This window comes from Rathayibacter sp. SD072 (genome assembly GCF_017355185.1).
Lineage (GTDB): Bacteria > Actinomycetota > Actinomycetes > Actinomycetales > Microbacteriaceae > Rathayibacter.
This window is the reverse complement of the sequence record NZ_JADILJ010000025.1, coordinates 1-55251: the sequence shown is the minus strand read 5'-3', so window position 1 is coordinate 55251 and position 55251 is coordinate 1. Positions and strand designations below refer to the sequence as shown.

Below are 55251 nucleotides of genomic sequence, written 5' to 3'. Positions count from 1 at the left end.
CATCGAACAGAGGAAATGCAATGTCGCATCGCCCCCACTCCGCCGCCCTCCGCGCGGCCGCTCTCTCCGTCGCCGCGGCGAGCGCTCTCGCCCTGACCGCCTGCGGCTCCGCCGGCGCCGATTCCGGGAAGACCCAGCTCAGCTTCTTCTCCTGGGACAACGAGGCCACGATGACCCCGGTCATCGAGGCGTTCGAGGCCGAGAACCCGGACATCGCGATCGAGTTCTCGAACGCTCCCCCTGTCGCCGAGTACATCTCGACGCTCCAGACCCGCCTCGCCGGAAACAACGCCGCCGACGTCTTCGTCATCGCCGCCGAGAACAAGACGAACCTCATCGAGGGCGGTTTCGTGAAGGACCTCACCGACGAGCCGTTCATGGCCGACATGTCCCCCTACAACACCGAGACGTACAGCAGCGACGGCAAGGCGTACGGCATGTCGACCTCGTCGTGGGCCGGCGGGATCCTGGTCAACCGGGCCCTGCTCGACGCAGCCGGAGTGACCGAGGTCCCGACCGACTGGGACGGCTTCCTCGACGTGGTGGAGACCGTGAAGGACACGGGGGTCGTTCCGTACTACGACTCGGCCACGCAGATCCCGATGGGCCTCTCGGCCATGGTCGGCTCGGCCGACGCGGAGCAGGGCGGGAACGTCGACGAGGCGATCTTCGACGGGAGCGCTCAGTTCGGCGACCTGTGGAACGAGCCGCTCACCGCCTGGAGCGAGCTGCTGAGCCGCGGGCTGATGAGCCAGGACGTCGTCAGCCTCACCGGCGATCAGATCGTGGACGAGTTCGCGAACGGCCGGGTGGCGATGATCGCCGCCGGCCCCTGGAACCTCCCCGCCGTGCGCGAGAAGGCGCCGGACCTCGACGTCGTCTTCGCGCCCTTCCCCACCCTCGACGGAGCGGGCTACTGGGCGGGCGCCGCGTCGCCCGGCTTCGCCATCAACGCCAAGACCGACCACGAGGCGGAGGCGTTCCTGAGCTTCCTCGGCAGCGAGGAGGGCGTCCGCATCTACCAAGAGGGCACCTCGGCGCTGACCACCACCGGCAACTACACCCCGGTCGTCGATCCGGCGCTCGAGCCGAACCTCGCGGGGCTGCAGGCGGGGCGCTTCTACCTCCCCTCGATCGCCTGGCCCCGGGAGCAGGACGCTCTGAGCACGGAGGCGGTGGCGCAGATCCAGCTGCTGGCTCAGGGCCAGTCGTCCCCCGAGGACGTCTCCGCAGCGCTGCAGGCGCGTCTCGAGTCGCAGGACTGAGGGCGCGGCCCGGCTCCGGCCGGGCCCGCTCTCCGCGAACGGAGGATCCGTGTCCACTCTCACCGCCCCGCGCCGAGGCCCCGCCCTCGCCCTGCGCCGCCGCGTCGACCCCCTGCGCCGACGCGAGACCGTCAGCACGAGTCTCTTCCTCGTGCCGATCGTCCTCGTCTTCGTCCTGCTGTTCGCCGTGCCGCTCGCCCAGTCCTTCTACTTCAGCCTCACGGACTTCGACGGCTACTCGGTCGACTCGGACTTCGTCGGTCTGGCCAACTACGTGAGCATCTTCCGCGATCCCGCGATGCTCGCGGGGCTGGTCTTCACTCTCACCTACAGTCTCGGGACCACCGTCCTGGTGACGGTGCTGGCCATCCCCCTGGCGCTCGTCCTCAACCGTCCCTTCGTGGGGCGGGGGGCCGTCCGGGCGATCCTGTTCTTCCCGGCGATCCCGAGCATCGCGATCCTGGGCCTCGTCTGGGGACTGATCCTCTCGCCCTTGGGGTCCGGAGCGATCAACCGGGTCCTGGACGCGGTCGCCGGGCTCGGACCCGTGCCGTGGCTGTCGAACGGCGCGCTCGCCCAGCTGTCGGTGATCATCGTCGGCGTCTGGTCGAGCACCGGCTGGCACGCGATCCTGTACCTCGCCTACCTCCAGTCGATCCCCGAGGACTACTACGAGGTCGCCCGGATCGACGGGGCGTCGGCCCCGCGCCGGTTCTTCTCGATCACGCTCCCCCTCCTCGCCCCCGCGGTGACGGTGAGCACGCTGCTCCTGATGACGGGCGGGCTGAAGGTCTACGACCTCCCGTTCACCCTGACCAAGGGCGGACCGGGCTTCTCGACCTACACGATCACGCAGTCGATCATCCAGAACGGTGTCGCTCAGGCGCAGTTCGGCAAGGCCTCGGCTCTCGCCGTCGTCTTCCTCCTCGTCGTCGGGTCGATCGTCGCCGTTCAGCTGCTCATCTCGCGCCGCTTCGAGGAGAGGACCTCATGACCGCCACCGCCGTCTCGCTCCCGCCGACTCCCCCGGCCGTGGGTCCGCCCGCCGCCGCCCGTCGTCGGCGACGCACCGCGGCTCAGCGTCGTCGAGGCTGGAGCAGCGCGCTGACGAGCTTCGCGATGCTCGCCCTGGCCGCCGTGGTCGGCGCACCCTTCTACTACATCGTCGTCAGCACCCTGAAGACGCAGCAGGAGGTGTCGAGCGATCCGTTCGCGCTGCCGAGCACCCTCGACCTCGGCAACTACGCCGACGTGTTCGCCTCCGTCCCGATCGTCGGCGCGTTCGCGAACACCTTCTACCTCACGGTCGTGTCCGTCGCGCTGATGCTCGTGGTGGGATCCATGGCGGCCTACGCCATGCTGCTGCGGACGACGGTCCTCACCCGGATCGTCTCGGTGGTGCTGATCATCGCCTTCCTCGTCCCGGGTCAGGCGACCCTCATCCCGCTGTACCGCCTGCTCGCGAACGCGGGGCTCGTCGACAGCCTCGAGGGGCTGATCCTGCTCTACTCGGCGGGCTCGATCTTCTGCTACTTCCTCATCCAGGGCTACATGAAGTCGCTGCCGCTCGAGATCTTCGAGGCCGCGCGGATCGACGGCGCGGGTCCGTGGCAGATCTACTGGCGGATCGTGCTGCCGCTGATCCGCCCGATCCTGATCACCGTCGGGGTCTTCCAGACGATGTGGGTGTGGAACGACTTCATCACGCCGAACGTCTTCATCAGCTCGCCCGAGAAGCAGACCCTCGTCCTGCAGGTGTACAAGGCGGTCGGTCAGTTCGGGGTGAACTGGCCCGCGTTCCTGACGCTCAGCGTCGTCGTGCTCCTGCCGATGGTCGTGTTCTTCATCGCGATGCAGAAGCACATCGTGGGAGGCCTGGTCTCGGGCAGCGTGAAGGGGTGAGCGGCTTCCTGCTCGCCCACTTCCTCCCGGGTGCGGACGGCGAGGCGGTGCGGTTCGCCGTGAGCGAGGACGAGACGCCTCGCGCGTTCCTCCCGCTGCCGATCGCGCCGCTGCGACCCGCGATCGGCTCGGGCGGTGCGCGCGACCCCTTCCTGGTCCGCGATGGCGCCTCCGGTCGCGTCGTCCTCCTCGCCACCGACCTGCGGACGGAGGAGGAGGAGGCCGACTGGCACCGCGCCGTGCGGAACGGGAGCCGGTCGATTTTGATCTGGCGGTCCGGCGACCTCGTGACGTGGGGCGACCCCGTGCTGCGGATCGTGGCGCCGACGGCGGCCGGCAACGCGTGGGCCCCGAAGGCGTACTGGAGCGCGGACCGCGACTGCTGGCTGGTCTTCTTCTCCTCGGCTCTCTTCGACCCGGAGTCGGACCGCGTCGAGGCGGCGCACCAGCGGATCCTCGTCTCGGAGACGAGGGACTTCGAGAGCTTCACCTCGGCGCGGACCGCGCTGGACACCGGGCTCAACGCGATCGATGCGGCGTTCCTCGAGGACGGCGACGGCTGGCTCCGCTTCACGGTGGAGACCCCGCCCGGGTCGGACTCGACGTCCGTCACCCTCGCGCAGGGCCCGTCGCTCGAGGGCGCCTTCGAGACGGTGCGCACGGGCATCGGCAGCCCCGAGCTCGCCCGCGGTGAGGGCCCGGCGCTCGCACGCTCGCCCGACGGGTCGGCGACCTGGCTCCTGATCGACGAGTTCGGGATGCGCGGCTACCGCTTGTTCTCGTCGTCGGACCCCGGCAGCGGAGTGTTCGAGCCCGTGCCCGGTGCTCGGCTGCCGCCCGGCGCGCGGCACGGATCGCTCCTCGCGCTCGACGACGACGAGGCCGCCCGGCTCCGCGCCCTGCTGCCGTGACCGGGCCCGCGTTCGTGGCAAGCTCGACGAGAGGAGGTGCGTGATGGTGACCATCCACGACGTCGCGAAAGAGGCCGGGGTCTCGGCGATGACCGTGTCGCACGTCCTGAACGACCACCCGCACGTCCGGGAGACCACGCGCGAGCGGGTGCTGGACGTGATCACGCGGCTCGACTACCGCGTGAACGTGGCCGCCCGCAATCTCCGCACCGGCCGCACCGGGACGATCGGGCTCGCCGTGCCCGAGATCGACCGGCCGTACTACGGGCGTCTCGCCGCCGAGATCATCGCCGCGGCCGAGAAGCACGGGCTGCGCGTCGTGATCGAGCAGACCGGTGCGCGGCGCGAGAACGAGCTCGGCGCCCTCGCGTCGTCCAGGAAGCGGCTCTACGACGGGATCATCCTGAGCACCGTCGGCCTCGGGGCGGCCGACACCGAGCTGCTCCGGGTCGATCACCCGCTCGTGATCCTGGGCGAGCGGATCTTCGAGGGCCCGGTCGACCACGTCGCCATGGCGAACGTGGAGGGCGCGCGGACGGCGGTCGCCCATCTGATCGAGCAGGGCTGCCGCCGGATCGTCATGGTCGACGATCCCGCCGGCGACGAGGTGGACGTCTCGAGCCTGCGCCTCGAGGGCTACCGCCGTGCGCACGAGGACGCCGGGCTCGCGATCGATCCGGCTCTGCACATCGCGGTCGGGGAGTTCACGATGGCGGGCGGGTCGCGGGGCATCCGGGACTTCATCGACCGCGGTGTGCCCTTCGACGGGGTCTTCTGCATCACCGACACGGTCGGCATCGGAGTGCTCCGCGGTCTGGCGGATCGCGGAGTGCCTGTTCCGGGGCGGGTCCGCGTCGCGGCCTTCGACGCGATCCTCGAGGGCGACTACACCGTGCCCCGGCTGACGACCATCGATCCGGATCACGGCTTCATGGCGCGGACTGCCGTCGAGCGGCTCGTCTACCGGATCGGCGGCGGGACGACTCCGGCGGAGGAGTACATCGCCGCACCGCGACTGATCGTCCGCGAGAGCTCGCTCTGATCGCCCGACCGCTCGCGCTGGCCGCCGCCGCCGGACTGACGGCCCTCGCCGTCGTCGAGGCGCAGTACTGGATCACCTCGCAGAGAGCGGTCCGACGGCCCGCGGGCGACGTCGGCCGCGAATGCGTCGTCGTGCTCGGGTTCCGGAACCGCGGCACCCGGGCGAACGCGGTGAACCGCTACCGCGTGCGCGCCGCCCTGCGCTCCCGGCACAGCTCCCGGAGCGTCCTCGTGCTCTGCGGGGGGAGCGTCGCCGGGTCGGTCCCCGAGGCCGACCTGATGGCGCGGTACGCGCGTCGTGAGAGGCGCTATCGCGGCCCCCTCGTGCTCGAGCGCGAGAGCCGCACGACCGAGGAGAACCTGCGGAACGCCGCAGCGCTCCTCGAGGAGTCCGACACCGTCGTCCTCGTCTCGAACTCCCTGCACGCCGAGCGCGCGCGCCGGCTGCTCCGGACGCTGCGGCCCGACCTCGCCGACCGGCTCGTCCGCGCCGAGGAGCACCGGTTCGGCGAGATCCCGCTGCAGAAACTCGTCGCTTCCGTCCTGGAGGCGGCTCGCACCGTAGCGGGGCGCACTCCCCCGCTAGGGTGAACCCACCGCAGCGCGAAGGGGGCCTCGATGGCGCGGAGCAGCACACGTGGACGACGGTGGATCGGCACGATCGGGGCGGCGCTGCTGGCGCTGCTGCCGCTCGCCGGGTGCGCCGGACCGACGCCCTACTCCGATTTCGAGCGGGAGCGGACCGAGGCGGACGTGATGCCCGAGGCCGGCGGCATCGACACGGGCATCGATCCCGAGTCCGTCCGCTTCGCGGGCACCGCCGAGGGGATCGACGTCTACCTCGGCCTGTCGGACTAGCGGGGCCGCTGCGTCGTCGTCGACGACGGCGCCGATTCCGCGAGCGGCTGCAGTGGGAGCGGCGGCATGGAGGCCTCGAAGCCGGGCGCCTGGACCGTACGCGTGCACCCCGACGGCGAGGGCCCGGAGGACGCGCCCGGACTCGACTGGACTGGGCTCGGGAAGAACGTCTCCGTCCGCGCGGGCTGACACCGGTGAACGGGTCGGTCGCCGTCCGGCACCGTGCCCTACCGTGGACCCATGCCCAGAACCGTCTCCACGAGCACCGAGGTCGACCGCGAGGGAATGCTCTCCTTCGTGCGGCCGAGGCACCGGATGATCGTCGCCACGACGCGTGCTGACGGCCGCCCGCAGATGTCGCCGGTCTCCGGCGGCGTCGACGAGCAGGGCCGGATCGTGATCTCCACCTATCCCGGCCGGGCCAAGACCCGGAACGCCGAGCGTCGTCCCGCCGCCTCCGTGCTGGTGCTGTCGGACGAGTGGGACGGCGCGTGGATCCAGGTGGACGGCGACGCGGAGGTGCTGCACATGCCGGAGGCCGCCGACGGCCTCGTCGACTACTACCGCTGCATCGCCGGCGAGCACCCCGACTGGCAGGAGTACCGGGAGGCGATGGCGCTGCAGGACAAGTCCCTGCTGCGCATCACGCCCGCTCGCTGGAGCCCCGTCTCGACGGGGGGTTTCCCGGCGGACGTCGCCGAGCGGCTCGACGCCCGCTGACCGGAGCGCGCGGATCCGGGGGTCGGCTCAGGGTTCTCCCCGATCCGCCCGCCAGGTCCTGCGCGGGATGCTCGGAGCATGCCCCCCGCCAGACGCACTCCCCTCCTGCCCGCCGTCGCCCTGGCGATCGGAGGAGGGCTTCTCCTCGGCGCGCTGACGAGCCTCCTGCAGACCGTCCTGCCGACGTCCGTGAACTCCTTCGCGAACTCCTCCGGCGGCTGGTCGATGCTCGTCTTCGCCCTCGTCCGAGGGGGACGAGCACGTCCGGTCGCCGGCGCGGTGCTCGGACTGCTGTCCTTCTTCGCGATGCTCGAGGGCTACGACATCGTGACGGGCGCCAGGGGCTTCGGCTGGTCCCCTCCGTTCTCCGACCCCTTCTGGCTGCTCGCCGTGCCCGCCGGCCCGATCCTCGGAGTCGCGGCCTCCCTCACCCTGCACGGGACCCGCGGGTGGCGGGTGCTCGCCGTCGCGCCCCTCTCGGGAGTGCTCCTCGGCGAGGGGATCTGGGCGCTGGGCGCGGTCGCCGACACCACGAGCCCCGTCTACTGGTGGCTCGAGATCCTGCTCGGGGTCGGCTTCCTCGTGCTCGCCGTCGTGCGCCGACGTCCGCGCCCCGTCCTGGTACTCGCGGCCGCGGCGATCACCGCCGCCGCGTCGTGGTGCTTCGTCGTGGTCTACTCGCTGTTCTGACCTCCGGGAATGCACGGCCGCCCGCCGTTGCTGAACGAGGGGGCTGAGGAGGATCACGTGGAGCTCGTGCACTGGCTGTTCGATGCGCAGATCGTCCTGGGCGACCAGAGAGTCCTGTGGCGGGTGATCGGCAACGCCTTCGGCCTCGCGAGCGCTCTGGGCGGGATGCGGCGCAAGGTCTGGGCCTGGCCCGTCGGCCTCGTGGGGAACGCACTGCTGTTCACGGTCTTCATGGGCGCGCTCTTCGGCACTCCGAACCCCGTGAACCTGCTCGGTCAGGCGGGTCGGCAGGTCATGTTCATGATCGTGAGCGTCTACGGCTGGTACCGCTGGACGCACCGCCCCGACGCCTCGACGACCGTGCTCGAGCCGCGGTGGGCGTCGTGGCGCACCCGGGGTCTCCTCGTGCTGGCGATGGTCGGCGGCACCGCGCTGCTGACCCCGCTGTTCCGCGCGCTCGGCTCCTACGAGCCCGTGTGGAGCGACGCCTGGATCTTCGTGGGATCGCTGCTCGCGACCTACGGCATGGCGAAGGGCTGGGTCGAGTTCTGGCTGATCTGGGTCGCGGTCGACGTCGTGGGCGTCCCGCTCCTCTTCTCGGCCGGGTACTACGCGTCCGGCCTGATGTACGTGGTCTACGGGGGGTTCACCCTGGTGGGCTTCTTCGTCTGGATGCGGCACGGCCGCAAACCCTCCAGTGCGGCGGTCACCGTCGGCTGACTTCCCGGTCGGCCTGGGCGCGACGCCGCGGCGAGCGCCGTGAGCACCCGCCGTCGTGCTTCTTCGCGAGAGTGACGAGCAGACGGTGGCGAACCGGTCTGCGTGCGCGGTGGAGAGCGGCCCGTAGGCTGGCACGATGACGTCCCGGGTGCGCCTCCTGCTGGCCTCGTCCCACCCCGGGCCCACGGTCGCGGTGACGGTGCTCGCGACAGTGCTCGCCGCCGCCGCGGGCCGCCCCCCGGGCACCGTCGTGCTGGTCGCCCTCGCCGTCGTCTGCGGTCAGCTCTCGATCGGCCTCGCGAACGACTGGATCGACGTCGACCGCGATCGCGCCGTCGGCCGCACCGACAAGCCGGTCGCGTCGGGCCTGATCAGCGTCCGGACGGTCCGGGCAGCGGCGATGGGCACGGCTGCCGCGTCGATCCTGCTCTCCCTCCTGCTCGGACCGGTGGCGGCCGTCGCCCACCTCGTCCTCGTCGCGGCCGGCTGGGTCTACGACGCCGGGCTCAAGCGCACCGCGTTCTCGGTGGTGCCCTTCGTCGTGGCCTTCGGCCTCCTGCCCGTCGTCGCCGTCTCGGCGGGGGGTGGGGCGCTCCCTGCCGCGTGGGCGATCGCCACGGGCGCCGTCTTCGGTGTCGCGATCCACTGCACGAACGTGCTCCCCGACCTCGTCGACGACGCGGCCACCGGGGTCCGCGGCTTCCCGCACCGGCTCGGACTGCGCCTGTCCGGCGTCGTCGCCTTCGGGTCCCTGATCGCGGGTGCGCTCCTCGTGCTGGTCGGCCAGCTGTCGGGCGACGATCCCGTCAGCGGTCCCGGCGCCCTCCTGGCGGTCGTCGGCACCCTCGCGGTCGTCGTCCTCGCCGCTGTCGGCGTCCGCCTCGTGCTGACCGGGCCGCCGACGCGGCTGCTCTTCCGGATCGTCATCGCCGCCTCGCTCGTGCTGGTGGTCGAGCTCGGCCTGTCGGGCGCGCGCCTGGTCGCCTGAGGTCAGGACCAGCGCATCGCGTAGACCCTCGCCAGGACGTGCGACGTCGGCAGCGCGAGGAGCACGCGCAGCAGTGCCGTTCGCCCGCGGTGCGCGGCCGCACCGAGCGGCCTCCCGAGCGCCATGTTCAGCTCCGCCTGGCGAGCGGCCCGCCGGGCGGCCCGCGCCCTCCGCCGCGCGTAGGACGGCCAGGGACCGGGAGTCCCCGAGCGGAGCGACTCCGCCAGGAGCGGAGCCAGCGCCGCGGCGTCGAGCCAGCCCAGGTTCATCCCCTGACCGCCGATCGGGCTGATCTCGTGCGCGGCGTCGCCGACGAGCACGACCCTGCCGTCGTCGAGCGCGCCGGCCTCGCGACGGCGGACCCGGAAGCCGCTCACCATCGTGCAGGTCGCGGCATCGACCGGTGCGCCGGTGCGGGAGCGGACGACCGCTGCGAGACGCGCCGCCGCGTCGTGGTCCGGCGGGTCCTCGGGGCGCCAGGCGGGAGCGCCGAGCGAGGCGTCCGCTCCGACGAGTGCCACGTAGCGGCGACGACCCCCGGGAAGCGGGAACGACTCCACGACTCCGGCCGGCCCGACGTCGACGAGGGCCGAGCCCGCGAGGGAGGCCGGCTCGGGATCGGCGAAGTCCCCCATCACGTAGCGGTCGGGGTAGTCGCGGCCCGAGACGCCGATGCCGAGCAGATCGCGCACCGTGCTCCGGGCTCCGTCCGCCCCCACGACGAACGAGGCGCGGACGGTGGCCGTCCCACCGCCGTCCGTCAGGCCGACAGCCTCGATGTGCGGACCTCGCCGATGGAGAGCCGTCAGGGAGAGCCCGGGTCGCAGGGCCCCGGGCGAGAGCTCCTCGAGCCGCCCCCGGAGGATCGACTCGGTGCGGTGCTGATCGAGGGTCGCGACGTAGGGGTGCGAGCGCGAGGCGCGGGCGAACGACAGGGCACCGAGGGCGCGGCCCTCACTGCCGGCGATGCCCCGGGTCACGAGCGCCGCCTCCGCGAGGACGGACTCGGCCGCGCCGATCCCGGCGAGGACATCGAGGGACGGCGGATGGATGCCGATCGCCCGTGATCCCGCTGGGAGCGCGACCCGGCGCTCCCACACCTGCACGTCGATCCCCGATCGCGCCAGCAGGGCGGCGAGGAGGACGCCCACCGGACCGCCGCCGACCACGAGCACGTCCGTCCGCTCCGCTTCCACGCTCCGAGACTACGGAGCCGGCGAACCGCTCGCGGGCACTCGTGCGGGCGGCGCCCGGTCGTTAGGGTGACGGCATGACCGACCGCGTGCTCGCTCCGGAACCCCCCGCCGACGGCTCCAAGCCCAAGGGGCCGGCGTCCTACTTCCCCAGCATCGAGAAGACCTACGGGCGCCCCGTGCAGGAGTGGCTGGACCTGGTCGACGCGCGGCTCGACACCGAGCCGCACATGCAGGTCGTGGCGTGGCTGAAGTCCGAGCACGGTCTCGGGCACGGGCACGCCAACGCGCTCGTCGCCTACGTCAAGGCCGCTCGGGCCTGATCAGGGCTTCGCGGCTGCGCGAGCGGCCTTGGCCGCCTCCCGCTTCGCGATCGCAGCGGCCGCGCGCTCGCCGACGCGTCGGCGGTTGAAGGCGATCGCCTCCTGCACGAGTGCGGTCAGGGCGCCGGCGTCCACCCGGTCGCCCTCGGCGAACTCGACGGAGCGGCGCTGGTTGCCGCCGAGCTCGCCGTTGAAGACGCCCTGCGGGTCGGGCAGCGAGGCGCCGTAGAGGAAGCCGAGCTTGACCTTCGAGGTGAAGACGTTGCCGACGCAGAGGATCCCGTCGAGCTCCCACACCGGTGCCCCCCTCCACTTCCACTCCTCGACGATGCCGGGGTCGGCGGCGAGGACGACGCGGCGCAGCTCGGCGAGGGTCTCCCCGCGCCAGTCGGGGGTGCGGGCGATCAGGGCGTCGATCTCGTCGCTCGGGGTCATGGGGTCCTCTCGTCGCGGGAACGCGCCGATGCTACTCCGGGGTGCGGCGGCGCGCCCTTCAGAGGAGGATCCGCCGCACGGCCTCCTCCACCAGCGCGTCGTCGGCGGGCTCGTCGTCCAGAGCGCGGTGGATCGTCAGCCCCTCCATCAGCGCGTCGAGCATCCGCGCGGTCGCCGGGTCGAAGTGCTGCTCGAGTGCCGCGCGCGTCCTGGCCATCCACGAGTGGGTGAGGCTGCGGAACGCGGGCTGGCGCGCAGCGAGCGTGTAGAGCTCGTGGGTGAGGACGAGCTCGCGATGGCTGCCCAGGACGTCGTGCACGACCAGGTCCACGAGCGCCTGCCGGGCCTGCTCGGGCGAGCCGGCCGCGTCCATCCGCCGCTGCGCCTGGTCGGCGACCGAGTCGGCGAAGCGCGAGAAGGCGGCGTGCAGCAGCTCGTCCATGCCGGCGAAGTGGTAGGTCATGGAGCCCAGGGGCACGTCGGCGGCCGCCGCCACCCGTCGGTGCGAGGTCCCCGAGACGCCCGCCTCCGCGATCACCTCCAGGCAGGCGTCGATGATGCGGTCGCGCCGGTGCGGATCCGTCCGCCGCGCCGCACGCGCCGGAGCGTCCCCGCTCACTCGTCGACCCTCCGCATCACCCTGGCCGGACTGCCGACCGCGACGACACCGGACGGGATGTCGCGGGTCACGACCGCCCCCGCTCCGATCACGCTGTCATCGCCGATGCTCACACCCGGGCAGACGATCACGCCGCCGCCGAGCCAGACGTTGTCGCCGATCGTGATCGGCCGGGCGGCCTCGAGCTTGTCGCGTCGCGGCCCGGGTTCGATCGGGTGCGTCGGCGTCAGCAGCTGGACGTTCGGTCCGATCTGGCAGTCCTCGCCGATCGTGATCGGCGCGACGTCGAGGGCGGTGAGGTGGTAGTTCACGAAGGTGCGGGCGCCGATGCGGATGTTCTCGCCGTAGTCGACGAACAGCGGCGGCTTCACGAAGGCGCCCTCGCCGAGCTCGCCGAGGAGCTCCTCGAGGAGCGGTCGGGCGGCGTCCTCGTCGGCGAGGGAGGCGCGGTGGTAGGCGTCGGCGAGGCGCACGGCGCGCTGCGCGATCCGGATGCTCTCCGGATCATCGGCGAGGTAGAGGTCCCCGGCGAGCATGCGCTCGCGGTTGGTGCGGTCGTCTCCCGCGAAGTGGTCCGTGGTCATGCGCACGATCGTACACTCTGCGTGTACGGTCGTACGCATGTCTGCTCCCGCTGCCGCTCCTCCGAGCAGAGAGGTCCGCCGTGCCCGCGGGGCCGTCGCCGCTCTGTTCCTGACCAACGGGGCGCTCTTCGCCAACCTCGTCCCGCGCTTCCCCGAGATCAAGGCCGACCTCGAGCTCGACAACGCCGCGTACGGAGTCGCGATCGCGGCGTTCCCAGCCGGCGCGATCCTCGCAGGCCTCGCGTCCGGCGCCGTGCTGCGCCGGATCGGCAGCGGTCGCGCGGCGGTCCTCGGCACGATCCTCACGGCGATCGGCACCGTGGTCGCGGGCGTCTCGCCGACCCTCCTCGCGTTCGCGGCGGCCCTGCTCGTGTCCGGCGCGACCGACGCCGTCACCGACGTCGCGCAGAACACGCACGGCCTGCGGGTGCAGCGCCGCTTCGGCCGCTCGCTCATCAACTCCTTCCACGCCCTCTGGTCGATCGGAGCGGTCCTCGGCGGGGCGATGGCCGCGGGAGCGATCGCCGTGGGCCTCCCCCGCTCGACGCACCTCGTTCTCTCCGGCGCCCTCTTCGCGATCGTGGCCCTGACGGCGCTGCGATTCTGCCTCCCGGGCCGCGATGACGCCGAGCGCCCCGAGAGGGCGACGACCGGTCCCCGGTCGAGCGCGAGAGGCCGCGTCGTGCTCCTGCTCGCCGCCCTCGTGGGCGTCGCGATCGCCGGAACGCTGGTCGAGGACGCCGCCTCCACCTGGGCTGCGGTCTACCTCTCGGGGGAGCTCCAGGCGCCGGCCGCCGTCGCCGCCACCGGGTTCGTCGCCCTCGTGGGCGCGCAGTTCGTGGGTCGGATCCTCGGCGACCGCCTCGTGGACCGCTTCGGTCAGCGCGCGGTGGTGCGCACCGGCGGCGCGATCGCGCTCGTCGGGATGGGCGCGGCGCTCCTGCTCCCCTCCGTTCCCGGCACGATCCTCGGCTTCGCCGCGGCCGGCCTCGGTCTCGCCACGACAGTGCCCGCGGCCATGCACGAGGCCGACGAGATCCCCGGGCTGCGCGCCGGCACCGGAGTGACGCTCGTCTCGTGGCTGATGCGCCTCGGATTCCTCCTGTCGCCGCCGGTCGTCGGGCTCGTGGCCGACAGCGCCGGTCTCCGCGTCGGCCTGGCCGTGGTCCCGCTCGCCGGCCTCCTCGCCGTCGTCCTCGCGCCCGCGCTCTCGGTGCGCAGCAGGACCGGAACCGCCCCCGCGGACGGGGCCGCCGCGTGAGGGGGCCGCTCGCCGCCGTCCTCTGGGACATGGACGGGACGATCGTCGACTCCGAACCCGCCTGGATGGCCGCTCAGCGCCGTCTCGTGGCGCGGTGGGGCGGCGAGTGGAGCGAGGACGACGCTCTGGCCTTCGTCGGCTCGACCCTCGAGCAGACCGCCCTCGCGCTGCGGGGCGCGGGGGTCGGGCTCGACGACCGCGCGATGGAGGAGGAGCTCGAGGGGGACGTCGCAGCGGACCTGCGCGCGAGGATCGCGTGGCGGCCCGGAGCGCTCGAGCTCCTCCGCGGCGTCGCGGCCGCCGGGATCCCCCAGGCGATCGCGACCACCTCGTCCCGCCGTCTCGCCTCGATCGTGGCGGCGGCGCTCGCCGAGCACGTCGTCCTCGCCGGGGTCGTCACCGGGGAGGACGTCTCCCGCGGCAAGCCGCATCCCGAGCCCTACCTCCTCGCCGCCCACCGCCTCGGAGTCCCGATCACGGACTGCGCAGCCGTCGAGGACTCGCCGATCGGGCTCGCCGCGGCGGTGGCCTCGGGGGCCGCGGCGGTGGGGGTCCCGCACCGGGTTCCGCTGGCGGAGGGCCCGGATCGCACCCTCTGGCCGACCCTGCACGGACGCACCGTGGAGGATCTGCGCGCGCTGCTGCGCTGACCGGTCCGGGCGGCGGCTACTGCCGGTAGGACGCCAGGAAGTTGCCGAGCCGCTCGATCGCCTCCGAGATCACCCGCTCCTCGGGGAGGGTGACGATGCGGAGGTGATCCGGCGTCGGCCAGTTGAAGCCCGTCCCCGGCACCAGCAGGATGTGCTCCGCGAGCAGCAGGTCGTAGACGAGCCTCCCGTCGTCCCGGATGTCGTGCACGTCGGGATCGAGCCGCGGGAAGGCGTACAGGGCCCCTCTCGGCAGCTCGCAGGACACTCCCGGGATCCGCTCGAGCCCCGACCACGCCGCGTCCCGCTGCCGGTGCAGGCGCCCCTCCGGTGCCACCAGCGCCTCGATCGACTGCACCCCGGAGAGGGCGGCCTGGATCGCGTACTGCCCCGGGACGTTCGGGCAGAGCCGCGTCGACGCGAGGAGCGTGATGCCCTCGAGGAACCCCTCCGCGTGGTCGCGCGGACCGGTGATCGCCAGCCAGCCCGAGCGGTAGCCCGCGACGCGGTAGGTCTTGGACAGTCCGTTGAAGGTCAGGCAGAGCAGGTCCGGCGCCAGCGACGCGAGCGGGATGTGCTGAGCGTCGTCGTACAGGATGCGGTCGTAGATCTCGTCGGCCAGCAGCAGGAGGGAGTGCTCCCGCGCAACGGCGACGAGTCCCTCGAGCACCGCGCGGCTGTAGACCGCGCCGGTGGGGTTGTTGGGGTTGATGACGACGATCGCCTTGGTCCGCGGAGTCACCTTCGAGCGGATGTCCTCGAGGTCCGGCTGCCAGCCGTCCTCCTCGGCGCAGCGGTAGTGCACCGCCGTCCCACCCGAGAGGCTCGTCATCGCGGTCCACAGGGGGTAGTCGGGGGCGGGGATGAGGACCTCGTCGCCGTCGTCCAGGAGTGCCTGCATGGTCATCGTGATCAGCTCCGACACCCCGTTGCCCAGGAACACCCACTCGGGGTCGACGGGCGGGAATCCCGCGATCTCCTCGTAGCGGTACGTCACCGCCTGACGGGCCGAGAGGATCCCGCGGCTGTCGCTGTAGCCGTGCGCGTGGGGCACGGCGGCGATCATGTCCCGCACGATCTGGTGCGGGGCCTCGAAGTCGAAGCCCGCCGGGTTGCCGGTGTTGAGCTTGAGGATGCGGTGCCCCTCGCTCTCGAGCCGCGACGCCTCGACGAGCGCCTTCCCCCGGATCTCGTAGAGGACGTTCCGGAGTTTCGCGGACTGCTCGAGGGGGCGCGGAGTGCTCATCCGGCCAGGGTAGTCACCGGGCGGAGTCTGCACCGCCTCCCGCGCTGCAGGTCGCAGCACGTGTCACGCTGGAGCCATGAGCGACGCCGCCGATCCCCGCACCTACGACCTCGACGCCCTGCGCCGTCGCGTCCTCGCCGACGACCTCGAGGACGACGGAGCCGTCGACGACAGCATCCCCGAGCTCGCCGCAGCCGACCCGCGCCTCTGCGGCCTCGCTCTCGTGCTGCCGGACGGCTCGGTGCGCTCCAGCGAGCAGGCCGACGTGCTCTTCAGCATCCAGTCCGCCGTGAAGCCGTTCCTGTTCGCCCTGGCGCTGCTCGACACCGACGGGGAGGCGCTCGAGCGCGTGGGCATCGAGCCGACCGGCGAGGCCTTCGACGCGATCAAGCTCGAGAGCGGGACCGGCCGCCCGCCGAACCCCATGGTGAACGCGGGCGCGCTGCTGACCGCCTCCCTCGTCGACGGCGACGGTGCCCGGGAGCGCAGTGAGCGCATCCTCCGCGGCCTGTCCGCCTTCGCGGGACGCCCGCTCGAGGTCGACGAAGGGGTCGCCCGCAACGAGCACCTGCTCGGCGACCGCAACCACGCTCTCGCGCACCTCATGCGCTCCGAGGGGACGATGCACGTCGGAGCCGACGACGCGGTCTCCTCCTATGCCCGGGCCTGCGCGGTGCTGGTCGACGCCCGGGCGCTCGCCGTGATGGGCGCGACGCTCGCGTTCGGCGGAGTCAATCCCGTCACCGGGGAGCGCGTCGTACCGCCCGCAGTGGCTCGCGACGTCCTCTCGGTCATGGCGACCTGCGGCGTGTACGACGGGTCCGGCCGCTGGATGCAGGCGGTCGGCATCCCGGCGAAGTCGAGCGTCTCGGGCGCCCTCGTCCTCGCGGTGCCCGGCCGCCTCGGAGCCGCCGTGGTCAGCCCTCCGCTGGACGCGTCCGGGACGAGCGTCCGCGGCCGCCGCGTGAGCGATCGGCTCAGCGCCGATCTCGACCTGCACGCGTTCGGCCACCGAGGCACCGGCGCCTGAAGCAGGCGCTCGCCGACAGGGACAGCCGCGTCCTAGGGTGACCGTCATGACCGCTCCGCTCCCCTACCTCGCGTTCCCCGGCACTGCGCGCGACGCCCTCGGCTTCTACCGGGACGTCTTCGGCGGCGACCTGTCGCTGCACACCTTCGAGCAGTTCGGTCGCACCGACGGCCCGGGTGGGCTGATCGCCCACGGCGTGCTCACGGGGCCGGTGTCGCTCGCCGGCTCCGACACCGCGGTCGGCGAGGAGCCGCTGCATCTCGAGGGCGTGCTCTTCGCACTCCTCGGCACGGCGGCGCCGGACGTCCTCGCACGCTGGTTCGACGCCCTCGCCGAGGACGGCCGGGTCGTCGACCCTCTCGAGGCGAGGCCGTGGGGTGCGACCGACGGACGGGTGCGGGACCGGTACGGCGTGTCCTGGCTGGTCGGCTGGGAGCACTGACCCCGCGACCGCGGCCGGCGTCGACCCCCCGGACGCGTCCAGCACCCGCCCGCTACAGTGCCATGATGCGCCGCTGGGGAGTTCATCGATGACCGCCGTCCGCTACGTCGCGATCGGCGACTCCTTCACCGAGGGCGTCGGCGACGAGCTGCCCGACGGATCGACCCGGGGCTGGGCCGATCTCGCCGCGCAGGGTTGGGCCGAGGCGAGGGGCGAGCGGATCGAGTACGCCAATCTCGCGATCCGCGGTCGGCTCATCCGCCCCATCGTCGAGGAGCAGCTCGAGGCCGCTCTCGCGCTCGAGCCCACTCACCTCTCCTTCAACGGGGGCGGGAACGACATGCTGCGGCCGCGCGCCGACATCGAGCGCATCGCCGACTCCTATTCGCGAGTGCTGCAGCGCTGCGACGAGGAGGGCGTCGTCCTGATCGCGCTCGCCGGAGCCGACCCCTCGGCCAGGCTCCCCCTCGGCCGGATGATCAAGCGGCGCGGAGACGCACTGACGAGCGCGGTGCTGCGCCGGATCGAGGCCCGCGACGACGTCGTGGTCGCCGACAACTGGAACGACCCCGCGTTCCAGAACCCCCGGATGTGGTCGGAGGACCGGCTGCACATGGGACCGCGGGGCCACCACCGCGTCGCCTCGAAGGTGCTCGGCTCACTGGGACTCACTCCCCCGTCCCAGTGGCGGGAGATGCCGTCGGATCAGGCGTCGCGACTCGGGTCCGCGCGCTACTACCGGGAGCACGTCGCACCCTGGGTGCGCCGTCGCCTCACCGGCACCTCCTCGGGGGACGGCCGCACGGCGAAGTACCCGGAGTTCGTCCCGATCGATCCGATCGGCTGAGGCCGGACGGTCAGCGCCAGCCGTAGCGCGCCGAGACGGTCCTGGCGACGGTGTCGAAGCGCGAGCGCTCGAGCACCGCGCCCTCGCGGCGCATACCGGCGGGGTGGATGCGGAAGACCCGCTCCGGATCGACCCAGCTCGGCCGCCCCTCGGCGTCCCACTCCCCGGTGCCGACCGGCAGGTAGCCGTCGTGCTGCTTGGAGCTCAAGCGCACCGCCAGCACCGTACCGGCCTTCTCGACCGCGAGGACGAGCACCGGGCGGTCCTTGCCGCGCCCGTCGTCCTCCTCGTAGGGCACCCAGGTCCAGACGATCTCGCCCGGGTCGGGATCGCCGTCGGCAGTGGGCGCGTAGCCCGCGTGCACCCCGCGGAGGCGGGCGGGGTCGACCTCGACGGTGCGGCCGACGCCGCTCGCGCCGGGAGTGGTCGCCGTGGGCGTCAGGAAGGGACGCTGCGCCGGCGGTCCCGCGTCGGGCCTCGGCGCGACGGTGCGGCCGAGGAGTCGGAGGAGCAGGGACACGACGGAGCGTGAGGAAGTCACCCGGGAACCCTAGCCCGGAAGCACGGCCGCGCGCGGGAACGGGAACGGGGTGCCGCCCTCGAGAGGGCGGCACCCCGTCGGGTGCAGTGCGGAGTGGAGGGGTCAGTCCGCGAGGACGTAGCCCGCCTCGCCGTGGATCGCGGTGTCGATCCCGGCGACCTCGTCCTCGTTCTTGACGCGGAACCCGATGGTCTTCTGGATCACGAAGCCGATCAGGAGGGTCATGAGGAACGAGTAGGCGAGGACCGTGAAGGCCGCCAGGGCCTGAGCGCCGAGCTGGGCGAAGCCGCCGCCGAGGAACAGTCCGACGTCGGTTCCGAAGAAGCCGATGTAGAGCGTTCCGATGAGGCCGCCGACCAGGTGGACGCCGACCACATCGAGCGAGTCGTCGTAGCCGAGGCGGTACTTGAGGTCGATCGCCAGGGCGCAGACCGCACCGGTGATGACGCCGAGGACGATCGCCCAGAACGGCGAGAGGCTGGCGCACGCCGGGGTGATCGCGACGAGACCTGCGACGGCGCCCGAGGCGGCGCCGATCGAGGTGGGCTTGCCGTCCTTGATCTTCTCGACGACGAGCCAGCCGAGGATCGCGGCGGCGGGAGCGGCGATGGTGTTCAGGAACGCGATCGCCGCGATGCCGTCGGCCGCGAGCTCCGAGCCCGCGTTGAAGCCGAACCAGCCGAACCAGAGCAGACCCGCGCCGAGCAGCACGAACGGCGGGTTGTGCGGCTGGTGCGCGCCCTTGGTGAAGTTGACGCGCTTGCCCAGGACCAGGGCGAGGGCCAGGGCGGCCGCACCGGCGTTGATGTGCACCGCGGTGCCGCCGGCGAAGTCGATCGCGCCGACGTTGTAGGCGATCCAGCCGCCGTCCACGACGCCCTCGTCGCCGACGGTGAAGTTGAAGACCCAGGAGGCGACGGGGAAGTAGACGACCGTGGCCCAGACGCCGGCGAAGACCATCCACGCGCCGAACTTGGCGCGGTCGGCGATCGCACCCGAGATGAGCGCGACGGTGATGATGGCGAACGTGGCCTGGAACGCGGCGAAGGCGATCGTCGGGTAGGCGCCGGTCTGCTCGGCGAGCGCGTCGTTGTAGACGCCCTGCAGACCGATCTGCGCGACGTCGATGCCGAGGAAGCCGTCGATGCCGAAGAAGGAGTCGGTGCCGGCGGGGCCCGCGGGGCCGTTGCCGAACACGATGGCGTAGCCGTAGAGGACCCAGAGGACTCCGATCAGCCCCATCGCGCCGAAGCTGAGCATCATCATGCTGATGACGCTCTTCGCCCGGACGAGACCGCCGTAGAAGAACGCCAGTCCCGGCGTCATCAGCAGCACGAGTGCTGCGGCGATGAGAAGGAAGGCGGTGTTGCCTTGATCCATTCTGAAACCTTTCTTCGGGTGCGCAGGAGCGACCCGGAGAACGCCTGGGCGTCAGCGGAGTCGAGTCGCTTGAGTACGCCCGTCAGTCTGGCGGCGCGACGTTTCGGTTCGAGGGGACCTGCGTTTCGAGCGCGTTACAGGGAAGCCGTTCGTGTGAACAACGCGTTACACGGACCTGCCGAGGCGCTCGGCGCCGGACCGCCGACGGGGCGTGGAGCCCCCGATCCTACGAAGCGGACGACCGGAAAGGGCTCATGCTCGTGAGCGCGATGAGCCGGGACATCGAGCGCAGGTACTTCTTGCGGTAGCCGCCGGTGAGCATGTCGCCGCCGAAGACCTCGTCCAGCGGCACACCCGAGGCGAGGACGGGGATCTGCGCGTCGTAGACGCGGTCGATGAAGGCGACGAGGCGGAGGGCGTCGGTCTGATCGGTCAGCGCGGTGACGTCGCGGAGCACGATCGCGTCCACGCCGTCGATGACCTTGATGTAGCGGGACGGGTGCACGGAGCCCAGGTGGTCGACGGCCGCGCGGAAGGCGTCGTCGGTGACGACCGCTCCGGAGGGCGCCTGCGCGAGCGCGGTCGAGATCTCCTCGTCCGTGCGCACGACGGCGTGGCCCTCGATGTCGCGGCGGCGGTAGTCGGTCCCGTCGATCCGCATGGTCTGGAAGTGCTCCGCCATCGCGTGGATCTCGCGGAGGAAGTCGGCCGCGGCGAACCGGCCCTCGCCCAGCGCGTTCGGCGGCGTGTTCGAGGTGGCCGCGATGCGGGTCCCGGAGGCGACGAGCTCGCCCAGCAGGCGGGTCATCAGCATCGTGTCGCCCGGATCGTCGAGCTCGAACTCGTCGATGCAGAGCAGCGCCGATCCCTTGAGGAGGGACACCGTCGCCGCATAGCCCAGCGCCCCCACGAGGGCCGTGTACTCGATGAACGTGCCGAAGTAGGTGCGGCCGGGCACCGCGTGCCAGATCGCCGCGAGGAGGTGCGTCTTGCCGACGCCGAAGCCGCCGTCGAGGTACACGCCGGGCTTCACCTCGGGCGCCTTCTTCCGGCCGAAGCCGAAGAACCCGCCGCCGCCCCGGGAGCCGCCGCCCGCGGCGAAGGCGCGCAGAGCCTCGACGGCCTCGGCCTGCGAGGGGTACTCCGGGTCCGGGCGGTAGCTCTCGAAGGTCGCGCCCTCGAACTGCCGGGGCGGTACGAGCGTCGAGGCGATCTCGTGACCGCTGATCTGCGGCGAGCGCGTCGTGAGGCTGCTCGTCGAACGGACGTCGTCGGGGATCACGCGCACCTCGCATCGTGCGTCCGGAGGGGGCCGGCCGCTCTGTCTGACTCTGCATCGAACCGTCCGGCCCGGCGCCGGAGGGCTCCCGGCTCTGTGTCGAACTCTTACGGCGCCTTCCGTGCACCCGCGCTCGGGGGCGCGTACTGTCGCTGAAGGGCGGGCTCCAGCGTAGCCCGCTCCTGGATTCACGCCCGCGCTCCGCGCACCACCCTGGAGGTCCTCCTTGTCCGTTGAACTCGATCCGTCGCCGAAGTTCGCCGCCTACGCGCACCCCGAACGACTCGTCAGCGGTGAGTGGCTCGAGCAACGGCTCGGCACCCCGGGTCTCGTGGTCGTCGAGTCCGACGAGGACGTCCTGCTGTACGAGACCGGCCACATCCCGGGATCGGTGAAGATCGACTGGCACACCGACCTCAACGACCCGGTCGAGCGCGACTACATCGACGGCGCGGCCTTCGCCGCCCTCCTCGGCGCCAAGGGCATCGCCCGCGACACGACCGTCGTCGTCTACGGCGACAAGAACAACTGGTGGGCCGCCTACGCCCTCTGGGTGTTCACCCTCTTCGGTCACGAGGACGTCCGTCTCCTGGACGGCGGCCGCGACAAGTGGATCGCCGACGGCCGCCCCGTCACGACGGACGCGTCCGCGCCCGACGCGGTCGAGTACCCCGTCGTCGAGCGCCGCGACGCGGACGTCCGCGCGTTCAAGGAGGACGTCCTCGCGCACTTCGGCAACCCGCTGATCGACGTCCGCTCCGCCGAGGAGTTCTCGGGCGAGCGCACCACGGCGCCGGCGTACCCGGAGGAGGGGGCACTGCGCGCGGGCCACATCCCGAGCGCGCAGAACGTGCCGTGGGGCAAGGCCGCCGCCGAGGACGGCACGTTCCGACCGCTGGACGAGCTGAACGGCATCTACCGCGACGGAGCCGGCCTGCAGGACGGCGACACCGTGATCGCCTACTGCCGCATCGGCGAGCGCTCGTCGCACACGTGGTTCGTGCTCACCCACCTCCTCGGCTTCGAGGGCGTCCGCAACTACGACGGCTCGTGGACCGAGTGGGGCAGCGCTGTGCGCGTCCCCATCGTCAAGGGCTCCGAGCCCGGCGAGGCCCCCGCGGCCCGCTGACCGTCGTCCAGGAGACCCCGACCGCTCCGCGGCCGGGGTCTCCTGCTCTGAGAGGATGGACGGGATGACTTCCGACGACCTGCTGCCCGCTGCTCTGCGCGACATCCGCGACGAGTTCCTCGCCCTCGAGAAGCCGGAGCGGCTGCAGCTCCTCCTCGAGTTCTCGAACGACCTCCCCGAGCTGCCCGAGCGCTACCGCGATCACCCGGATCTCTTCGAGCGGGTCGAGGAGTGCCAGTCCCCCGTCTTCATCGTCGTGGAGTTCGACGGCGACGTGATCCACCTGCACGCCACCGCGCCGCGGGAGGCTCCCACGACCCGTGGATTCGCCTCGATCCTCGCTCAGGGGCTCGACGCACTGACGCCGGAGCAGGTCCTGGCCGTCCCCGACGACTTCCCCCAGACGATCGGCCTGTCCGAGGCCGTCTCGCCGTTGCGCCTGCGCGGGATGAGCGCCCTGCTCGGCCGCACCAAGCGCCAGATCCGCGCCCACCTGGCCGCGTGATCCTCCAGCCGCTCGTCCCCGCGGGACCCGCGGTCCGCCTGGGGGACGACGGCGCCCGAGCGGCGGTCGAGGACGCGTACCGGCCCTCCGACTCGGTGCGCGTCCGACTGAACATGATCGCGAGCGTGAACGGCTCGAGCATCGGCTCGGACGGCACGAGCGAGACGCTCACCAATCGCGTCGACCGCACGATCCTCGGAGTGATCCGCGCGCAGGCGCAGGTGGTCCTCGTCGGCGCCGCGAGCGTCCGGGCCGAGGGCTACCGCGTCCCCCGGCGGGTCCCGCTGGCGATCGTCTCCTCGAGCGGCGATCTCGCCGGTCACCGGTTGGAGCTGCAAGAAGGTGCTCGTGTGCTCCTCCTCGTCCCCGAGTCGCTCCACTCTCCCGCCGCGGTCCCCGACGGTGCCGAGGTCGTGCACGTCCCCGCTCGGGACGGGCGGATGCGCGTCGAGGACGTGCTCGCCGCCCTGGCCGCGCTCGGTCTGGACCGCGTCGTCTGCGAGGGCGGCGCCTCGCTGTCCGGCCAGCTCCTCGCCTCCGGACTCGTGGACGAGATCTGCCTGACCACCGCTCCGCGCGTCGTCCTCCCCGGGCTGCCCGTCGCCGCGACCGGAGCGGTCGGCGACGACTCCTACTCGCTCGAGCGCCTCGCCGTCGACGACGCCGGCTTCACCTATGCGCGCTGGACGCGGACCCGCTGAGCGCCTGCCGCCGCAGCCAGCCCTCGACGGCCCGCTCCCAGCGGCCGGGGTCGTCGTTCCAGATCCTGGTGTGCCGAGCACCCTGCACCAGCACGAGCTCGACGAGATCGGGGCGCGCCGCCGCGAGCGCCTCGGAGGGCCCGCTCGGCACGAAGTCGTCGTCGACGCTGTGCAGGAGGAGGACCGGAGTCGTGAGCTCGTCGGCGCGGGACACGAGGTCGAGGTCCGCGAGCGGCACGACGGCGCTCTGCCCGGTGAGGGCGGTCGACAGCGGGCTCTGCATGGCGGTCAGGGCGAGCGCCGCGATCACCGGCGGGATCCCCCGCAGCCGCGCCTGGCCGCGCAGGGTCTCGTGCCAGTCGATGACCGGGGAGTCGAGGACGAGTCCGGCGATCAGGTGCCGCCGGGGCGAGCGCAGCACCGTCTGCAGGGCGATCGCCCCGCCCATCGACCAGCCCACGAGCACCACGTCGCGGGCGCCCCGCTCCTGGGCGAAGCGGATCGCGGCGTCCACGTCCCGCCATTCGGTGTCACCGAGGCCGTAGCGTCCGTCCGGGCTCGAGGGGGCGTCGCCGTCGTTGCGGTAGGAGACGACGAGGGAGGTCAGCCCTGCGCGGTGGAGGACCGGGACGCCGCGGAGCGTCTCCTCCCGGTGGGTGGCGCGGCCGTGCACGTGGATCGCCCACGTCGTCCCGTCGCCGCCCGGGAAGAGCCAGGCGGGCGCGGGGCCGTACTGGGTCGGGACCTGCTCCGCCGTGAACGGCACCTGCGTCTGGCGCGGCGACAGGAACAGCCAGCCGTTGATGCGCGCGCGGGCACCGGCGCGCAGCCGTCCCCGATCCACCGTCTCGAGCTCGCGCACGACCCTGCCCGCACCGGTGGCGAGGATCCGACCGACGCGGGCGTGGCCCCGGCCGCCGTCGAACCAGAGGCTGAAGCCGCCCTTCACGGTCGTCTCCGGCCCGGCCGCGAGGACGATCTCGCGCGCGTCGGGCCGTACGTCCAGGACTCTCGTGTCCTCGCTCCGTCGCGACGGCGGGATCACGACCCCGCGCAGGAAGGCGGTGACGAGGGCCGACGCCGCCAGGGCGAGCGTCGCGGCGAGAGCGGGCGGGGCGAGGAGAGCGAGCAGGAGGGCGCCGGTGCGCCGACCACCCTCCGCGGCGTGCCTGCGGGGATCGGGCATGCGGGAACTCTAGTCTTCGGAGCGTGCCCGACTTCCCAGCGCCGTCTCAGCCACCGGAGGAGTTCCGGGCCGCGACGGAGGCGATCCGCGCGGTCTCGACCCGCTCCGAGCTGACCGTGTCCGAGATCCCGTCGCCGACCGGGCTCGCTCCGTGGGCCCTCGCCCTGTCCGCCGATGTCGCCCCGCATCCGCACGGGCGCGACTCCGAGCTCGGCACCGGGCGCTTCATCCTCCTCTACGACCCCGAGGAGCCCGAGCAGTGGGGCGGCGCCTTCCGCGTCGTCTGCTTCGCGCAGGCACCGCTCGAGGTCGAGATCGGCACCGACCCGTTCCTCGCCGAGGTCGCCTGGTCGTGGCTGATCGATGCGCTCGACACCCGGGGTGCCGCCTACCACGCGGCGTCCGGCACGGCGACGAAGGTCCTCTCGACCGGATTCGGCGAGCTTTCCGCCCAGGGCGACGGCGCCCAGATCGAGATCCGCGCGTCCTGGAGTCCCGAGGATGCGCAGCTCGCCGCCCACGTGGAAGGCTGGGGTGAGCTGTTGTGCATGCTCGCGGGCCTCCCGCCCGTATCGAGCGACGGTGTGACCTCGCTCGCCTTCCGACGGAACAACCGTGACTGATTACCGCGTCCTCTCCACCCGCGACGAGTTCCTCGCCGCCGTCGACGCCCTCGCCGCTGGCGAGGGGCCCGTCGCGGTCGACGCCGAACGCGCCTCCGGCTTCACGTACTCGCAGCGCGCGTACCTCATCCAGGTGTACCGCCGCGGCGCCGGCGCGTTCCTCTTCGATCCTCCCGCGATCGGCCGGATGGATGCTCTGCAGGAGGTCATCGGCGACGAGGAGTGGGTGCTGCACGCCGCCAGCCAGGATCTCGCGTGCCTGCGCGAGGTGGGCCTGGACCCGACCCGCATCTTCGACACCGAGCTGGCGGCCCGCCTGCTGGGACTGGCGAAGGTGGGTCTCGGAGCGGTCGTCGAGGACCTGCTGGGCATCCACCTCGCCAAGGAGCACTCGGCGGCCGACTGGTCGACCCGTCCCCTCCCCCAGAGCTGGCTCGTCTACGCCGCGAAGGACGTCGAGCTCCTGGTCGACCTCCGCGACCGGATGGAGGAGATGCTCATCGAGGCGCGCAAGACCCGCATCGCGCGCGAGGAGTTCGAGGCCACCCTGGCCCGGCAGCCGAAGGCCGCCCTGGCCGACCCGTGGCGGCGGCTCTCGGGCATGCACTCGCTGCGCGGACTCCGCGCCCTCGCCGTCGCCCGTGAGCTCTGGCTGGCGCGGGACGCCTTCGCCCGGGAGCGCGACATCGCGCCCGGCCGCCTGATCCCCGACTCCTCGATCGTCGCGGTCGCCCGCAACATCCCCAGCAGCATCGGTCAGCTCTCGGGCCGCCGCGACTTCACCGGCCGCGCGAGCCGAGGCGAGGTGGAGCGCTGGTGGGCGGCGATCCAGCGCGGTCTGAGCACCGAGGACCTCCCCTCGGCCACCCGGCCCGCCGTCGAGACACTCCCTCCGCCCCGGGCGTGGGCCGATCGGAACCCCGCCGCCGATCTGCGGCTCAAGTCGGCCCGCGCCGTCGTCATCGAGATCGCCGAGCTGCTGTCGCTGCCCGTCGAGAACCTGCTCACGCCCGACCTGCTGCGCCGGCTGGCGTGGAATCCGCCGGAACCGCTGACGCCGGAGACCGTCGCCGCCGAGCTGACGCGGGGCGGAGCGCGCTCCTGGCAGATCGACGCGACGGCGGGTCCGCTCGTGACCGCGTTTGTGGAAGCCGCCCAAGCGCCCGAGGAGAGCACGGAAACCGCTTCGTAGGAAGCGGCAAAGGATTCCGGTCGAAGCCGTGCTCTTCCTACGATCGGGGCGACCGTGAGTTCCTGGGAGGCATTGTGGCCGAGAGATCCGAAGTCGTGTTCGTCGACGGAGTCCGTACTCCGTTCGGGCGTGCCGGCGAGAAGGGCATGTACTGGCAGACGCGGGCCGACGACCTTGTCGTGAAGGCCATGATCGGTCTGCTGGAGCGCAATCCGTCGCTCCCGAAGGATCGCGTCGACGACGTCGCGATCGCGGCGACCACGCAGCGGGGGGACCAGGGTCTGACCCTCGGGCGGACGACCGCGCTGCTCGCGGGGCTGCCCCGCAGCGTCCCCGGCTTCGCGATCGACCGGATGTGCGCCGGCGCGATGACCTCGGTGACGGCGACCGCGGGCGGCATCGCCTTCGGCGCGTACGACGTGGTGATCGCCGGCGGTGTCGAGCACATGGGGCGCCACCCCATGGGGTTCGACGCCGATCCCAACCCCCGCTTCCTGTCCGAGCGCCTCGTCGGCGACGAGGCGCTGAACATGGGGAAGACGGCGGAGAAGATCCACGACCGGTTCCCGCAGCTGACCAAGGAGCGCTCCGATCGCTACGCGCTGCGCAGCCAGCAGAAGCTCGCGGCGGCGTACGAGTCCGGCGACATCCAGCCCGACCTCATCCCCGTCGCCACTCGCAGCGCCTCCGGATGGGGCCTCGCCACCGCCGACGAGGCGCCCCGTCCTGAGACGACCCTCGAGGGGCTGGCGGGGCTCCGCACCCCGTTCCGCCCGCACGGGCGCGTGACCGCGGGCAACTCCTCCGGTCTGAACGACGGGGCGACCGTCTCGCTCCTCGCGAGCGCGGACGCGGCGAAGGAGCTCGGGCTCTCCACCAAGATGCGGCTCGTCAGCTTCGCCTTCGCCGGGGTAGAGCCGGAGATCATGGGCATCGGCCCCGTCCCCAGCACCGAGAAGGCGCTGCGCAAGGCCGGTCTCGGCATCGAGGACATCGGCCTCTTCGAGCTCAACGAGGCGTTCGCGGTGCAGGTGCTCTCGTTCCTCGACCACTTCGGCATCGACGACGACGACCCCCGGGTCAACGAGTACGGCGGAGCGATCGCCGTCGGCCATCCGCTCGCCTCCTCGGGCGTTCGCCTGATGATCCAGCTCGCGCGGCAGTTCGAGGCGCACCCGGAGGTGCGCTACGGGCTCACGGCGATGTGCGTCGGGCTCGGCCAGGGGGGAACCGTCGTCTGGGAGAACCCGCACTTCGACGGCAAGCGCGCACGACGGAAGGGACGCTGATCATGCTCGACGGTTTCGAGGACCTCGCAGACCTCACGGAGGGGGAGGTCGTCACCCACTCCTACGTGCGCGACGTCCGGCTCGCCAGCGGGCGCGTGCTCGCGCTCGTCACTCTCGACAACGACCGCGACCACACGCGGCCGAGCACCTTGGGTCCGGCGTCCCTGTTCGAGCTCGCCGACGTCCTGATCGCGCAGAAGGCGCGCGCGGCGGACGGGGAGATCCAGGGCGTCGCCCTGACCGGCAAGCCGTTCATCCTGGCCGCGGGCGCCGATCTGAGCAAGGTGGGCACCATCCCGAGCCGGGAGCTCGGCCGCCAGCTGGCTCGCCTCGGGCACCGCACCCTCGGCATGCTGTCCGACCTCGGTGTCCCCTCGTTCGTCTTCATCAACGGGCTGGCGCTGGGCGGCGGCACCGAGATCGCGCTGAACGCCGACTACCGGACCGTCGACGAGTCGATCCCCGCGCTGGGCCTGCCCGAGGTGTTCCTGGGCATCATCCCCGGGTGGGGTGGGACCTACCTGCTCCCGAATCTGATCGGCATCGAGAACGCTCTGAAGATCGTCGTCGAGAACCCGCTGAAGAACAATCGGACGATCAAGGGGCGGGAGGTGCTGGAGCTCGGCATCGCCGACGCGCTCTTCCCGTCGGCGTCGTTCCTCGAGGACTCGCTGCGCTGGGCCGACGGCGTCCTGGGCGGGACCGTGACCGTCTCGCGTCCCCATGCTCCCGGCCGGATCGAGCGGATGGTGAAGTGGGACGCCGCCATCGGCATCGCCCGCAAGCAGCTCGAGTCCCGCATCGGCACCGTCGCCGCTTCGCCCTACCGCGCGCTGGAACTCCTCAAGGGCGCGAAGACCGCCACCCGCGAGGAGGCGTTCGCCGCCGAGGACGAAGCCCTCGCGGATCTGATCTCGGGCGATCAGTTCCGGGCGAGCATCTACGCCTTCGACCTGGTGCAGAAGCGGGCCAAGCGGCCGGCCGGTGCTCCCGACAAGGCGATCGCCAAGCCCGTGACGAAGGTCGGAGTGATCGGCGCCGGCCTGATGGCCACCCAGTTCGCTCTCCTGTTCGTCCGACGCCTGCAGGTCCCGGTGGTCATCACCGACCTCGACCAGGAGCGGGTGGACAAGGGCGTGGCCACGATCGTCGGGGAGATCGACGCGCTGCTCGCGAAGGGGCGCCTCTCCCCCGACGACGCCAACCGCCTGCGCAGTCTCGTCACCGGCACGACGGATCGCTCCGAGTTCGCCGACGCGGACTGGGTGATCGAGGCGGTCTTCGAGGAGCTGTCGGTCAAGCAGGAGGTCTTCGCCGACATCGAGCGGTACGTGTCCTCCACGGCCGTCCTCGCGACCAACACCTCCTCGCTGTCCGTCGAGCGGATCGGAGAGCGTCTGGAGCACCCCGAGCGCCTCGTCGGCTTCCACTTCTTCAATCCGGTCGCCGTCATGCCGCTCATCGAGGTCGTGCGGACCCCGCTGACCGACGAGGAGACGCTCTCTACCGCCATGGTGACGGCGGCGAAGCTCAAGAAGAACGCCGTCATCACGCGGGACACCCCGGGTTTCGTCGTCAACCGCGTGCTCGCGAAAGTGCTCGGCGAGGCGATGCACGCGGTCGACACCGGCACGCCCTTCGAGGTGGTCGAGCAGTCGCTCGCGCCGTTCGGCCTGCCCATGACGCCGTTCGAGCTCCTCGAGCTGGTCGGGCTGAAGGTCGGAGCGCACGTGCTCGACACGCACCACGCGGCCTTCCCCGACCGCTTCTTCGAGAGCGCCAACCTGCACCGGCTGGCCGAGCTGGGCCACGTGTTCGAGCGCGATGCGAAGGGGCGGGTGAAGGGCGTCGACAAGCGGGCGGTGGCGATCGTCGCCGGCGGCTCCGACCCGATGACCGCGGAGGAGCTGCGCCTGCGCGTCGAGACCGGGCTCGCCGACGAGGTCAAGCGGATGCTGGACGACGACGTCGTGCACGCGGCCGAGGACATCGACCTCTGCCTGATCCTGGGCGCCGGCTACCCGTTCCAGATGGGAGGGCTGACGCCCTACCTCGACCGGGTCGGAGCGAGTGAGCGCGCGTTCGGCGACACGTTCCACCACCCGGTGATCCGCGGCGTCGACTGACGCCGCGCCCGATGACCGTCTCCGGCTCGCCGCCTCGCACGGTGAGCCGGAGGCGGTGCCGGCGCTGCGGGCGGCCGTCGAGGGTCGTGTCGGTGGTCCGTCGTACCGTGCCCGCATGACCCGCATCGTCTACTACGTCGCCTCCTCCCTCGACGGCTTCATCGCCGATCCCGACGACGACCTCGGCTGGCTCCTGCAGTTCGGCTTCGAGGCGTTCCAGGAGCACTACGACCGCTTCCTCGCGAGTGTGGGGGCCGTCGTGATGGGCTCCACCACCTACGAGTTCGTCCGTCGCGAGGGCGCCTGGCCCTATGATCTGCCGGCGTGGGTCCTGACCTCCGCCGAGCGTCCGCAGCCCGAGGGCGGTGAGGTCCGCTTCGCCTCCGGCGACGTCTCCGAGCTGCTGCCGGCCATCCGGGAGTCCGCCGGGGAGCGCGACGTCTGGATCGTGGGCGGCGGTGCCGTCGCCGCCCGCTTCGCCGAGGCCGGCGCGCTCGACGAGGTCAGGGTGACGGTCACGCCCGTCCTCCTCGGAGGCGGGCGGGCGCTCCTGCCGATGCGGCGCACCGAGCCCTTCGAGCTCGTGGGGTCGACGCCGTTCTCCGGCGGCGCGATCGAGCTCGTCTACCGGCTCTGACGCGGGTCCCACGACGACGGAGCCGCCCGGAGGCCGCCTCGCAGGTGATCCCTGCGCGACGGGCGCCGAGGGTCGATCCTCAGTCGGTGCGGGCTTCGTCGTGCGCCGCGGCTTCCTCGGGGAGCGGTCGAGCCACGGGGATCTTGCTGCCGAGCACCTGGGCGACCACGTCCCGAGCGATGTGCTGCGGGGTGAGACCGACGTCCTCGAGGATCTCCTCGCGCTTCGCGTGATCGAGGAACTGGTCCGGCAGCCCGAGCTCGGTGACGGCCGTGTCGACTCCCGCCTCGCGGAGGTCCTGCCGGATGCGGGTCCCGATGCCGCCCACGCGGACGCCGTCCTCGATCGAGACGACGAGGCGGTGCTCGCGTGCGAGCTCGATGATGCTCCGCGGGACGGGCACGACCCAGCGGGGGTCGACCACCGTGGCGCCGATGCCCTGGGCGGCGAGACGACGGGCGACGTCGAGGCCCATCGTCGCCATCGGTCCGACGGTCACGATCAGCACGTCCTGGCGCTCGGCACGCGAGAGCACGTCGACCCCGTCGTGCAGCCGCTCGAGAGCCTCGATCTCGTCGCCGACGTTGCCCTTCGAGAAGCGGACGACGGTGGGAGCGTCCGTCACTCCGACGGCCTCGCGGAGCTCCTCGCGGAGGCGGACCGAGTCGCGGGGAGCCGAGAGGCGGATGTTCGGGACGACCTGCAGGATCGCGAGATCCCACATCCCGTGGTGGCTCGGGCCGTCGGGTCCGGTGACCCCCGCGCGGTCGAGGACGAAGGTCACACCGGCCCGGTGGAGGGCCACGTCCATCAGCACCTGGTCGAAGGCGCGGTTCACGAAGGTCGCGTAGAGCGCGACGACGGGGTGCAACCCTCCGAACGCGAGGCCGGCGGCGGAGGTGACGGCGTGCTGCTCCGCGATGCCGACGTCGAAGACGCGATCGGGGTGCTTCTCGGCCATCTTGTGCAGTCCCACCGGCCGGAGCATCGCGGCCGTGATGCCGACGATCGTGGCGTCCTCGTCGGCGAGGGTCACGATCTCGTCGGCGAACACCGATGTCCACGAGCGGGCGCCGGGCGCGGCGAGCGGCTCCCCGGTCTCGGGGTCGATCTGGCCGACGGCGTGGAACTGGTCGGCGAGGTCGTCGACGGCCGGTCGGAAGCCCTTCCCCTTCTGCGTGATCGCGTGCACGATGACGGGCTGGCCGTAGTCCTTGGCCTGCTGGAGCGCCTCCTCCATCGCCGTCACGTCGTGCCCGTCGATCGGGCCGAGGTACTTGATGTCGAGGTTGGAGTAGAGGGCCTCGTTGTTGATGAAGCGGCTGAGGAAGCCGTGCATCCCGCCGCGGACCCCGCGGTAGACGGCGGCGGCAGGGCTGCCGAGCCGCTCGGAGACGGCGCGCGAGCCCCGGTGCAGCGTGCGGTAGCTGCGCTTGGTGCGCACTCCGTTGAGGAACCGGGCCATGCCGCCGATGGTGGGGGCGTAGGAGCGCCCGTTGTCGTTGACGACGATGACGAGACCGCGGGCGTTGTCGTCGCTGATGTTGTTCAGCGCCTCCCAGGTCATGCCGCCGGTGAGGGCACCGTCGCCCACCACCGCGACGACGTGCCGGTCGGTCTGGCCGGTCATCGTGAAGGCGCGCGAGATGCCGTCGGCCCAGGACAGGGAGCTGGACGCGTGCGAGCTCTCGACGATGTCGTGCGGCGACTCGGAGCGCTGCGGGTAGCCCGCCAGTCCGCCGCGCTGACGCAGGCCCGAGAAGTCCTGGCGGCCGGTCAGCAGCTTGTGCACGTACGACTGGTGGCCGGTGTCGAAGATGATCGCGTCGCGCGGCGAGTCGAAGACCCGGTGGATCGCGATCGTCGTCTCGACCACTCCGAGGTTCGGGCCGAGGTGACCGCCGGTCTTCGAGACCTCGCGCACCAGGAAGTCCCGGATCTCCTGCGCCAGGGCCTCGAGCTCGGAGCGGGTCAGGCGATCGAGGTCGCGCGGTCCGCCGATGGTCTCGAGAACAGCCATTCGCGCCGCCTTCCGGGGTCGATGAGAGGGAGTGGACGTCTGTCGAGTCTACGCACCGGGGCGCGCACGAACGCCTGTGCGCCTCCCCCTTGCGGGAAGGCGCACAGGCATGTCGGCTCTAGACGAGCGAGCGGAGGACGTACTGCAGGATGCCGCCGTTGCGGTAGTAGTCCGCCTCACCGGGGGTGTCGATGCGGACGACCGCCTCGAACTCGATCGGCTGCTTGCCTGCGGGCGAGTGCTCGGTCGGCTCGGCGACGACGTGCACCGTCTTGGGGGTGACACCCTCGTTCAGCGCCTCGATGCCCGAGATGCTGATCGACTCCGTGCCGTCGAGCCCGAGCGACGCCCAGGTCTCGCCGGCCGGGAACTGCAGCGGGATGACTCCCATGCCGATCAGGTTCGAGCGGTGGATCCGCTCGAAGCTCTCGACGATGACGGCCTTGACGCCGAGGAGGCTGGTGCCCTTCGCCGCCCAGTCGCGCGAGGAACCGGAGCCGTACTCCTTGCCGCCCAGGATGACGAGCGGCGTGCCCTCGGCCTGGTAGTTCTGCGACGCGTCGTAGATGAACGACTGGGGAGCGTCGGGCTGCGTGAAGTCGCGGGTGTAACCGCCCTCCACGCCGTCCAGCAGCTGGTTCTTCAGGCGGATGTTCGCGAACGTGCCGCGGATCATCACCTCGTGGTTGCCACGCCTGGACCCGTAGGAGTTGTAGTCCTTGCGGTCGACGCGGTGCTCGGCGAGGTACTGGCCGGCGGGGCTGTCGGCCTTGATCGAGCCGGCGGGGCTGATGTGGTCGGTCGTCACGGAGTCGCCGAGTTTGGCGAGCACGCGGGCCGAGGCGATGTCGGCGACCGGGGTGGTCTCCATCGTCATGCCGTCGAAGTACGGGGGCTTCCGGACGTAGGTCGACTCCTGGTCCCACTCGAACGTCGCGCCCTCGGGGGTCTGGAGCGAGCGCCAGCGCTCGTCGCCGTCGAACACGCCGCTGTACTGCGTGTCGAACATCGACTTGTCGATCGACGAGTCGATCGTCGCCTGCACCTCAGCCGCGTCGGGCCAGATGTCCTTGAGGAACACGTCGTTGCCGTCGCCGTCGGTGCCGAGGGCGTCGACCTCGAAGTCGAAGTTCATCGATCCGGCGAGGGCGTAGGCGATGACCAGCGGCGGGCTCGCCAGGTAGTTCATCTTGACGTCGGGGTTGATGCGGCCCTCGAAGTTGCGGTTGCCCGAGAGCACCGCCGTCACGGCGAGGTCGTTGTCCTGGACCGCGGCCGAGATCTCCTCGAGCAGCGGGCCGGAGTTGCCGATGCAGGTCGTGCAGCCGTAGCCGACGGTGTAGAAGCCGAGCGCCTCGAGCGACTCGGTCAGGCCGGCCTTCTCGTAGTAGTCGGTGACGACCTTCGACCCAGGCGCGAGGGTCGTCTTGACCCACGGCTTGGCCTTGAGGCCCTTCTGCGCCGCGTTGCGAGCGAGCAGGCCGGCGGCCAGCATCACGGAGGGGTTCGACGTGTTCGTGCACGAGGTGATCGCCGCGATGGCGACCGCGCCGTGGTCGATGGTGAAGGTCTCGCCGCGGTCGCCGAGCTCGACGGTCGTCGGCTTCGAGGCCGTGCTCGGTGCGTGCGAGCGGTGGATGTGCTCGTGCGTGCTGTGCTCGTCCTGCGGCTGGAGCTCGCCCGGGTCCGACGCGGGGAAGGACTCGGCGATGGTCAGGTCGACGATGTCGTGCGAGACGTCGGCGTAGTTGTTGAGGTCCGACTCGAACTGCGTCTTGGCCGAGGTCAGCTCGATGCGGTCCTGCGGGCGCTTCGGGCCGGCGATCGACGGGACGACGGTGCTGAGGTCGAGCTCGAGGTACTCGCTGAACACGGGCTCCACGTCGGCGTCGTGCCAGAGCTTCTGGAGCTTGGAGTACTGCTCGACCAGGGCGATCTGCTCGTCGCTGCGCCCGGTGAGGCGCAGGTAGTCGAGGGTCACGTCGTCGATCGGGAACATCGCGGCGGTCGAGCCGAACTCGGGGCTCATGTTGCCGATGGTGGCGCGGTTCGCGAGGGGGACCTCGGCGACGCCGGCTCCGTAGAACTCGACGAACTTGCCGACGACGCCGTGCTTGCGCAGCATCTCGGTGATGGTGAGCACGACGTCGGTCGCGGTGACGCCCGTCGGGATCGCGCCCGACAGCTTGAAGCCGACGACCTTCGGGATGAGCATCGAGACGGGCTGGCCGAGCATGGCCGCCTCGGCCTCGATGCCGCCGACGCCCCAGCCCAGCACGCCGAGGCCGTTGACCATCGTGGTGTGAGAGTCGGTGCCGACGCAGGTGTCGGGGTAGGCGCGCAGGACTCCGCCGACCTCGCGGGTCATGGTGACCCGGGCGAGGTACTCGATGTTGACCTGGTGCACGATGCCCGTTCCGGGCGGGACGACCTTGAAGTCGTCGAAGGCCGTCTGGCCCCAGCGCAGGAACTGGTACCGCTCGCCGTTGCGCTCGTACTCGAGCTCGACGTTGCGCTCGAGGGCGTCCTCGGTGCCGAACAGGTCGGCGATGACGGAGTGGTCGATGACCATCTCGGCCGGAGCCAGCGGATTGATCTTGTCGGGGTCGCCGCCGAGGGCCGCGACGGCCTCGCGCATGGTGGCGAGGTCGACGATGCAGGGAACGCCGGTGAAGTCCTGCATGACCACGCGCGCGGGCGTGAACTGGATCTCGGTGTCGGGCTCCGACTCCGGGACCCACTCGCCGAGCGCGCGGATGTGGTCGGCGGTGATGTTCGCGCCGTCCTCCGTGCGGAGGAGGTTCTCGAGCAGCACCTTCAGGCTGAACGGGAGCTTCTCGTGACCGGGGACCCGGTCGATGCGGAACACCTCGTAGTCGGTCTGCCCGACCTTCAGAGTGTCTTTCGATCCAAAGCTGTCTACCGCGGACACGTCGCCCTCTCCTTCGCTGACGTGGATCCCGCCGACGGGCGGACCCACATATCCGAGTCCATCTTGGCGACCGCGCAGAGCGGGCTCCACCAAGGAGGACCTAACACCGGTGCGTCGCCGCACCCGTTGCGCCCTGCGTCGGAGCGCGGGGCGGCCGGGAGCTATTTATCTCGACGTCGAGACAATTCTACGTCCTCGACCCGGCGGTCACGCACCCGGCGCGGCGACCTCGTCCTCGTCCTCGTCCCGTGCGCCGCGGTACTCCGCTCGGACCGCGAGGACCGTCAGCACGAGCAGCGGGGCGTACAGCGGGAGCCCGAGGACCAGCTTCCACGTGCCGAGGGCCGTGGTGTCCTCGGCGAGGAAGAGCGGGTACTGCACCGCGAGCCGCAGCAGGAACAGTCCCGCCCAGGCCAGGGTCAGTGCGGCGAACAGCCGTCGCTTGCGCTTGTCGTCGCGCCAGGCGGTCCCGTCGCCCATGAGGTACCCGGCCGCGACTCCGATGAGCGGCCAACGCACGAGCACGGACGCGAGGAAGACGAGTCCGTAGACCAGGTTCGTGATGAGTCCGGGGACGAAGTTGTCCACCGCCCGACCGGTGACGAGTGCCAGCGCCGCCGAGACGACGACCCCGAGGAGTCCGCCGACCGCCTGGATGACCGGGGTGCGGCCGAGGATGCGCGCCACGGTGAACAGGACGGCCATCCCCACCGAGGCGACGAGCGAGAGCACGAGCTCGCCGGTGACGGTGAACAGGAGCACGAAGGCGACGCCGGGGACGACGGCCTCGAGGATCCCGCGGACCCCGCCCATCGTGCGCAGCAGCGCGCGCCCGTCGAACGGCTCGCCGTCGGCGACGACCCCGAGACCGGAACGGCGCGCCGCCTGGGCGATGGCCTCCCCCACCTCGGGGCGGATCGGCTCCGGCTGCTGCTCGCGGTCGGGCGGGCTCTGCTCCATGCGGGTCAGCTCGCGCTCTGCTGCGTCTGACCGCCGGTGGGGACCTTCAGGGGGATGAGGTCGCGCGGGGGCATGGGGCCGGAGCCGCGTACGACGACGATGCTGCGGAACAGCTCCTCGACCGCCGCGGCGGCCTCCTGGTTCACCGCTCCCGCGCCGGCGATGACACCGCGCAGGAACCAGCGCGGTCCGTCGACGCCGACGAAGCGGGCGACACGGGACTCCCCTCCCGCGATCGGGAGCTGGGCGACGAGCTCGGGGCCGAACACGCCCTCGCGCTCGGCCGTGCGGCCGCCCTGCTTGGCGACCTGCTCGGCGATCTGGCCCCGGATCTCGTGCCACAGCCCGGAGGAGCGCGGCGCGGCGAACGGCTGCACCTGCAGAGTGGACCCCGCGTAGTCGAGACCGACGGCGATGACCCGCTTGGTCCCCTCCTCGACCTCGAGGCGGATGTGCATGCCCTCGCGCGGGAGGACCTTCACGCCGCCGAGGTCGATGTAGGGGCGCACGGGGTTGGCCTCGCGCTCGTCGAGCGGCCCCGCCTCGGCGCGATCGGCGGGCGCGGACTTCTCGAGGTCCTGTTCGACGACCTCCGCCGGTGCGTCCGGTCCTGTCGCTGCCTGGATGTCGCTCATGCGTTCTCCTTCGGAGTGCTGGTCGGGGAGGCGTCGTAGCCCGTCGATCCGAAGCCGCCGAGCCCGCGGACGGACTCGGGCAGCTCGTCGACCGGGGTGAAGCGCGCGCGGACGACGGGGACGATCACGAGCTGCGCGATCCGGTCGCCCGCCGTGACGCGGTACGCGCGCTCCGCGTCGGTGTTGAGCAGCGCCACCCGGATCTCGCCGCGGTAGCCCGCGTCGATCGTCCCGGGCGCGTTGACGATGGTGATGCCGTGCTTGAAGGCGAGTCCGCTGCGCGGGACCACGAAGCCGACATGGCCCTCGGGGAGGGCGATCGCCACTCCCGTGCCCACGCTGGCCCGCTCACCGGGCTCGAGGACGACGTCCTCGGTCGAGAGCAGATCGGCTCCGGCGTCCCCCGGGTGCGCGTAGCCGGGAAGGGTGTCCGCGCGGATCGCGACGTCGACGGATTCGTTCACGTGACGAGGGTAGACCAGTTGTCTGATGCAATAGGGACATGCAGTCGTACCGGGAGAGGCTCTGGCCCGCGCCGTGGCTCTTCGTCTCCACAGCCCTCGTGATCCCTGCCAGCATCCTGGTGTTCGCACCGATCGACCCGGTCGTCGGAGTCGTCGTCGCACTCGTCCTCTACGCGGGCTGCATCGGCGCCCTGCTGGCGCTCTCGCCGGTGATCGAGGTCGTCGACGGCGAGCTCCGCGCGGGGAGGGCGCACATCCCTCTGGAGCTGGTGGGCGAGCCCTCGTCGCACGAGGGCCGCGAGGCGTTCGCCGAGCGCGGACCGCGGCTGGACGCTCGCGCCTACCTCGTGATCCGGGGCTGGGTGCGCGACGTCGTGCGGGTGCCGATCGAGGATCCGCAGGACCCGACGCCGTACTGGCTGCTGTCGAGTCGTCGCCCGAACGACATCGTCGCCGCGATCCGGGGATCACGGCGACGGAGCGGTCGTCCTTCGGAGCGAGGAGAGGCCTAGGCGGCGCACTCCAGGCAGATCGGTCCGAGCTTCTCCTCGTGGTCGATCTGAGAGCGGTGCTTCACGAGGAAGCAGCTCACGCACGTGAATTCGTCCGCCTGGGGCGGAAGGACCACGACGTCCAGATCGAGGTCTGAGAGATCGGCTCCGGGCAGTTCGAATCCGCCCGGGTTGTCGGCGTCATCGACGTCGACGACTCCGGACATCTTGTCGGGGACTCGCTCCTTCAGGGCCTCGATCGACTCGGAGTCGTCATCGGTCTTGCGGGGGGCGTCGTAGTCCGTAGCCATTCCCATCCACTTCTTATATTCAGCTGTTCAACAAATCGGCGGGGACAGTGTGCATCAAGGCGGATCGATTCGCAAACCAAATGGATCCGTGGTTGACACCGCCTGTCAGCGCCTCCTTCCGCCCCAACTTTCGACCCGCCCGCGGTATTCCCGGGCATCGGGCGGAACCCGTGCCATCCTTGCCCCGTTCGCGTCCAGAAGGAGGTCCCGCACGATGATGGAACTGAAGGTGATCGGCGTCGAGAGCGGATCGCTCGTGCTCGTCTCCGACGGAGGCGAGCGGTTCTCGGTGCGGATCGACGAGACTCTGCAGAGCCAGCTGCGGCCGCGCGTCCACACCCTCCCGCCGCGCGAGAAGCGCGTCTCACCCCGCGAGATCCAGGCGCACATCCGTTCGGGCCTCTCCGCCGAGGAGGTCGCCGAGCTCACGGGCGCGCCCCTCGAGCACGTCCAGCGCTTCGAGGGTCCGGTCACCGCCGAGCGCGAGCACATCGTCGCCTCCGCGCTGTCGGTGCGCGTCTACACGAGCGCCGACCCCGATCCCCTCGAGGAGGGCACCCCCTTCGGCGACGTCATCCGCGAGCGCCTCGCCGCGCTGGGCGCCGAGGGCGAGCAGTGGTCGAGCTGGAAGGAGGAGGACGGCTGGGCCGTCAAGCTCCTGTTCCGCTCGGACGAGATCGACCACGACGCCCGCTGGCGCTTCGACCCCAAGAAGGCCGTCCTGTCGCCCCTGACTCCCGAGGCGACGACACTCTCGCAGCAGGGCGAGATCCGGCCCACCCTCATCCCGAGGCTCCGCGCCGTCATCCCCGCCGCGGTCGACGAGCTCGCGACGCGCTTCGACACCGACGCGTTCTCCCGGCCGTCCGAGCCCGAGCGCAGCTCCCGTGGCGAGCACCCCGCGTCCGGTCGCCCGACCGCCCTCCCGCACGCGCGCCCGTCGGCCGTCCGGACCTCCGACACCGAGCCGCAGCCGGCGCTGTCCGACACGCCGCGCGTGGTCTCGACCCTCCCTCGCCCCGTGTCGAGCACGACCGAGCAGCGCGAGCGCAATCTCAACGACACCGCCGATCTGCTCGACGCGCTCCGCCGCCGTCGCGGGGAGCGCGACCACGCGTCCTCTCTCCGGATCCGCGAGGAGCCGAAGCAGGAGGCTCCGACCGTCGAGAAGGCGCCGGAGCCCGAGCGCCCGGCTCCCGCCGCGCCTCCTGCGGCCGCCGCCCCTGCGAAGGAGCACGCACCGACCGGTACCCGGGGTGGATTCCGCCGTGGGCGCACGTCGATGCCCAGCTGGGACGAGATCGTCTTCGGGGCGCGCAGCGACGACTGATCGGGTGGAGGGTCTACAGGGCCCTTCACCCGCGACCGTCCCGCGGTCGTGGGGACGTCCGGATCGTGCACCGCCCGGGCGTCAGACGCCGTCGAGCGCTCCGAAGCCGATCAGCGGGACCTGGGTCTCCTCCGGGGTGAGCGAGCCGTGCTGGCCGATCATCGATCGACCCGACGAGTCCTCGGCGTCGTAATAGGCGATCGCCTTGCGCGCGGCGACGAACACGTCGCCCATTCGCTCCGCCGCGGGCGCGCCGATGTCGCCGAACCAGCCGCTCGCGGCGATCTCGGCCCGGGTCGCGATCCAGGCCCGCTCCCCCTCCGCATCGCGCCAGTGCGCTGCGACGCTCTCCGCGTCCGCCCCGGGCTCGAGGTGGAGCTGCAGGCAGCGAGGCTCCCCCGCCAGGTGCCGCACGCCCTCGAGCAGGGACCCGTGCTCGACGAGGACGTGGGAGGAGGCGGGGACGTCGAGCACACCGTGGTCAGCGGTGACGAGCGCGGCCTCCCGCGGTCCGAGACGCCGCGCGAAGGAGCCGACCTCGCCGTCGAGCAGCTCGAGCGCGGCGGTCCACTCCGGCGACTCCCACCCGCGCGCGTGCGCGGTCATGTCGAGCTCGGGGACGTAGAGGTACACGATGCGCCGGCCACCGGCGTCGAGGAGGTCGCGGGCCGCGGCGAAGCGCTCGGCGATGCTCCCGGCCGACCGGTACTCGGCGCCGCGGAGGATCGCGCGCGTCAGTCCTGAGCGGGCGTAGCGCGACGGGCCGATCACGCTCGCAGCGACCCCCTCGACGACGGCGCGCTCGAAGACGGTGGGGTGGGGCTGCCACTGCTCGGGCACCATGCCCTCGTCCCAGCCCGAGAGCTGATTGACGAGTCGATCGGCACCGCGGTCGAGGACCCGGTAGCCGACCATGCCGTGCCCGCCCGGCCGCAGACCCGTCGTCAGGCTCGCGAGTGCGGCCGCCGTCGTCGTCGGGAAGCCCGAGGGGATCGTCGTGGCGCGGGTGAGGGCGGGGGCGAGCGTGCGGGCGTGGCCCGACCGCTGCCTCAGGCTGGAGGCGCCCAGGCCGTCCACGAGCACCACGACGACGCGGTCGAGGCGGGGGGTTCCGAAGGCACCGCGTCGTCCGAGGATCGCATCGAGGGCCCCGGGGAGGACGTCGGCGAGGCTCCGCCGCCCGGCGGGGGCGGCGGGTAGCATGTGGGACATCGCGCTCAGTTTCGCACAGTGCTCCTCGCTCCGGGCGAGCCCCGCGGGCGGAGGTCCGAGCGGGGACGCCGTCCGGCGCCTCCCCGAGCACGACGGGTCCGGTGCGACGAGGCACTCGGGGCTCCTCGCCCGGTCGTCCCGGCCCGCGAGCCCCGTGCTGAGAGCGAGAGGCGCCACCCGGCGCCGTCGCCCTGCGCCCGCCACCGAAGTGAGTCATGAACGCCGCATCCCCCTCGTCCGGATCCACTCCGGCCGCACACTCCTCGCTGTCCGAGCGCATCGAGGACGTCGACGTCTCGACCGAGATGGAGGGGTCGTTCCTCGAGTACGCCTACTCGGTCATCTACTCGCGGGCGCTGCCCGATGCCCGCGACGGACTGAAGCCGGTGCAGCGCCGCATCCTCTACATGATGAGCGAGATGGGCCTGCGGCCGGACCACGGCCACGTCAAGTCGGCGCGGGTGACCGGCGAGGTCATGGGCAAGCTGCACCCGCACGGCGATGCCTCGATCTACGACTCGCTCGTGCGCCTCGCCCAGCCCTTCACCCTGCGGGTCCCCCTGGTCGACGGCCACGGCAACTTCGGCTCGCTCGACGACGGCCCCGCGGCCGCCCGCTACACCGAGGCGCGGCTCGCGCCCGCCGCCATGGCGATGACCGAGCACCTGGGCGAGGACGTCGTCGACTTCGTCCCCAACTACGACAACTCGCACCAGCAGCCCGAGGTCCTGCCGTCGGCGTTCCCGAACCTGCTGGTCAACGGCGCCAGCGGTATCGCGGTCGGCATGGCGACGAACATGGCGCCGCACAACCTGATCGAGGTGATCGGAGCGGCGCGGCACCTGATCGCCCACCCGGAGGCCTCGCTCGAGGACCTCATGTCCTTCGTGCCGGGTCCCGACTTCCCCAGCGGCGGGACGATCGTCGGTCTCGCCGGCGTGCGCGACGCCTACGCGACCGGGCGCGGGAGCTTCAAGACCCGGGCTCGGGTCTCCGTCGAGAGCATCACCGCCCGGAAGTCCGGGCTGGTCGTCACCGAGCTCCCCTACCTCGTCGGGGCCGAGAAGGTCATCGACAAGATCAAGGACGGCGTTCAGAACAAGAAGCTCAGCGGCATCTCGGACGTCACCGACCTCACGGACCGCGACAACGGCCTGCGTCTCGTGATCGGCATCAAGACGGGCTTCAGCCCGGAGGCGGTCCTCGAGCAGCTCTACCGCTACACGCCTCTCGAGGACGGCTTCGCGATCAACAACGTGGCCCTGGTCGACGGGCAGCCGCGCACGCTCGGACTCCGGGAGCTCCTCCAGGTCTACGTGGGCCACCGCGTCACCGTCGTGACCCGGCGGTCGCAGTACCGCCTCCGCAAGCGCCAGGAGCGCCTGCACCTCGTCGAGGGACTCCTCGTGGCCATCGTCGACATCGACGAGGTCATCCAGCTGATCCGCGCGAGCGACGACACCGCTGCGGCCAGAGCGCGCCTCATCGAGGTCTTCGACCTCAGCACGATCCAGGCCGATTACATCCTCGAGCTCCAGCTGCGCCGGCTGACGAGGTTCTCCCGGATCGAGCTCGAGACCGAGCGCGACACTCTTCTCGCCGAGATCGCCGAGCTGGAGGCGCTGCTCTCGAGCCGCAGCCGGATCGAGACGCTCGTGTCGGAGGAGCTGGACGACGTCGCGCAGCGCCTGGGCACCCCTCGTCGCACGCTCCTCACCGAGGCGCGCCCCTCCGTCGCGACCACCGGGCGCAAGACCGCCGCAGTACTCGAGATCGCCGACGTGCCGTGCCGGGTGCATCTCAGCACCACCGGCCGCATGGTCCGCGTCGACCGCGATCCCGAGGCGGCGGCGCAGCCGGTCAGGGCGAGCCGGCGCAGCAAGCACGACGCCGTCCTCAGCGCCCTCGACACGACGAGCCGCACCGACATCGGCGCCGTGACGAGCGCGGGACGACTGCTCCGCTTCTCCCCCGTCGACGTCCCCTCCGTCCCGTCGTCCTCCGTCCAGCTCGGCGCCGGCGTCCGCATGGCGGACTACCTCCCGGCGCTCGGCAAGGACGAGCGCGTGCTCGCTCTGGTGGCGCTCGACGACACGCGCCCGATCGCCCTCGGCACGCTCCAGGGAGTCGTGAAGAGGGTGTCGGCGGCCGAGCTGCAGAACCGGCCCGACGTCGAGCTCATCGCGCTCAAACCCAAGGACGCGGTCGTGGGAGCGGCGCCCGCCGGCGACGAGGACGAACTGGTCTTCGTCACCGGGGAGGCCCAGCTCCTGCGCTTCCCGGCGTCGGCGGTGCGGCCCCAGGGCCGGACAGCGGGGGGCATGGCGGGAGTCAAGCTCGGCGAGACCGACGAGGTCGTGCACTTCGCCGTGGTCGAGGCGGACGACCGCGAGGACGCGGTCGTCGCGACCGTCGCGGTCGACAGCTGGGCGCTGACCGGCACCGACACGGGCAGCGCGAAGGTCTCGCCGTTCTCGGAGTTCCCGTCCAAGGGCCGGGCGACCGGCGGTGTCCGCGCCCAGCGCTTCCTCAAGGGCGAGACGGCCCTCGGGGTCGCCTGGGTCGGTCCGGGCCCGGCGCACGCCCTCGAGGCCGACGGGTCCGTCGCGGCACTGCCGGAGTCCGGCATGAAGCGCGACGGATCGGGAGTGCCGCTCTCGGCTCCCGTGGCGACGATCGGCGCGGCTCCCGAGCTGCTCTGACCGCCGTCGGGCCCGGGACGGTCACACGTCGATGCGGTCGCGCGAGAGCGTCTCGGATCCGCGGACGATGAAGTCCTTCCGCGGCGCCACCTCGTTGCCCATCAGCAGCTCGAAGACCCGGCCCGCGTTCTCGGCGTCGGACACGCGGACTCGGCGCAGCGTGCGGCGGGCGCGGTCCATCGTCGTCGTGGCGAGCTGATCCGCATCCATCTCGCCGAGGCCCTTGTAGCGCTGGATCGGGTCCTGGAATCGCCGCCCCGCCTTCGCCAGGGCGGCGAGCACGCTCTGCAGCTCCTTCTCGGAGTACGTGTAGATCGTCTCGTTCGGCTTCTTGCCCGCGTTCATCACGACCACGCGGTGCAGCGGAGGCACGGCCGCGAACACCCGGCCCGCCTCGACCAGCGGCCGCATGTAGCGGAAGAACAGCGTGAGCAGGAGGGTGCGGATGTGCGCGCCGTCGACGTCGGCGTCGCTCATCAGGATGATCTTGCCGTAGCGCGCCACCGACAGGTCGAACGAGCGACCCGAGCCCGCGCCGATGACCTGGATCATCGAGGCGCACTCCGTGTTCGAGAGCATGTCGGCGACGCTCGCCTTCTGCACGTTCAGGATCTTGCCCCGGATCGGCAGCAGTGCCTGGTACTCGCTGTTGCGCGCGAGCTTCGCGGTGCCGAGGGCGGAGTCGCCCTCGACGATGAAGAGCTCGCTGTTCTCGACGTCGTTGCTGCGGCAGTCGACGAGCTTCGCGGGCAGCGACGACGATTCCAGCGCGTTCTTGCGGCGCTGCGTCTCCTTGTGCGCGCGCGCCGAGATGCGCGACTTCATCTCGGCGACGACCTTCTCGAGCAGCTGGGACATCTGCGTCTTGTCCTCGCGCTTCGCCGAGGAGAAGACGGCGCCGAGTGTCGAGCCGACCGTCTGCGCGACGATGGCGCGCACGGCGGGGGTGCCGAGGATCTCCTTCGTCTGGCCCTCGAACTGCGGCTCGGGGAGACGGACCGTGAGCACCGCCGTGAGGCCGGCGAGCACGTCGTCCTTCTCGACCTTGTCCGAGCCCGCCTTCAGCCGGCGCGCGTTCGCCTCGACCTGGGAGCGGAGCAGCTTGAGCAGTCCCTGCTCGAAGCCGGTCTGATGCGTGCCTCCCTTGGGCGTGGCGATGATGTTGACGAAGCTCCGCATCACCGTCTCGTAGCCGGTGCCCCAGCGCAGGGCGATGTCGACCTCGCAGCTGCGCTCCACCTCGGTGGACACCATGGCGCCACCCGGGGTGAGCACGGGGACGTTCTCGGTGAAGGTCCCGGTGCCGGTCAGACGGAGCACGTCGGTCACGGCGGAATCGGGCGCGAGGAACTCGACGAACTCCGAGATGCCGCCGTCGTAGCGGAACATCTCGGCGCGCCGCTCGTCCTCCCGGTCGTCGACGATGTCGAGGGTGAGCCCGGGAACCAGGAACGCCGTCTGCCGTGCGCGCGTGACGAGATCGTCCGTCTGGAAGGCCGCGCCCTTCGTGAAGATCTGGCGGTCGGCCCAGTAGCGCACGCGGGTGCCGGTGACTCCTCTCGCGACCTTGCCGACGACGGCGAGCTCCGAGCCGTTCTCGAAGGGCGTGAACGGCGCGTCCGGAGTGGGCTCCCCCGCATCCGCGAAGCGACCGGGCTCGCCGCGGTGGAACGACATGCGGTAGGTGCGGCCGTTGCGGTCGACCTCGACGTCGAGCCGCTCCGAGAGAGCGTTGACCACGGAGGCGCCCACACCGTGCAGGCCGCCCGAGGCCGCGTAGGAGCCGGAGCCGAACTTGCCGCCGGCGTGCAGCTTGGTGAAGACGACCTCGACACCGGACAGGCCGGTCTTGGGCTCGATGTCGACCGGGATCCCGCGCGCGCGGTCTCGCACCTCCACGCTGCCGTCGGCGTGGAGGACGACGCTGATCTCGGTGCCGTGCCCCGCGAGTGCCTCGTCGACGGAGTTGTCGATGATCTCCCACAGGCAGTGCATCAGGCCGCGTGAATCGGTCGAGCCGATGTACATGCCCGGCCGCTTCCGGACCGCCTCGAGGCCTTCCAGGACGGAGAGGTGCCGGGCGGAGTAGTCGGTGGAGGCCATTCCTCCAGTTTACTTTCGCGGAACCCTCACTCCGGGACGCGACCCGGGCGGTGCCCTGCACCGAGCGCCAGTGATCCGGCGGGCCTACGCGCACAGCGAAATGCCCTCCGATCGTCTCGGTGCGGAAACAATCGCGTGCTTGGATGGGTTCCACTAAGCAGAGATCGAAGACCGAGTGCAGGAGGCCAAGTCATGTCGACCACCGCAACCCCTACTGGCGTGGACGAGCTCGCGGGTGCCCACCAGCTCTCCGCTGCCGACCGCTGCGACAGCTGTGGAGCCCAGGCGTACATCCGCGTCGTCGTGAACAGCGGAGAACTGCTGTTCTGCGCCCACCACGGCAAGAAGTACCAGGAGAAGCTCTCCAGCATCGCTCAGAGCTGGCACGACGAGTCCGCGCGGCTCTTCGAGGAGCAGCGCCCCTGATCGTCCGGGCCACCGCCCCCGATCGGCCCGACGGACGCTGAGCGCGTCCTACAGGTCGACGCCGAGCCGCTTCGCGATGACCTCGCGGGCGGCTCGAGCTGTTTCATCGGCACGGACGAGACGCGGATCCACGACCGCGTACTCCAGGCCGTTGCGCTCGGCGATCCGCGTCAGGATCGCGTCGGCGAGCACCGGGTTCTTCGCGAGCAGCGGACCGTGCAGGTGTGTGCCCAGCAGTGATCCGGCGAGGTGGCCCTCGAGTCCCTCCCCGTCGCCGGTCCCGTGCAGGACACGACCGAGCACGGAGCCGGGGTCGATCCCCTCGAAGCGCCGCAGATGGTTCTCGAAGCCCACCAGGACGCCGGCGGGCGATTCGACGACCAGATCGTCGGTGGCGCGGGCGGCCGCGGGGACGGCGCGGCCCGGGAAGACGCCGATCCCCTGCACGATGCCCGACGCGGTCGCGAACGACTGCGCGAGCAGCTCCCAGCCCGCCCCGATCGCGACGAACTCGGTCCCGGAGTCGGCCCAGCCCCGCACGGTGGCATCGACGTCGCGGAGCACGTCGAGGACCCCCGGGAGGTCCTCATCGGCCCCGGTGCCGGCGACGAGCACGTCGGGACGGTCGCGGAAGTCGTCCCGGTGACGCAGCGGGACGAGGTCCGCATCGAGTCCGGCCCATCGCGCCCGAGCGACGAGGACGCGGGCGTTCGCCGCATCGCCGTTGCTGTCCAGGACGTCGGGGGCGAGCACGCCGATCCGCAGAGAGGTCACGAGGTCTCCTCGCGGTTGGAGGTGAGCTGGAGGTGAGCGCGGGTCCGGCGCATCGAGTCGGCGGAGAAGACGATCGTCTTGCGCCCGGTCGACGGTGCCGGCAGCGCCAGGAAGCCATCGAGTGCGCGGCCCAGATCCTCGTCGAGGGCGTCGATCGCGACTCCGTCGTACTGCAGGTGGAGCGCCGCCTCGTGGGCCTTGGATCCCGAGACCACGCGGACCCTTCCGAGGCCGGACGTGTCGACGGGCCAGAAGTACGAGGGATCCCGCACGTCGGAGCCGATGGCGAGCATGATCTGCTCGGTCCCCGTCGGGATCTCGGAGATGTTCAGCCGGTAGCTCGCCGGGTTCTGCACCAGGACGAACTCGACCTCCTGGCCGCGGACCACGACGACCTCTCCTCGTCCGAACACCGGAGCGATCGAGGAGAGGGCGGCGGAGGCGGTGTCCGCGTCGAAGCGGTCGCCGAGCACGGCGCGCGCGGTCGAGACGGCGGCGGCGGCGTCCACGGCGTAGTGGATCCCGCGCGCCGGGAGTCCGATGTCGAGCAGGACCCCGTCGCTCAAGATCTCGGCCGCCGCCCCGTTCGTAGCGGAGACGATCGTCGTCGCGCGGTCCGTTCCCGTCGCTGCCTCCGCCGCGTAGCCGAGTCCGCCGGGAGCGGCGGCGCGGACGGCCGGAGCGACTCCGTACCACTGCACCCGATCGGCGGGGAGGCTCGTCGCGATGTCGGCCACGTGGCGGTCGTCGGCGTTGAGCACGACCCGACCGGTCGCCCGCTCCGAGATCGAGGCGAGCATCCGCGCGACCATCGAGGGGTCGAAGAAGCGGTCGATCTGATCGACCACGACGTTGGTGAGCACGACGACGCGGGGGCGCATGCGGGGAGCGAGCCGCGCCCCGTGCCCCTCGTCCATCTCGAGGACGGCGATGTCCGCGTCGATGCGTCCCCGCAGGTCCGTCCGCTCCAGGAGGGCGGAGGTGAGGCCCTGCGCGATGTTGGCGGTCGACGGGTTGGTGAACACGCTCAGCCCGTGGGCGCGGAGGACGGCGACCAGCATCTTCGTGGTCGTCGACTTGCCGGCCGACCCGGTGACGACGACGAGCCCCTCGGGGAAGCCGTCGAGGACCGCGGGCAGGAACCCGGGAGCGACGCGGTTGACGACGAGCCCGGGCACGGCGGATCCTCCGCCGGGCTTCCGGAGGCGTGCCGCGAAGCGGGCGGCCCTCCCGAGGAGGACCGCCGGCGCGTAGCGGATCACCGGCCTACTCGAGGTAGTCGCGGAGCGACTGCGAGCGGGACGGGTGGCGGAGCTTCGCCATGGTCTTCGACTCGATCTGGCGGATGCGCTCGCGCGTCACGCCGAAGGTGTCCCCGATCTGATCGAGCGTCTTCGGCATGCCGTCGCCGAGGCCGAAGCGCATGCGGATCACGCCCGCCTCGCGCTCGGACAGGGAGTCGAGGAGCGACTCCAGCTGCTTCTGCAGCATGGTGAAGCCCACGGCGTCCGCCGGGACCACGGCCTCGGTGTCCTCGATGAGGTCGCCGAACTCGCTGTCGCCGTCCTCGCCCAGGGGCGTGTGCAGCGAGATCGGCTCGCGGCCGTACTTCTGCACCTCGATGACCTTCTCAGGGGTCATGTCGAGCTCGCGGGACAGTTCCTCCGGGGTGGGCTCGCGGCCCAGGTCCTGGAGCATCTGACGCTGGACGCGGGCCAGCTTGTTGATGACCTCGACCATGTGCACCGGGATGCGGATGGTGCGGGCCTGGTCGGCCATCGCGCGGGTGATCGCCTGGCGGATCCACCACGTCGCGTACGTCGAGAACTTGAAGCCCTTGGTGTAGTCGAACTTCTCGACCGCGCGGATCAGACCGAGGTTGCCCTCCTGGATCAGATCCAGGAACTGCATCCCGCGACCGGTGTAGCGCTTGGCGAGGCTGACCACGAGTCGGAGGTTCGCTCCGAGCAGGTGGCTCTTCGCCCGCTGCCCGTCCTTCGCGACCCAGCGGAGCTCGCGGACGAGCTCGGGGCTGAGATCGGTGGAGTTGGCGAGCTTGTCCTCGGCGAAGAGGCCCGCCTCGATGCGCATCGCGAGCTCGACCTCCTCGGCCGCGTTCAGGAGCGCGACCTTGCCGATCTGCTTGAGGTAGTCCTTGACCGGGTCGGCGGTGGCGCCGGTGATCGCCGTCGAGTAGACGGGGACCTCGTCGTCCTCGCCGCCGAAGGAGAGGACGAGCGCGCCGCTGGGGAGCGGGGCCTCGGGCGCGGCGGCGGGGGCCGCGGGGGCGTCCGCCGTCTCGGCGTCGTCCTTCGACTCGGTCTCGGGCTCCTCGACGACGGCGACGACCTCGGTCTCGTCCTCGTCGACCTCCTCGGGCTCGGCGGCCTCGGGCGAGTCCTCGTCCTCGACGGGCGCGGCGGCCTTGGTCGCGGCCCGGGCGCGCGGGGTCTTGGCCGCAGCGGGCTTGCGTGCGGCGGGCTTCTTGGTCGTCGTCGCGTCGTCGTCGACGGCGTCGAGCGTTGCGGTCTTGGTAGCTCTGGTGGCCATGGCGGCACCTCTCCATCCGTTGCGTCCCGGTTGCGAGCGGCTCCGGAGGGCGCCGTCCGTCGGTGGGCATTACGAGGACCCATGTCAAGTCGAGGACGTCGCACGCCCGACGTGGGCGTGGTGCTCCCTCGACCCGAACGGGTCCTATTGACAATTATTGCACGCCTGAGTAGTGCGGTCGCGCGCGGAGCCCCGGAGGACTCCGATCGATCGGTCGCGAGCCTCCGGTGCCGATCCCGTCGACCCGCTGCCCCGCCGCAGTGGAGCCGGTCGCTCGATCAGCGTCCGGGACGTCCTCGACGGAGGCGGTCACTCAGTGCAACCCAGAGAGGGGCCACCATTATTCCCTCGTCCTCCGCGAGCCGGCGCCTCGTCCGACGCCGCGCGCTGATCAGACCGACGACCCCGAGGCCCACGACGACGTACTGGACGCACCACGCGACGCGGAAGCTCTCCATCGAGTAGAGCCGGGCGGCGTCGCCGTCCGGACCCGCGAGCGCGTCGAGGATGAGCCCCATCGCGAACATCATCGTGAAGCTCGCCAGGAACCCGCCGACGTTGACCACGCCGTTGGCGGCGCCGAGGGCACGGGAGGGATTGAAGGTCCGGGCGAAGTCGAAGCCGATCATCGAACCGGGTCCCCCGGCGCCGATGACGATCAGCAGGAGGACGATCAGCCAGTACGGCGGTACGCCGGGCCAGAGCAGGACGACGGTCCACGCCACGCCCATGGTGGTGACGATCCCCAGCACGAGGTTGCTCCGCCGCATGGGATGCCGGGCGGTGAGCACTCCGAGGACGGGGCCGACCACGATGCCGGCGACGACGACGATCGTGAGGGTCGGCGCCGCGACGGCCGGCGGCAGTCCGATCGCGTAGACGAGGAACGGATAGCCCCAGAGCAGGGTGAAGACGGTTCCCGAGGACTGCGTCACGAAGTGCGACCAGAATCCCAGCTGGGTTCCCGGTCGACGCAGGCTCACGCCGAGCTGGGCGATGGTGGCCCGGAGTGTCGGCGGAGTCAGGACGATCGGCTCCGTGCGCGGCGGCAGATCGCTGATCAGGAGCAGCACTCCGAGGAAGGCGACGGCGCCCAGCGCCGCCGCGGAGAGGAACGCGGGCGTCCAGCCGACGGAGTGCAGGATCGCGGCGAACGGGAGGGCCGAGAGGATCTGCCCGATCTGCCCGATGTTGCCGATCCACTGCGACAGCTGCGGGACGATCGGGCCGCTGAACCACGCGACCGTCAAGCGGATGACGGAGGTGAAGATCGCCGCGTCGCCGGCACCCACGAGGATCCGCCCCACGATCGCGACTCCGATCGACGGGGCGAGGGCGAGCACGACCTGCCCGACCATCATGAGCGCCGTGCCGGAGAGGATGAGGGTCTTCGGCCCGAAGCGGTCGATCAGGATCCCGACCGGGATCTGCATCCCCGCGTAGACGATCAGCTGGACGACGGCCAGCGAGGAGAGCACCGCTGCAGCGACTCCGAAGCGCTCGGCGGCGTCGACTCCCGCGACGCCCAGAGTGGTGCGGTCCAGGACCGCCACCAGGTAGGCGAAGGCACCGGCTCCGAAGACGAACCACGCTCGACGAGATCGCACTCGTCCGATCCTACCGACGGCGGGTGGGCCCTAGGACGCGGCGGAGTCCTCGCCCGGGCGCCGGATCGCGAGGAACTTCTCGAGCTCGGCGGCCAGAGCATCCGCCGTGGGAACGGAGCCGTCCTCGTCGGTGAGCGGGGACCGGAGGCTCGTGCCCTCCATGTAGCTGTCGTGGCGCGACTCCAGAGCCGCGACGAGCTTCTGCAGCTCCTCGTTCCCCGCGACCTGCTCGTCCACCTTGGCGAGGAACTCGCGCCCGCTCTCGCGGAGGCGGTCGGTCGGGAAGATGAGGCCCGTCGAGGCCGAGATGCTCTCGAGCGCCGCCACGGCGGCCTGCGGGTACTCGGTGTCCGAGAGGTAGTGCGGGATGAGGAGCGCGAAGCCGACCGCCGGCATCCCGCGCTCGAAGAGACGGAGCTCGAGCAGGTGCAGGACGTTCGAGGGGATCTGCGTGTGCGGGCGCCAGACCGACATCGCCTCGACGAGGTCCTCGCGGTTGCCGCTGACCGTGACCCCGACGGGTCGCGTGTGCGGCACGGGCATCGGGATCGCGTGGACCCAGGTGGTGCTCGCGACCTCGAGCCGCTCGATGAGCGAGACCACGGCCCGCGTGAAGCGCTCCCACTGGAAGTCGGGCTCGAATCCGGTGAGCAGGAGGAACGGCTGGTGCAGCTCGTCGCGCGCGACCGAGAGGCGCAGGACGGCCGGGCGGTAGTCGGTCAGGTGGTCCTGATCGAACGTGATGATCGGCCGGCGAGCGCGGTAGTCCAGGAGCTGGTCCTGGTCGAAGGCGGCGATCGGGCGGTGCTCGAGGGTGTCGAGCAGGTACTCCCCCAGCTGTCCGACGGCGCCTCCGGCGTCGGTGAAGCCGGTCAGGCCGGCGACGAGGTGCAGCCCGCGCGGAACCTCGGAGAGGTCGCCCTCGATCTCGAACAGGTCTTCCGGATCCAGCATGCCTCTCACTGTAGACGGCACCCGTCGGGCCCCTGGCGAGCGGCGCTCGGCCCTGAGCGAACAGCGCCTAGCATTGCCGCCATGCCCCTCTCCTCTCTCGAGTACACGTCCGCGCCCGCCTCCGACATCGACACCGACGCCCTCGTCCTGGGCGTGGCGCCGGGCCCGGACGGGCCGCAGCTGCTCGGGGCGACGGGCTTCGAGGACCTGGTCGGCGCCCTCCCGGCGCTCGGCGCGACGGGGGCCGTCGACTCGATCCTGCGCGTGCCGTCGACCGGTCGCGCGGGCGTCGTCGTGCTCGTCGGCCTCGGCTCGGCGGAGCCGACCACCGACGCCCTCCGCGCCGCAGCGGGTCTCGCGGTGCGCACCCTGGCGGGGACCGCCTCCGTCGCGCTCGCCCTTCCCGCCACGACTCCGGAGGCACTCGCCGCCGTCGCCGAGGGCGCCGCCCTGGGCTCCTACTCGTTCACCGCCTTCCGCGGCACCACCGCCGCGACGGTGAAGACCCCCGTCGAGTCCGTCCTGCTCGTCTCGACCGAGGAGACGGCGGACCCCGCGATCCTCGAGCGCGCGCTGATCGTCGCCCGGGCTGTCGCCGAGGTCAAGGACCTCGTCAACACGCCGCCGTCTCACCTCTACCCGCAGACCCTCGCCGAGGCCGTCCAGGAGGGCGCCACCGGGCTGCCCCTCGAGGTCACCGTCTGGGACGAGGCGGCACTGGCCGAGGAGGGCTTCGGCGGCATCCTCGGAGTGGGCAGCGGCTCGACCCGGCCGCCGCGCCTGGTGAAGGTCTCCTACTCGCCGGAGGGAGCGACCGCCCACCTCGCGCTGGTGGGCAAGGGCATCACCTTCGACAGCGGCGGACTCTCGCTCAAGCCGCCGGCCTCGATGGTGGGGATGAAGTACGACATGACGGGCGCGGCGACCGTGTGGGCCGTCGCACGCGCCGTCGCGGAGCTCGCGCTCCCCGTCCGGGTGACCGCCTGGCTCTGCATCGCGGAGAACCTCCCCTCCGGCAGCGCCATCCGGCCCAACGACGTGCTGACGATCCGAGGCGGCACGACGGTCGAGGTCCTCAACACCGACGCCGAGGGGCGTCTCGTGCTCGCCGACGGGCTCGTCGCGGCGAGCGAGGAGCAGCCCGACGCGATCATCGACGTCGCGACCCTGACCGGAGCCGCGAGCGTCGCCCTGGGCAACCGCTACACGGGCGTCATGGGCGACGACGACTTCGCCGCCCGGGTCGTCGCCACCGCCGCCGACGCGGGCGAGCCCTTCTGGCAGATGCCCTTCCCGGCCGAGCTGCGCCCGCTCCTGAACTCCGACGTCGCCGACCTCGCGAACGTGAAGATCGGCAGCACGGCCGGCGGCATGCTGATCGCCGGGCACTTCCTGCGCGAGTTCATCGGCACCCGCGGGGAGGGCGAGGCCACGACCACCATCCCCTGGGCCCACCTCGACATCGCGGGTCCTGCCAACAACGCCGGAGGGGCCTACGGCTTCACGGCGGGCGGGCCGACGGGAGTCACCGTGCGGACGCTCGTGGCGCTGGCCGAGGGCTTCGCGAGCGCGTAGTAGGGTCGACGGGGCGGGAGATCCCGCCTCGTCCCCTCCTCCGCCGGTCCTGAGCGCTCCGCGCCGCGGCCCGCGGGAGACCGGGACCGCACGTCGCAAGGGAGTCACTGGGTGTCGGAAGAGAGCTACGACCTGGTCGTGCTCGGCGGGGGCAGCGGCGGTTACGCCGCCGCGCTGCGGGCGACTCAACTGGGGCTCAGCGTGGCTCTCGTCGAGCGGGACAAGCTCGGCGGCACCTGCCTCCACCGCGGTTGCGTCCCCACGAAAGCCCTGCTGCACGCCGCCGAGCTGGCGGACGGGGCGAAGGACGCGCAGAAGTACGGCGTCCTCGCGAGCTTCGAGGGCATCGACATCGCCGGCGTCACCCGGTACCGCCGGGGCGTGGTCGCCGGCAAGTACAAGGGCCTGCAGAGCCTCGTCTCCTCGCGCGGCATCACGGTCGTCGAGGGTGACGGCCGCCTGGCCGGCCCGAGGACGGTCGTCGTCGGCGAGCACGTCCTCCACGGCGGGTCGATCGTCGTCGCCACCGGCTCGGCCTCGCGGACCCTGCCCGGGATCGCGATCGGCGGTCGCGTCCTCACCAGCGACGAGGCCCTCGAGCTCGACCACGTGCCCGACCGGGTCGTCGTGCTCGGCGGCGGGGTCATCGGAGTCGAGTTCGCGAGCGTCTGGCGCTCCTTCGGCGCCGAGGTCACCATCGTCGAGGCGCTCCCCCACCTCGTGCCGAACGAGGACGAGAGCGCGAGCAAGCAGCTCGAGCGCGCCTTCCGCAAGCGCGGCATCTCCTTCCAGCTCGGCTCGCGCGTCTCCTCGGTCTCCCAGTCGGAGTCGGGCGTGAGCGTGAGCCTCGAGAGCGGAGCCGTGCTCGAGGGCGACGTGCTCCTGGTGGCGGTCGGCCGCGGTCCCGTCACCGCCGGCCTCGGCCTCGAGGAGGCGGGGGTCGCTCTCGATCGCGGCTACGTCGTGGCGGACGAGCGCCTGCAGACCTCCGTTCCGGGCGTCTACGCCGTGGGCGACATCGTGCCCGGTCTCCAGCTGGCCCATCGGAGCTTCCAGCAGGGCGTCTTCGTCGCCGAGGAGATCGCCGGCCTCGGCCCGCAGGTCGTCGCCGATGTCAACGTCCCGAAGGTCACCTACAGCGACCCGGAGGTCGCGTCGGTCGGACTCACCGAGGCGCTGGCCGTGGCCGAGTACGGTGCGGAGCGCATCGCGTCGTACGACTACAACCTGGGCGGGAACGCGCGCAGCACGATCCTCGGCACGAGCGGCTCGGTCAAGGTCGTCCGCGTCGTCGACGGCCCTGTCGTCGGCGTCCACATGGTCGGCGCCCGCGTCGGCGAGCTGATCGGGGAGGCCCAGCTCATCGTGAACTGGGAGGCGCAGCCCGAGGACGTCGCGCCCCTCGTGCACGCGCACCCCACTCAGAACGAGGCGCTCGGCGAGGCGCATCTCGCGCTGGCCGGGAAGCCGCTGCACGCCCTCTAGACCCACCGCGGGGGCGGCGACCCGTCGCTCCCGCTTCACTAAGCTGAACACTGCACGCACACGTCTTAAGGAGACAGGATCATGAGCGAATCCGTCAGCCTCCCGGCACTCGGAGAGAGTGTCACGGAAGGAACGGTCACCCGCTGGCTGAAGAACGTGGGGGATCGCGTCGAGGTCGACGAGCCCCTGCTGGAGGTGTCGACCGACAAGGTCGACACCGAGATCCCGTCGCCCGTCGCCGGTGTCATCGAGGAGATCCTCGTCCAGGAGGACGAGACCGTCGAGGTCGGCGCCGAGCTGGTCCGGATCGGCGACGGTTCCGCGTCGGCCGCCCCCGCCGAGCCCGAGGCCCCCGCGGCCGAGGAGGCTCCGGAGGTCCAGGCCGCCGAGACCGAGCCCACCGACGTCGC

At 71.7% G+C, this 55251-nt stretch carries 55 protein-coding genes; 33 read left to right on the top strand and 22 right to left on the bottom strand.

Going from position 1 to position 55251, the window contains the following annotated elements:
* Nucleotides 1-20: 20 nt before the first annotated feature.
* From IOC53_RS11395 to IOC53_RS11345, 12 genes are all read left to right on the top strand, one after another.
* Nucleotides 21-1265: an ABC transporter substrate-binding protein gene (locus tag IOC53_RS11395; RefSeq protein WP_207405794.1), complete on the top strand. Its 1245-nt coding sequence runs from the start codon at nt 21-23 to the stop codon at nt 1263-1265.
* 49 nt (nt 1266-1314) lie between these two features.
* On the top strand, nt 1315-2259 hold the full coding sequence (locus IOC53_RS11390; protein WP_207405793.1) for a carbohydrate ABC transporter permease: 945 nt from the start codon (nt 1315-1317) through the stop codon (nt 2257-2259).
* Nucleotides 2256-3167, top strand: coding sequence for a carbohydrate ABC transporter permease (locus IOC53_RS11385; RefSeq protein WP_207405792.1), 912 nt, complete (start codon nt 2256-2258; stop codon nt 3165-3167). Before IOC53_RS11390 ends, IOC53_RS11385 begins: the two co-directional genes overlap by 4 nt.
* Nucleotides 3164-4078, top strand: coding sequence for a glycoside hydrolase family 43 protein (locus tag IOC53_RS11380; protein ID WP_207405791.1), 915 nt, complete (start codon nt 3164-3166; stop codon nt 4076-4078). Before IOC53_RS11385 ends, IOC53_RS11380 begins: the two co-directional genes overlap by 4 nt.
* A gap of 43 nt (nt 4079-4121) precedes the next feature.
* Nucleotides 4122-5120, top strand: coding sequence for a LacI family DNA-binding transcriptional regulator (locus tag IOC53_RS11375; protein WP_207405790.1), 999 nt, complete (start codon nt 4122-4124; stop codon nt 5118-5120).
* A gap of 131 nt (nt 5121-5251) precedes the next feature.
* Nucleotides 5252-5710: an ElyC/SanA/YdcF family protein gene (locus IOC53_RS11370; protein ID WP_307786170.1), complete on the top strand. Its 459-nt coding sequence runs from the start codon at nt 5252-5254 to the stop codon at nt 5708-5710.
* Nucleotides 5711-5737: 27 nt separating this feature from the next.
* A complete protein-coding gene (locus tag IOC53_RS11365) occupies nt 5738-5977 on the top strand; it encodes a hypothetical protein (protein WP_207405789.1) in 240 nt (79 codons plus the stop codon).
* Between the two features lie 66 nt (nt 5978-6043).
* Nucleotides 6044-6166, top strand: a complete 123-nt coding sequence (locus tag IOC53_RS19255) for a hypothetical protein (protein WP_278250062.1) — start codon at nt 6044-6046, stop codon at nt 6164-6166.
* A 51-nt stretch (nt 6167-6217) separates the two neighbouring features.
* Nucleotides 6218-6697 carry a PPOX class F420-dependent oxidoreductase gene (locus IOC53_RS11360; protein ID WP_207405787.1) on the top strand — a complete coding sequence of 160 codons (480 nt, stop codon included), beginning with the start codon at nt 6218-6220 and terminating at the stop codon, nt 6695-6697.
* A 78-nt stretch (nt 6698-6775) separates the two neighbouring features.
* Complete coding sequence (locus IOC53_RS11355) at nt 6776-7387, top strand: DUF6518 family protein (RefSeq protein ID WP_207405785.1); 612 nt, start codon at nt 6776-6778, stop codon at nt 7385-7387.
* 57 nt (nt 7388-7444) lie between these two features.
* On the top strand, nt 7445-8107 hold the full coding sequence (gene pnuC, locus IOC53_RS11350) for a nicotinamide riboside transporter PnuC (RefSeq protein WP_207405783.1): 663 nt from the start codon (nt 7445-7447) through the stop codon (nt 8105-8107).
* A 136-nt stretch (nt 8108-8243) separates the two neighbouring features.
* Complete coding sequence (locus IOC53_RS11345) at nt 8244-9095, top strand: UbiA family prenyltransferase (RefSeq protein ID WP_207405781.1); 852 nt, start codon at nt 8244-8246, stop codon at nt 9093-9095.
* 2 nt (nt 9096-9097) lie between these two features.
* Here IOC53_RS11345 and IOC53_RS11340 read toward each other — a convergent pair whose 3' ends face one another.
* Entirely contained in the window at nt 9098-10291 is a 1194-nt protein-coding gene (locus IOC53_RS11340) for an NAD(P)/FAD-dependent oxidoreductase (RefSeq protein ID WP_207405779.1), read from the bottom strand.
* A gap of 74 nt (nt 10292-10365) precedes the next feature.
* On the opposite strand from IOC53_RS11340, the gene IOC53_RS11335 reads away from it, so the two are divergent.
* Entirely contained in the window at nt 10366-10611 is a 246-nt protein-coding gene (locus tag IOC53_RS11335) for a DUF4287 domain-containing protein (RefSeq protein WP_207405777.1), read from the top strand.
* Here the strand turns inward: IOC53_RS11335 and IOC53_RS11330 are convergent, their stop codons facing one another.
* From IOC53_RS11330 to IOC53_RS11320, 3 genes are read right to left on the bottom strand one after another with little or no spacing between them, the layout of a single operon-like run.
* The gene (locus tag IOC53_RS11330; protein WP_207405775.1) at nt 10612-11046 is read right to left on the bottom strand and encodes a DUF1801 domain-containing protein; all 435 of its coding nucleotides are present in this window, start codon (nt 11044-11046) and stop codon (nt 10612-10614) included.
* A gap of 58 nt (nt 11047-11104) precedes the next feature.
* Nucleotides 11105-11665 carry a TetR/AcrR family transcriptional regulator gene (locus IOC53_RS11325; protein WP_207405773.1) on the bottom strand — a complete coding sequence of 187 codons (561 nt, stop codon included), beginning with the start codon at nt 11663-11665 and terminating at the stop codon, nt 11105-11107.
* A complete protein-coding gene (locus tag IOC53_RS11320; RefSeq protein WP_207405771.1) occupies nt 11662-12249 on the bottom strand; it encodes a sugar O-acetyltransferase in 588 nt (195 codons plus the stop codon). Before IOC53_RS11320 ends, IOC53_RS11325 begins: the two co-directional genes overlap by 4 nt.
* Nucleotides 12250-12286: 37 nt before the next feature.
* Between IOC53_RS11320 and IOC53_RS11315 the strand changes: the two genes are divergently transcribed.
* Both IOC53_RS11315 and IOC53_RS11310 read left to right on the top strand, forming a co-directional pair.
* Nucleotides 12287-13510: an MFS transporter gene (locus tag IOC53_RS11315; RefSeq protein WP_207405769.1), complete on the top strand. Its 1224-nt coding sequence runs from the start codon at nt 12287-12289 to the stop codon at nt 13508-13510.
* Nucleotides 13507-14160, top strand: coding sequence for an HAD family phosphatase (locus tag IOC53_RS11310; protein ID WP_307786169.1), 654 nt, complete (start codon nt 13507-13509; stop codon nt 14158-14160). Before IOC53_RS11315 ends, IOC53_RS11310 begins: the two co-directional genes overlap by 4 nt.
* Nucleotides 14161-14176: 16 nt before the next feature.
* Here IOC53_RS11310 and IOC53_RS11305 read toward each other — a convergent pair whose 3' ends face one another.
* Nucleotides 14177-15403, bottom strand: coding sequence for a pyridoxal phosphate-dependent aminotransferase (locus IOC53_RS11305; RefSeq protein WP_207405767.1), 1227 nt, complete (start codon nt 15401-15403; stop codon nt 14177-14179).
* Nucleotides 15404-15479: 76 nt separating this feature from the next.
* Between IOC53_RS11305 and glsA the strand changes: the two genes are divergently transcribed.
* From glsA to IOC53_RS11290, 3 genes are all read left to right on the top strand, one after another.
* A complete protein-coding gene (gene glsA, locus IOC53_RS11300) occupies nt 15480-16433 on the top strand; it encodes a glutaminase A (RefSeq protein WP_207405765.1) in 954 nt (317 codons plus the stop codon).
* A 46-nt stretch (nt 16434-16479) separates the two neighbouring features.
* Nucleotides 16480-16875 (top strand): VOC family protein, encoded by a 396-nt coding sequence (locus IOC53_RS11295; protein WP_207405763.1) that lies wholly within the window; start codon nt 16480-16482, stop codon nt 16873-16875.
* 88 nt (nt 16876-16963) lie between these two features.
* A complete protein-coding gene (locus IOC53_RS11290; RefSeq protein ID WP_207405762.1) occupies nt 16964-17722 on the top strand; it encodes an SGNH/GDSL hydrolase family protein in 759 nt (252 codons plus the stop codon).
* A 10-nt stretch (nt 17723-17732) separates the two neighbouring features.
* Here IOC53_RS11290 and IOC53_RS11285 read toward each other — a convergent pair whose 3' ends face one another.
* From IOC53_RS11285 to zapE, 3 genes are all read right to left on the bottom strand, one after another.
* The gene (locus IOC53_RS11285; protein WP_307786168.1) at nt 17733-18263 is read right to left on the bottom strand and encodes a type II toxin-antitoxin system PemK/MazF family toxin; all 531 of its coding nucleotides are present in this window, start codon (nt 18261-18263) and stop codon (nt 17733-17735) included.
* A 102-nt stretch (nt 18264-18365) separates the two neighbouring features.
* Nucleotides 18366-19643, bottom strand: a complete 1278-nt coding sequence (locus tag IOC53_RS11280; RefSeq protein ID WP_207405760.1) for an ammonium transporter — start codon at nt 19641-19643, stop codon at nt 18366-18368.
* Nucleotides 19644-19869: 226 nt separating this feature from the next.
* Entirely contained in the window at nt 19870-20922 is a 1053-nt protein-coding gene (gene zapE / locus IOC53_RS11275; protein WP_207405798.1) for a cell division protein ZapE, read from the bottom strand.
* Nucleotides 20923-21148: 226 nt separating this feature from the next.
* Between zapE and IOC53_RS11270 the strand changes: the two genes are divergently transcribed.
* The 3 genes from IOC53_RS11270 to IOC53_RS11260 all read left to right on the top strand — a co-directional run bounded on the left by IOC53_RS11270 (nt 21149) and on the right by IOC53_RS11260 (nt 23257).
* The gene (locus IOC53_RS11270; RefSeq protein WP_207405758.1) at nt 21149-22051 is read left to right on the top strand and encodes a sulfurtransferase; all 903 of its coding nucleotides are present in this window, start codon (nt 21149-21151) and stop codon (nt 22049-22051) included.
* 64 nt (nt 22052-22115) lie between these two features.
* Nucleotides 22116-22556, top strand: a complete 441-nt coding sequence (locus IOC53_RS11265) for a SufE family protein (protein WP_207405756.1) — start codon at nt 22116-22118, stop codon at nt 22554-22556.
* Nucleotides 22553-23257 carry a dihydrofolate reductase family protein gene (locus tag IOC53_RS11260; RefSeq protein WP_307786167.1) on the top strand — a complete coding sequence of 235 codons (705 nt, stop codon included), beginning with the start codon at nt 22553-22555 and terminating at the stop codon, nt 23255-23257. Before IOC53_RS11265 ends, IOC53_RS11260 begins: the two co-directional genes overlap by 4 nt.
* Here IOC53_RS11260 and IOC53_RS11255 read toward each other — a convergent pair.
* Nucleotides 23226-24443 (bottom strand): alpha/beta hydrolase, encoded by a 1218-nt coding sequence (locus tag IOC53_RS11255; RefSeq protein WP_207405754.1) that lies wholly within the window; start codon nt 24441-24443, stop codon nt 23226-23228. The genes IOC53_RS11260 and IOC53_RS11255 overlap by 32 nt on opposite strands.
* 23 nt (nt 24444-24466) lie before the next feature.
* Here IOC53_RS11255 and IOC53_RS11250 point away from each other — a divergent pair, with 23 nt between their 5' ends.
* The 5 genes from IOC53_RS11250 (at nt 24467) to IOC53_RS11230 (ending at nt 30310) form a co-directional block, all read left to right on the top strand.
* Nucleotides 24467-25066, top strand: a complete 600-nt coding sequence (locus IOC53_RS11250; RefSeq protein WP_207405752.1) for a DUF3000 domain-containing protein — start codon at nt 24467-24469, stop codon at nt 25064-25066.
* Nucleotides 25059-26258 (top strand): ribonuclease D, encoded by a 1200-nt coding sequence (locus tag IOC53_RS11245; protein ID WP_207405750.1) that lies wholly within the window; start codon nt 25059-25061, stop codon nt 26256-26258. Before IOC53_RS11250 ends, IOC53_RS11245 begins: the two co-directional genes overlap by 8 nt.
* Nucleotides 26259-26332: 74 nt before the next feature.
* A complete protein-coding gene (locus IOC53_RS11240; protein WP_207405748.1) occupies nt 26333-27547 on the top strand; it encodes a thiolase family protein in 1215 nt (404 codons plus the stop codon).
* A 2-nt stretch (nt 27548-27549) separates the two neighbouring features.
* Nucleotides 27550-29673 carry a 3-hydroxyacyl-CoA dehydrogenase NAD-binding domain-containing protein gene (locus tag IOC53_RS11235; protein ID WP_207405747.1) on the top strand — a complete coding sequence of 708 codons (2124 nt, stop codon included), beginning with the start codon at nt 27550-27552 and terminating at the stop codon, nt 29671-29673.
* 115 nt (nt 29674-29788) lie between these two features.
* The gene (locus tag IOC53_RS11230; RefSeq protein ID WP_207405745.1) at nt 29789-30310 is read left to right on the top strand and encodes a dihydrofolate reductase family protein; all 522 of its coding nucleotides are present in this window, start codon (nt 29789-29791) and stop codon (nt 30308-30310) included.
* A 79-nt stretch (nt 30311-30389) separates the two neighbouring features.
* On the opposite strand, the gene dxs is transcribed toward IOC53_RS11230, so the two are convergent.
* The 5 genes from dxs to dut all read right to left on the bottom strand — a co-directional run bounded on the left by dxs (nt 30390) and on the right by dut (nt 37321).
* A complete protein-coding gene (gene dxs / locus IOC53_RS11225) occupies nt 30390-32330 on the bottom strand; it encodes a 1-deoxy-D-xylulose-5-phosphate synthase (protein WP_207405743.1) in 1941 nt (646 codons plus the stop codon).
* Between the two features lie 118 nt (nt 32331-32448).
* Entirely contained in the window at nt 32449-35262 is a 2814-nt protein-coding gene (gene acnA, locus IOC53_RS11220) for an aconitate hydratase AcnA (RefSeq protein WP_207405741.1), read from the bottom strand.
* A 207-nt stretch (nt 35263-35469) separates the two neighbouring features.
* Nucleotides 35470-36222 carry a DUF3159 domain-containing protein gene (locus IOC53_RS11215; protein WP_207405739.1) on the bottom strand — a complete coding sequence of 251 codons (753 nt, stop codon included), beginning with the start codon at nt 36220-36222 and terminating at the stop codon, nt 35470-35472.
* 5 nt (nt 36223-36227) lie between these two features.
* Nucleotides 36228-36857, bottom strand: a complete 630-nt coding sequence (locus IOC53_RS11210; protein ID WP_207405737.1) for a DUF3710 domain-containing protein — start codon at nt 36855-36857, stop codon at nt 36228-36230.
* Complete coding sequence (gene dut / locus IOC53_RS11205) at nt 36854-37321, bottom strand: dUTP diphosphatase (RefSeq protein WP_207405735.1); 468 nt, start codon at nt 37319-37321, stop codon at nt 36854-36856. The genes IOC53_RS11210 and dut overlap by 4 nt, the downstream gene beginning before the upstream one ends.
* A gap of 38 nt (nt 37322-37359) precedes the next feature.
* On the opposite strand from dut, the gene IOC53_RS11200 reads away from it, so the two are divergent.
* Nucleotides 37360-37833: a DUF3093 domain-containing protein gene (locus tag IOC53_RS11200; RefSeq protein ID WP_207405733.1), complete on the top strand. Its 474-nt coding sequence runs from the start codon at nt 37360-37362 to the stop codon at nt 37831-37833.
* Here IOC53_RS11200 and IOC53_RS11195 read toward each other — a convergent pair.
* Entirely contained in the window at nt 37830-38123 is a 294-nt protein-coding gene (locus IOC53_RS11195; protein ID WP_055792269.1) for a DUF4193 domain-containing protein, read from the bottom strand. The genes IOC53_RS11200 and IOC53_RS11195 overlap by 4 nt on opposite strands.
* 214 nt (nt 38124-38337) lie before the next feature.
* On the opposite strand from IOC53_RS11195, the gene sepH reads away from it, so the two are divergent.
* Nucleotides 38338-39453 (top strand): septation protein SepH, encoded by a 1116-nt coding sequence (sepH, locus tag IOC53_RS11190; protein ID WP_207405731.1) that lies wholly within the window; start codon nt 38338-38340, stop codon nt 39451-39453.
* 81 nt (nt 39454-39534) lie between these two features.
* Here sepH and IOC53_RS11185 read toward each other — a convergent pair whose 3' ends face one another.
* Nucleotides 39535-40665, bottom strand: a complete 1131-nt coding sequence (locus tag IOC53_RS11185; protein WP_207405729.1) for an alkaline phosphatase family protein — start codon at nt 40663-40665, stop codon at nt 39535-39537.
* A gap of 215 nt (nt 40666-40880) precedes the next feature.
* Between IOC53_RS11185 and IOC53_RS11180 the strand changes: the two genes are divergently transcribed.
* Entirely contained in the window at nt 40881-43367 is a 2487-nt protein-coding gene (locus IOC53_RS11180; RefSeq protein WP_207405727.1) for a DNA topoisomerase (ATP-hydrolyzing) subunit A, read from the top strand.
* A 21-nt stretch (nt 43368-43388) separates the two neighbouring features.
* On the opposite strand, the gene IOC53_RS11175 is transcribed toward IOC53_RS11180, so the two are convergent.
* Entirely contained in the window at nt 43389-45470 is a 2082-nt protein-coding gene (locus IOC53_RS11175; protein ID WP_207405725.1) for a type IIA DNA topoisomerase subunit B, read from the bottom strand.
* 192 nt (nt 45471-45662) lie between these two features.
* On the opposite strand from IOC53_RS11175, the gene IOC53_RS11170 reads away from it, so the two are divergent.
* Nucleotides 45663-45896: a hypothetical protein gene (locus tag IOC53_RS11170; protein ID WP_207405723.1), complete on the top strand. Its 234-nt coding sequence runs from the start codon at nt 45663-45665 to the stop codon at nt 45894-45896.
* A 48-nt stretch (nt 45897-45944) separates the two neighbouring features.
* On the opposite strand, the gene IOC53_RS11165 is transcribed toward IOC53_RS11170, so the two are convergent.
* The 5 genes from IOC53_RS11165 to IOC53_RS11145 all read right to left on the bottom strand — a co-directional run bounded on the left by IOC53_RS11165 (nt 45945) and on the right by IOC53_RS11145 (nt 51781).
* A complete protein-coding gene (locus IOC53_RS11165) occupies nt 45945-46670 on the bottom strand; it encodes a type 1 glutamine amidotransferase (RefSeq protein ID WP_207405721.1) in 726 nt (241 codons plus the stop codon).
* The gene (locus IOC53_RS11160) at nt 46667-47848 is read right to left on the bottom strand and encodes a Mur ligase family protein (RefSeq protein WP_207405719.1); all 1182 of its coding nucleotides are present in this window, start codon (nt 47846-47848) and stop codon (nt 46667-46669) included. Before IOC53_RS11160 ends, IOC53_RS11165 begins: the two co-directional genes overlap by 4 nt.
* Before the next feature lie 88 nt (nt 47849-47936).
* Complete coding sequence (locus tag IOC53_RS11155) at nt 47937-49220, bottom strand: RNA polymerase sigma factor (RefSeq protein WP_242683226.1); 1284 nt, start codon at nt 49218-49220, stop codon at nt 47937-47939.
* A gap of 278 nt (nt 49221-49498) precedes the next feature.
* Complete coding sequence (locus IOC53_RS11150) at nt 49499-50827, bottom strand: nitrate/nitrite transporter (protein ID WP_207405717.1); 1329 nt, start codon at nt 50825-50827, stop codon at nt 49499-49501.
* Between the two features lie 30 nt (nt 50828-50857).
* A complete protein-coding gene (locus IOC53_RS11145; RefSeq protein WP_207405715.1) occupies nt 50858-51781 on the bottom strand; it encodes a proteasome assembly chaperone family protein in 924 nt (307 codons plus the stop codon).
* An 81-nt stretch (nt 51782-51862) separates the two neighbouring features.
* Here IOC53_RS11145 and IOC53_RS11140 point away from each other — a divergent pair, with 81 nt between their 5' ends.
* From IOC53_RS11140 to IOC53_RS11130, 3 genes are all read left to right on the top strand, one after another.
* Nucleotides 51863-53356 carry a leucyl aminopeptidase gene (locus IOC53_RS11140; protein WP_207405713.1) on the top strand — a complete coding sequence of 498 codons (1494 nt, stop codon included), beginning with the start codon at nt 51863-51865 and terminating at the stop codon, nt 53354-53356.
* 111 nt (nt 53357-53467) lie between these two features.
* Complete coding sequence (gene lpdA, locus IOC53_RS11135; RefSeq protein WP_207405711.1) at nt 53468-54841, top strand: dihydrolipoyl dehydrogenase; 1374 nt, start codon at nt 53468-53470, stop codon at nt 54839-54841.
* Nucleotides 54842-54922: 81 nt separating this feature from the next.
* Nucleotides 54923-55251 (top strand): biotin/lipoyl-containing protein (locus IOC53_RS11130; protein WP_307786166.1); only part of this gene is annotated, 329 nt, incomplete at its 3' end.

Excerpts from the sequence above, each read along its gene's own strand:
- IOC53_RS11180 (WP_207405727.1), top strand. The coding sequence starts at position 40,881 with ATGAACGCCGCATCCCCCTCGTCCGGATCCACTCCGGCCGCACACTCC.
- IOC53_RS11345 (WP_207405781.1), top strand. The coding sequence starts at position 8,244 with ATGACGTCCCGGGTGCGCCTCCTGCTGGCCTCGTCCCACCCCGGGCCC.
- IOC53_RS11295 (WP_207405763.1), top strand. The coding sequence starts at position 16,480 with ATGACCGCTCCGCTCCCCTACCTCGCGTTCCCCGGCACTGCGCGCGAC.
- IOC53_RS11305 (WP_207405767.1), bottom strand. The coding sequence starts at position 15,403 with ATGAGCACTCCGCGCCCCCTCGAGCAGTCCGCGAAACTCCGGAACGTC.
- IOC53_RS11215 (WP_207405739.1), bottom strand. The coding sequence starts at position 36,222 with ATGGAGCAGAGCCCGCCCGACCGCGAGCAGCAGCCGGAGCCGATCCGC.
- IOC53_RS11210 (WP_207405737.1), bottom strand. The coding sequence starts at position 36,857 with ATGAGCGACATCCAGGCAGCGACAGGACCGGACGCACCGGCGGAGGTC.
- glsA (WP_207405765.1), top strand. The coding sequence starts at position 15,480 with ATGAGCGACGCCGCCGATCCCCGCACCTACGACCTCGACGCCCTGCGC.
- IOC53_RS11335 (WP_207405777.1), top strand. The coding sequence starts at position 10,366 with ATGACCGACCGCGTGCTCGCTCCGGAACCCCCCGCCGACGGCTCCAAG.
- IOC53_RS11395 (WP_207405794.1), top strand. The coding sequence starts at position 21 with ATGTCGCATCGCCCCCACTCCGCCGCCCTCCGCGCGGCCGCTCTCTCC.
- IOC53_RS11230 (WP_207405745.1), top strand. The coding sequence starts at position 29,789 with ATGACCCGCATCGTCTACTACGTCGCCTCCTCCCTCGACGGCTTCATC.
- sepH (WP_207405731.1), top strand. The coding sequence starts at position 38,338 with ATGATGGAACTGAAGGTGATCGGCGTCGAGAGCGGATCGCTCGTGCTC.
- IOC53_RS11145 (WP_207405715.1), bottom strand. The coding sequence starts at position 51,781 with ATGCTGGATCCGGAAGACCTGTTCGAGATCGAGGGCGACCTCTCCGAG.
- IOC53_RS11195 (WP_055792269.1), bottom strand. The coding sequence starts at position 38,123 with ATGGCTACGGACTACGACGCCCCCCGCAAGACCGATGACGACTCCGAG.
- IOC53_RS11320 (WP_207405771.1), bottom strand. The coding sequence starts at position 12,249 with ATGACCACGGACCACTTCGCGGGAGACGACCGCACCAACCGCGAGCGC.
- IOC53_RS11170 (WP_207405723.1), top strand. The coding sequence starts at position 45,663 with ATGTCGACCACCGCAACCCCTACTGGCGTGGACGAGCTCGCGGGTGCC.
- IOC53_RS11365 (WP_207405789.1), top strand. The coding sequence starts at position 5,738 with ATGGCGCGGAGCAGCACACGTGGACGACGGTGGATCGGCACGATCGGG.
- IOC53_RS11280 (WP_207405760.1), bottom strand. The coding sequence starts at position 19,643 with ATGGATCAAGGCAACACCGCCTTCCTTCTCATCGCCGCAGCACTCGTG.
- IOC53_RS11375 (WP_207405790.1), top strand. The coding sequence starts at position 4,122 with ATGGTGACCATCCACGACGTCGCGAAAGAGGCCGGGGTCTCGGCGATG.
- IOC53_RS11140 (WP_207405713.1), top strand. The coding sequence starts at position 51,863 with ATGCCCCTCTCCTCTCTCGAGTACACGTCCGCGCCCGCCTCCGACATC.
- IOC53_RS11315 (WP_207405769.1), top strand. The coding sequence starts at position 12,287 with ATGTCTGCTCCCGCTGCCGCTCCTCCGAGCAGAGAGGTCCGCCGTGCC.
- IOC53_RS11290 (WP_207405762.1), top strand. The coding sequence starts at position 16,964 with ATGACCGCCGTCCGCTACGTCGCGATCGGCGACTCCTTCACCGAGGGC.
- IOC53_RS11200 (WP_207405733.1), top strand. The coding sequence starts at position 37,360 with ATGCAGTCGTACCGGGAGAGGCTCTGGCCCGCGCCGTGGCTCTTCGTC.
- dxs (WP_207405743.1), bottom strand. The coding sequence starts at position 32,330 with ATGGCTGTTCTCGAGACCATCGGCGGACCGCGCGACCTCGATCGCCTG.
- IOC53_RS11155 (WP_242683226.1), bottom strand. The coding sequence starts at position 49,220 with ATGGCCACCAGAGCTACCAAGACCGCAACGCTCGACGCCGTCGACGAC.
- IOC53_RS11330 (WP_207405775.1), bottom strand. The coding sequence starts at position 11,046 with ATGACCCCGAGCGACGAGATCGACGCCCTGATCGCCCGCACCCCCGAC.
- IOC53_RS11255 (WP_207405754.1), bottom strand. The coding sequence starts at position 24,443 with ATGCCCGATCCCCGCAGGCACGCCGCGGAGGGTGGTCGGCGCACCGGC.
- IOC53_RS11235 (WP_207405747.1), top strand. The coding sequence starts at position 27,550 with ATGCTCGACGGTTTCGAGGACCTCGCAGACCTCACGGAGGGGGAGGTC.
- IOC53_RS11265 (WP_207405756.1), top strand. The coding sequence starts at position 22,116 with ATGACTTCCGACGACCTGCTGCCCGCTGCTCTGCGCGACATCCGCGAC.
- IOC53_RS11175 (WP_207405725.1), bottom strand. The coding sequence starts at position 45,470 with ATGGCCTCCACCGACTACTCCGCCCGGCACCTCTCCGTCCTGGAAGGC.
- IOC53_RS19255 (WP_278250062.1), top strand. The coding sequence starts at position 6,044 with ATGGAGGCCTCGAAGCCGGGCGCCTGGACCGTACGCGTGCACCCCGAC.
- IOC53_RS11360 (WP_207405787.1), top strand. The coding sequence starts at position 6,218 with ATGCCCAGAACCGTCTCCACGAGCACCGAGGTCGACCGCGAGGGAATG.
- IOC53_RS11355 (WP_207405785.1), top strand. The coding sequence starts at position 6,776 with ATGCCCCCCGCCAGACGCACTCCCCTCCTGCCCGCCGTCGCCCTGGCG.
- IOC53_RS11185 (WP_207405729.1), bottom strand. The coding sequence starts at position 40,665 with ATGTCCCACATGCTACCCGCCGCCCCCGCCGGGCGGCGGAGCCTCGCC.
- IOC53_RS11385 (WP_207405792.1), top strand. The coding sequence starts at position 2,256 with ATGACCGCCACCGCCGTCTCGCTCCCGCCGACTCCCCCGGCCGTGGGT.